General features: G+C 54.8%; 45 protein-coding genes and 1 other annotated feature. Of the genes, 31 read left to right on the top strand and 14 right to left on the bottom strand.

What is annotated here, in order from left to right:
• Positions 1 to 696 precede the first annotated feature (696 nt).
• The 11 genes from osmY (at position 697) to yjjJ (ending at position 11,423) form a co-directional block, all read left to right on the top strand.
• Positions 697 to 1,311: a molecular chaperone OsmY gene (gene osmY / locus U869_RS0121645; protein ID WP_025120407.1), complete on the top strand. Its 615-nt coding sequence runs from the start codon at positions 697 to 699 to the stop codon at positions 1,309 to 1,311.
• Positions 1,312 to 1,453: 142 nt separating this feature from the next.
• Complete coding sequence (locus tag U869_RS31025) at positions 1,454 to 1,615, top strand: DUF1328 domain-containing protein (RefSeq protein ID WP_004933089.1); 162 nt, start codon at positions 1,454 to 1,456, stop codon at positions 1,613 to 1,615.
• A gap of 57 nt (positions 1,616 to 1,672) precedes the next feature.
• On the top strand, positions 1,673 to 1,858 hold the full coding sequence (locus tag U869_RS0121635) for a CsbD family protein (protein WP_024485503.1): 186 nt from the start codon (positions 1,673 to 1,675) through the stop codon (positions 1,856 to 1,858).
• A gap of 10 nt (positions 1,859 to 1,868) precedes the next feature.
• A complete protein-coding gene (locus tag U869_RS0121630) occupies positions 1,869 to 2,990 on the top strand; it encodes a patatin family protein (protein ID WP_025120408.1) in 1,122 nt (373 codons plus the stop codon).
• A complete protein-coding gene (locus U869_RS0121625) occupies positions 2,987 to 3,775 on the top strand; it encodes a TatD family hydrolase (RefSeq protein WP_025120409.1) in 789 nt (262 codons plus the stop codon). The genes U869_RS0121630 and U869_RS0121625 overlap by 4 nt, the downstream gene beginning before the upstream one ends.
• A 195-nt stretch (positions 3,776 to 3,970) precedes the next feature.
• Positions 3,971 to 5,236, top strand: a complete 1,266-nt coding sequence (locus U869_RS0121620; RefSeq protein WP_025120410.1) for a NupC/NupG family nucleoside CNT transporter — start codon at positions 3,971 to 3,973, stop codon at positions 5,234 to 5,236.
• Positions 5,237 to 5,644: 408 nt separating this feature from the next.
• A complete protein-coding gene (gene deoC, locus U869_RS0121615; protein WP_025120411.1) occupies positions 5,645 to 6,424 on the top strand; it encodes a deoxyribose-phosphate aldolase in 780 nt (259 codons plus the stop codon).
• 99 nt (positions 6,425 to 6,523) lie between these two features.
• A complete protein-coding gene (gene deoA, locus U869_RS0121610; RefSeq protein ID WP_025120412.1) occupies positions 6,524 to 7,846 on the top strand; it encodes a thymidine phosphorylase in 1,323 nt (440 codons plus the stop codon).
• Positions 7,847 to 7,920: 74 nt separating this feature from the next.
• Positions 7,921 to 9,144, top strand: coding sequence for a phosphopentomutase (gene deoB, locus U869_RS0121605; protein ID WP_025120413.1), 1,224 nt, complete (start codon positions 7,921 to 7,923; stop codon positions 9,142 to 9,144).
• A gap of 66 nt (positions 9,145 to 9,210) precedes the next feature.
• Positions 9,211 to 9,942, top strand: a complete 732-nt coding sequence (gene deoD / locus U869_RS0121600; RefSeq protein WP_025120414.1) for a purine-nucleoside phosphorylase — start codon at positions 9,211 to 9,213, stop codon at positions 9,940 to 9,942.
• Positions 9,943 to 10,079: 137 nt separating this feature from the next.
• Complete coding sequence (gene yjjJ / locus U869_RS0121595) at positions 10,080 to 11,423, top strand: type II toxin-antitoxin system HipA family toxin YjjJ (RefSeq protein WP_025120415.1); 1,344 nt, start codon at positions 10,080 to 10,082, stop codon at positions 11,421 to 11,423.
• A gap of 1 nt (position 11,424) precedes the next feature.
• Here the strand turns inward: yjjJ and U869_RS0121590 are convergent, their stop codons facing one another.
• Positions 11,425 to 12,111 carry a YtjB family periplasmic protein gene (locus U869_RS0121590; protein WP_025120416.1) on the bottom strand — a complete coding sequence of 229 codons (687 nt, stop codon included), beginning with the start codon at positions 12,109 to 12,111 and terminating at the stop codon, positions 11,425 to 11,427.
• A 102-nt stretch (positions 12,112 to 12,213) separates the two neighbouring features.
• On the opposite strand from U869_RS0121590, the gene serB reads away from it, so the two are divergent.
• The 3 genes from serB to nadR are packed head-to-tail and all read left to right on the top strand — an operon-like array spanning position 12,214 to position 15,882.
• Positions 12,214 to 13,191: a phosphoserine phosphatase gene (gene serB, locus U869_RS0121585; protein ID WP_025120417.1), complete on the top strand. Its 978-nt coding sequence runs from the start codon at positions 12,214 to 12,216 to the stop codon at positions 13,189 to 13,191.
• Between the two features lie 3 nt (positions 13,192 to 13,194).
• Positions 13,195 to 14,580: a DNA repair protein RadA gene (gene radA, locus U869_RS0121580; protein ID WP_025120418.1), complete on the top strand. Its 1,386-nt coding sequence runs from the start codon at positions 13,195 to 13,197 to the stop codon at positions 14,578 to 14,580.
• Positions 14,581 to 14,637: 57 nt separating this feature from the next.
• The gene (gene nadR / locus U869_RS0121575; RefSeq protein WP_025120419.1) at positions 14,638 to 15,882 is read left to right on the top strand and encodes a multifunctional transcriptional regulator/nicotinamide-nucleotide adenylyltransferase/ribosylnicotinamide kinase NadR; all 1,245 of its coding nucleotides are present in this window, start codon (positions 14,638 to 14,640) and stop codon (positions 15,880 to 15,882) included.
• Positions 15,883 to 16,025: 143 nt separating this feature from the next.
• On the opposite strand, the gene U869_RS0121570 is transcribed toward nadR, so the two are convergent.
• Complete coding sequence (locus tag U869_RS0121570; protein ID WP_025120420.1) at positions 16,026 to 17,027, bottom strand: zinc-binding alcohol dehydrogenase family protein; 1,002 nt, start codon at positions 17,025 to 17,027, stop codon at positions 16,026 to 16,028.
• A gap of 100 nt (positions 17,028 to 17,127) precedes the next feature.
• Here U869_RS0121570 and U869_RS0121565 point away from each other — a divergent pair, with 100 nt between their 5' ends.
• Positions 17,128 to 18,039: a LysR family transcriptional regulator gene (locus U869_RS0121565; RefSeq protein ID WP_029987423.1), complete on the top strand. Its 912-nt coding sequence runs from the start codon at positions 17,128 to 17,130 to the stop codon at positions 18,037 to 18,039.
• 46 nt (positions 18,040 to 18,085) lie between these two features.
• Here the strand turns inward: U869_RS0121565 and ettA are convergent, their stop codons facing one another.
• The 5 genes from ettA to U869_RS0121540 all read right to left on the bottom strand — a co-directional run bounded on the left by ettA (position 18,086) and on the right by U869_RS0121540 (position 25,426).
• The gene (ettA, locus tag U869_RS0121560) at positions 18,086 to 19,753 is read right to left on the bottom strand and encodes an energy-dependent translational throttle protein EttA (protein WP_025120422.1); all 1,668 of its coding nucleotides are present in this window, start codon (positions 19,751 to 19,753) and stop codon (positions 18,086 to 18,088) included.
• A 293-nt stretch (positions 19,754 to 20,046) separates the two neighbouring features.
• Entirely contained in the window at positions 20,047 to 20,544 is a 498-nt protein-coding gene (locus tag U869_RS0121555) for an OmpA family protein (protein WP_025120423.1), read from the bottom strand.
• Positions 20,545 to 20,585: 41 nt separating this feature from the next.
• Positions 20,586 to 21,833 (bottom strand): diguanylate cyclase domain-containing protein, encoded by a 1,248-nt coding sequence (locus U869_RS0121550; protein ID WP_025120424.1) that lies wholly within the window; start codon positions 21,831 to 21,833, stop codon positions 20,586 to 20,588.
• Positions 21,830 to 22,417 carry a YfiR family protein gene (locus tag U869_RS0121545; protein WP_369795060.1) on the bottom strand — a complete coding sequence of 196 codons (588 nt, stop codon included), beginning with the start codon at positions 22,415 to 22,417 and terminating at the stop codon, positions 21,830 to 21,832. The genes U869_RS0121550 and U869_RS0121545 overlap by 4 nt, the downstream gene beginning before the upstream one ends.
• A 279-nt stretch (positions 22,418 to 22,696) precedes the next feature.
• Positions 22,697 to 25,426: a cation-transporting P-type ATPase gene (locus U869_RS0121540; protein ID WP_025120426.1), complete on the bottom strand. Its 2,730-nt coding sequence runs from the start codon at positions 25,424 to 25,426 to the stop codon at positions 22,697 to 22,699.
• A gap of 654 nt (positions 25,427 to 26,080) precedes the next feature.
• Here U869_RS0121540 and sltY point away from each other — a divergent pair.
• Positions 26,081 to 28,000 (top strand): murein transglycosylase, encoded by a 1,920-nt coding sequence (gene sltY / locus U869_RS0121535; RefSeq protein ID WP_025120427.1) that lies wholly within the window; start codon positions 26,081 to 26,083, stop codon positions 27,998 to 28,000.
• A 260-nt stretch (positions 28,001 to 28,260) separates the two neighbouring features.
• Positions 28,261 to 28,581 (top strand): trp operon repressor, encoded by a 321-nt coding sequence (gene trpR, locus U869_RS0121530; RefSeq protein ID WP_029987425.1) that lies wholly within the window; start codon positions 28,261 to 28,263, stop codon positions 28,579 to 28,581.
• Positions 28,582 to 28,601: 20 nt separating this feature from the next.
• On the opposite strand, the gene yjjX is transcribed toward trpR, so the two are convergent.
• Positions 28,602 to 29,147, bottom strand: coding sequence for an inosine/xanthosine triphosphatase (gene yjjX, locus U869_RS0121525; protein ID WP_025120428.1), 546 nt, complete (start codon positions 29,145 to 29,147; stop codon positions 28,602 to 28,604).
• A gap of 127 nt (positions 29,148 to 29,274) precedes the next feature.
• Here yjjX and gpmB point away from each other — a divergent pair, with 127 nt between their 5' ends.
• Entirely contained in the window at positions 29,275 to 29,922 is a 648-nt protein-coding gene (gene gpmB / locus U869_RS0121520) for a 2,3-diphosphoglycerate-dependent phosphoglycerate mutase GpmB (protein WP_025120429.1), read from the top strand.
• Here gpmB and robA read toward each other — a convergent pair.
• Entirely contained in the window at positions 29,919 to 30,788 is an 870-nt protein-coding gene (robA, locus tag U869_RS0121515) for an MDR efflux pump AcrAB transcriptional activator RobA (RefSeq protein ID WP_025120430.1), read from the bottom strand. The genes gpmB and robA overlap by 4 nt on opposite strands.
• A gap of 343 nt (positions 30,789 to 31,131) precedes the next feature.
• Between robA and creA the strand changes: the two genes are divergently transcribed.
• Positions 31,132 to 31,611, top strand: a complete 480-nt coding sequence (creA, locus tag U869_RS0121510) for a protein CreA (protein WP_025120431.1) — start codon at positions 31,132 to 31,134, stop codon at positions 31,609 to 31,611.
• 60 nt (positions 31,612 to 31,671) lie between these two features.
• Here the strand turns inward: creA and arcA are convergent, their stop codons facing one another.
• Positions 31,672 to 32,388: a two-component system response regulator ArcA gene (gene arcA, locus U869_RS0121505; RefSeq protein WP_024483588.1), complete on the bottom strand. Its 717-nt coding sequence runs from the start codon at positions 32,386 to 32,388 to the stop codon at positions 31,672 to 31,674.
• Positions 32,389 to 33,022: 634 nt separating this feature from the next.
• On the opposite strand from arcA, the gene U869_RS0121500 reads away from it, so the two are divergent.
• The 5 genes from U869_RS0121500 (at position 33,023) to thrC (ending at position 38,753) form a co-directional block, all read left to right on the top strand.
• On the top strand, positions 33,023 to 33,709 hold the full coding sequence (locus U869_RS0121500) for a tRNA/rRNA methyltransferase (RefSeq protein WP_025120432.1): 687 nt from the start codon (positions 33,023 to 33,025) through the stop codon (positions 33,707 to 33,709).
• Positions 33,710 to 33,918: 209 nt separating this feature from the next.
• A complete protein-coding gene (thrL, locus tag U869_RS31020; RefSeq protein WP_071998276.1) occupies positions 33,919 to 33,987 on the top strand; it encodes a thr operon leader peptide in 69 nt (22 codons plus the stop codon).
• Positions 33,926 to 34,044: a sequence feature (Thr leader region), on the top strand. Its footprint overlaps the gene before it by 62 nt.
• 25 nt (positions 34,045 to 34,069) lie before the next feature.
• Positions 34,070 to 36,529 carry a bifunctional aspartate kinase/homoserine dehydrogenase I gene (gene thrA / locus U869_RS0121495; protein WP_025120433.1) on the top strand — a complete coding sequence of 820 codons (2,460 nt, stop codon included), beginning with the start codon at positions 34,070 to 34,072 and terminating at the stop codon, positions 36,527 to 36,529.
• Position 36,530: 1 nt separating this feature from the next.
• Positions 36,531 to 37,460: a homoserine kinase gene (thrB, locus tag U869_RS0121490; protein WP_025120434.1), complete on the top strand. Its 930-nt coding sequence runs from the start codon at positions 36,531 to 36,533 to the stop codon at positions 37,458 to 37,460.
• 3 nt (positions 37,461 to 37,463) lie between these two features.
• Positions 37,464 to 38,753, top strand: a complete 1,290-nt coding sequence (gene thrC, locus U869_RS0121485) for a threonine synthase (protein ID WP_025120435.1) — start codon at positions 37,464 to 37,466, stop codon at positions 38,751 to 38,753.
• Between the two features lie 165 nt (positions 38,754 to 38,918).
• On the opposite strand, the gene yaaA is transcribed toward thrC, so the two are convergent.
• Entirely contained in the window at positions 38,919 to 39,692 is a 774-nt protein-coding gene (yaaA, locus tag U869_RS0121480) for a peroxide stress protein YaaA (protein WP_025120436.1), read from the bottom strand.
• Positions 39,693 to 39,793: 101 nt separating this feature from the next.
• On the bottom strand, positions 39,794 to 41,227 hold the full coding sequence (locus U869_RS0121475) for a sodium:alanine symporter family protein (protein WP_025120437.1): 1,434 nt from the start codon (positions 41,225 to 41,227) through the stop codon (positions 39,794 to 39,796).
• A gap of 381 nt (positions 41,228 to 41,608) precedes the next feature.
• Here U869_RS0121475 and tal point away from each other — a divergent pair, with 381 nt between their 5' ends.
• The 3 genes from tal (at position 41,609) to U869_RS0121460 (ending at position 44,697) form a co-directional block, all read left to right on the top strand.
• Entirely contained in the window at positions 41,609 to 42,562 is a 954-nt protein-coding gene (gene tal / locus U869_RS0121470) for a transaldolase (RefSeq protein ID WP_025120438.1), read from the top strand.
• Positions 42,563 to 42,688: 126 nt separating this feature from the next.
• Entirely contained in the window at positions 42,689 to 43,276 is a 588-nt protein-coding gene (mog, locus tag U869_RS0121465; RefSeq protein ID WP_025120439.1) for a molybdopterin adenylyltransferase, read from the top strand.
• 128 nt (positions 43,277 to 43,404) lie between these two features.
• Positions 43,405 to 44,697 (top strand): MFS transporter, encoded by a 1,293-nt coding sequence (locus U869_RS0121460; protein WP_025120440.1) that lies wholly within the window; start codon positions 43,405 to 43,407, stop codon positions 44,695 to 44,697.
• 68 nt (positions 44,698 to 44,765) lie between these two features.
• Here U869_RS0121460 and satP read toward each other — a convergent pair whose 3' ends face one another.
• Positions 44,766 to 45,365, bottom strand: coding sequence for an acetate uptake transporter (gene satP, locus U869_RS0121455; protein WP_025120441.1), 600 nt, complete (start codon positions 45,363 to 45,365; stop codon positions 44,766 to 44,768).
• Between the two features lie 324 nt (positions 45,366 to 45,689).
• Here satP and dnaK point away from each other — a divergent pair, with 324 nt between their 5' ends.
• The 4 genes from dnaK (at position 45,690) to nhaR (ending at position 51,330) form a co-directional block, all read left to right on the top strand.
• Positions 45,690 to 47,606 (top strand): molecular chaperone DnaK, encoded by a 1,917-nt coding sequence (dnaK, locus tag U869_RS0121450; RefSeq protein ID WP_025120442.1) that lies wholly within the window; start codon positions 45,690 to 45,692, stop codon positions 47,604 to 47,606.
• A gap of 105 nt (positions 47,607 to 47,711) precedes the next feature.
• Positions 47,712 to 48,842 carry a molecular chaperone DnaJ gene (gene dnaJ, locus U869_RS0121445; RefSeq protein ID WP_025120443.1) on the top strand — a complete coding sequence of 377 codons (1,131 nt, stop codon included), beginning with the start codon at positions 47,712 to 47,714 and terminating at the stop codon, positions 48,840 to 48,842.
• A gap of 243 nt (positions 48,843 to 49,085) precedes the next feature.
• Positions 49,086 to 50,252 (top strand): Na+/H+ antiporter NhaA, encoded by a 1,167-nt coding sequence (nhaA, locus tag U869_RS0121440; protein ID WP_025120444.1) that lies wholly within the window; start codon positions 49,086 to 49,088, stop codon positions 50,250 to 50,252.
• Between the two features lie 178 nt (positions 50,253 to 50,430).
• Complete coding sequence (gene nhaR, locus U869_RS0121435) at positions 50,431 to 51,330, top strand: transcriptional activator NhaR (protein WP_021179255.1); 900 nt, start codon at positions 50,431 to 50,433, stop codon at positions 51,328 to 51,330.
• A gap of 66 nt (positions 51,331 to 51,396) precedes the next feature.
• Here nhaR and rpsT read toward each other — a convergent pair whose 3' ends face one another.
• On the bottom strand, positions 51,397 to 51,660 hold the full coding sequence (gene rpsT / locus U869_RS0121430) for a 30S ribosomal protein S20 (RefSeq protein ID WP_024483576.1): 264 nt from the start codon (positions 51,658 to 51,660) through the stop codon (positions 51,397 to 51,399).
• Positions 51,661 to 52,063 lie beyond the last annotated feature (403 nt).

Here is a 52,063-nt window from a genome sequence, read left to right as displayed (position 1 = left end):
CGGTCTGTACACTCCCACAGGGAGAGGGGACTGACCGTGCAACCCATGGACTCCTGAATCTGGCCTTAGCACGGGCGCAGCATGCAGTGCCCCTACCCAGAGCCACATAACCTGCCGACGACGCTGAACTAGCTCCCTCGCCCTTTGGGAGAGGGCTGGGGTGAGGGGAGAAGGTTAGCTATTGCTACAGTCAAATGCTCTCATCTTGCTAATTATTAAACCCTCCTCACCAATCTATTCGCTTGAATCGAACAACATTTTTTGCGATCTGGCGGCAAGTTTTCGCTGATGGTCTATATTTATCAGGGTGCATCGCGACATCTGAGCGTAAAACACTGTTGTAGGCACATAATTTAGAGAGTTATTCGGTAGTGTTGCCGATCGGAGACAGTCCTATCTGAGCAATATCAATAAGATAGTGATGAGGATCCCAAACCAGCGACTAAATGTCTCCAATAGACGACAGTTTTACGCTTAATTGTTACTCGATTGTTTTGTTGTTGTTGATTTTTAACGGTGTTTTTAACTTGGCACGCGCATTGCAAAGTATTCATCGTAGCGGTAATCGTAGAGCAATAGTCCGGTCGTGAACGTTGATTGTATAGATTTCGTGAAGTATTCATTTGAGTTAGCCGCACTCTAGCGGCACAAGAGCCCACAGCAATTTGGGGTTCTACAACAAGAAGGAAGAGATCGATGAAAAATACCAAGTTTGCACATTCGCTGATGGCAGTCGTTTTGGGTTCGGTATTGGTTAGTGGTTCGGCCCTGGCTGAAGAAACCATGATGAACAAAGCATCCGGCGTCGTTGATAGTACTGGTGCCAAAATCGATAGCTCTATGAAAAAAGTCGACAACTATATGGATGACAGCGCCATAACGGCTAAAGTTAAAAGTGCGCTGGTTGACGAGAAAGCCATCAAAAGCACCGACATCTCGGTGAAAACCGAAAAAGGTGTGGTTATGTTGAGCGGTTTTGTCGCCACACAGGCTCAGGCCGAGCAAGCGGTTGAAGTCGCAGGCCGGGTTGAAGGGGTCAAATCCGTCAGCGATAAGCTGCACGTGAAAGATGAGGCGACCCAATCGGCGAAATCTTATGCCGGTGATACCGCCACGACCAGCGAGCTGAAAGCCAAACTGCTGGCCGATGACATCGTACCTTCACGCAACGTGAAAGTGGAAACCACCGATGGTGTGGTACAGCTTTCCGGTGAGGTGAAAACCCAGGCGCAGTCTGACCGTGCCGAAAGTATTGCCAAAGCCATTGATGGCGTGAAAAGCGTCAAGAACGATCTGGCAATCAAACCTTAATCGTCAGTAACAGTAAGCTAAGACTCCCAGGCGTAATGCCTGGGATGTACCACCAGAAAGAGAATAATCCGCAGTTTTAAGCCGCACCCAAACAGGGGCGAGCCGAACGCGAAATTTTTATCACCTTGGTAAGGAGAGGCTTATGTTTCGATGGGGCATTATATTTTTAGTTATTGCATTGATCGCCGCAGCACTGGGTTTTGGTTCGTTGGCAGGTACTGCTGCCTGGGCCGCCAAAGTGGTGTTCGTGGTAGGGATAATCCTGTTCCTGGTCAGCCTGTTTACCGGCCGTCGGCGCCCTTAGCGTCTCCCTAAACTGTAACAAAACTTGATTGTTTTTCTTGGCGCCAGGAGGTCAGTTATGAATAGCGACATCATTGTTGGCCGTTGGAAACAGCTGAAAGGCCAGGTATGGCAGGCATGGGCGGAGTTTTCCGGCAATGACGGCCTGTGGCTGGCAGGGAGCAATGACTGCCTCTCTGGCGTATTACAAGAAGATTACGGAAGAGAGCAAGAAGAGGTATCCTCGGGAAAACGGCCACATTGAGGATACGGGGTTGGGATATAGAATACCCATCACGCTCGGTAATATTGAACCCCTAGCGTATAAACCATACCGGCCTGGTAAAATGGCGCTGGTGTGCGAGGGCGGCGGACAGCGCGGTATCTTTACCGCAGGCGTGCTGGATGAATTCCAGCGTGCCCGCTTTAACCCTTTTGATCTGATGATCGGCACCTCTGCCGGTGCACAAAACCTCTCGGCCTTTGTTTGTGGCCAGATGGGCTATGCACGGCGGGTGATCACCCGTTACACCACCTCTGCCAATTTCTTCAACCCGTTGCGCTTTGTGCGCGGTGGGCATCTTATCGATCTCGATTGGTTACTGGATATCACTGCGCAACAGTTGCCGCTGGCCTTTGATGTGGCGGAGCAGCAACTGGGCAATGGCCGTGAATTTCTGATGTGTGCCTGCCGCAGCGATGACTTTGCACCGGTTTATCTCCCTGCGACACGGGATAAATGGTTACCGGCGATCAAGGCATCCAGCGCCATTCCAGGTTTCTACCGCATGGGCGTAGAGCTGGACGGTATCAGCTATCAGGACGGCGGCATCAGCGATGCCATCCCGGTGGAAGAGGCCTATCGCCGTGGGGCGGATACCATCGTGGTGATCCGTACCGTCCCTTCACAGATGGTATATACCCCGAAGTGGATGAAACGCATGGAACACTGGCTGGGTGAAAGCAGCCTGCAACACATGGTGCGAGTATTACAGCACCACGAGCAGAGCTATTTACGCATCCAGCAATTTATTGAAAAGCCGCCCGGCAAACTGCGCATCTTTGAGATATTCCCGCCTAAGCCGCTGGCAAGTAGCGCGCTCGGCAGCCGTTTGCCGGCGCTGAATCGCGATTATCATCTGGGCCGCCGCTGTGGGCGCTATTTTCTGGCGACGGTTGGCCACTGGCTGTTGGAGCAGGAGAAGCTGGATGGCATGAAGGTGAAAAAGCCGCTCTCGCGTCGTCTGATCCAGCCGGAGAAGGTGCGGATGCCTTCGCCGATTATCACCGATGTGGTCAACCCGCTGAGTCATGGCGTGCAGCCTGAAACACCGTTGACCACGCCAAAAATCATCCTGCCCGGCGAGATCCCTCCGGGTGATGGAGAGGCGCTGTGAGTTACGCCTTTACCGATACCCATTGCCACTTTGATTTCCCCCCTTTTAGCGGTGATGAAGCGGCGAGCCTGACACTGGCTGCCCAAGCCGGGGTGCAGCAAATTATTGTGCCTGCGGTAACCGCCGATCGCTTTGTGCGGATCCTCAAACTGGCGCGCGAACATGCTCCGCTATTTGCCGCACTGGGACTACACCCGTTGTATATCGCCCAGCACCATGATGCACAGTTGGAGCAACTGGCCGCTTTCCTGGTCAGCAAACCACCGAAACTGGTAGCGGTGGGGGAGATTGGTTTGGATCTGTTTATGGCGGAGCCGCAGTTTGAGCGCCAGCAGACGTTGCTCAAAGCGCAGCTCAAGCTGGCAAAGCAGTATGATCTGCCGGTGATCCTGCATTCTCGCCGCAGCCACGATCAGTTGGCCGCCGCATTGCGCCGTAGCGAGGTGCCGCGCCGTGGGGTGGTGCACGGCTTTGCGGGTAGCCTGGCTCAGGCACAGGCCTTTATACGTCTGGGTTATTACATTGGCGTTGGGGGGACGATCAGCTACGAGCGGGCGCAGAAGACTCGTCAGGTGATGGCGCAGCTACCGTTGACCGCACTGCTGCTGGAGACCGATGCGCCGGACATGCCGTTGGCGGGTTATCAGGGGGAGCCGAACCGGCCAGAACGGGCTGCGGAAGTGTTCCAGGTGCTTTGCCAGCTGCGGCCTGAATCTGCCGATGAAATTGCCGGGCAGCTACAACAAAATAGCCAATCGCTGTTTGCATTAAATTCATACTCTTAAGTTATAACGTGATTTTCGTCACGTTATTAGGTTTTGAGTTGCTTCCACTTGTATATATTTGTGACATCAGACGAGTCTCATCCCGCCTCCCTCAGTATAATTGCGTCCCATTATCGCCCCTGGATAACCCGTTTCAGCTCGTTGGCCGGGGGCATTTCTTCTTCGCAACAGGGACATACTCGTATGCAACTCTTCATGAGCCTGGTCGGTATGGTGGTGTTGATCGCCATTGCTGTGCTGCTTTCCAGCAACCGACGCGCTATTAAACTGCGTACCGTACTCGGCGCGTTTATCATCCAGATTGGCATTGGCGCGCTGGTGCTTTATGTCCCGGTAGGGCGTCGTATTCTTGGCGGCATGTCGGAAGGGGTCGCCAACGTTATCGCCTATGGCAATGAAGGTATCTCGTTCATCTTTGGCGGTCTGGTTTCCGACAAGATGTTTGAAGTGTTCGGCGGCGGCGGTTTTGTATTCGCACTGCGTGTGTTGCCGGTGATCGTGTTCTTCTCCTCACTGATCGCCGTGCTCTACTATCTGGGCATCATGCAGCTAGTGATCAAGATCCTCGGTGGCGGTTTGCAGAAACTGTTGGGCACCTCGCGTACCGAATCCATGTCGGCCACGGCCAACATTTTCGTTGGTCAGACCGAAGCGCCGCTGGTGGTACGCCCTTATATTGCCACCATGACCCAGTCTGAACTGTTTGCCGTGATGTGCGGTGGCCTGGCTTCGGTCGCCGGTTCCGTGCTGGCGGGCTACGCGCAGATGGGCGTGCCGTTGGAATATCTGATTGCCGCTTCCTTTATGGCTGCCCCAGGCGGGCTGTTGTTCGCCAAACTGATGGTGCCGGAAACCGAGAATACCCAGGACCGAGCCGACGCAATGAAGCTGATCGCCGAGGAAGACCGTCCGGCCAACGTGATCGACGCTGTTGCCTCGGGTGCTGCTTCCGGTATGCAATTGGCGTTAAACGTTGGGGCGATGCTGTTGGCCTTTATCGCGCTAATCGCGCTGCTGAACGGCATTCTTGGCGGCATCGGTGGCTGGTTCGATTACCCGCAACTGTCACTGGAACTGATCCTGGGCTGGGTGTTCTCACCTATCGCCTTCCTGATCGGGGTGCCTTGGAGTGAAGCGATGGTGGCCGGTTCGTTTATCGGCCAGAAGGTGATCGTTAACGAGTTTGTCGCCTACATGAACTTTGGTGCCTATCTGCGTCCCGACGATGTGGTGGCTGCTGAAGGACTACAGGTGCTGTCACAACACACCAAGGCAATCATCTCCTTTGCGCTGTGCGGATTTGCCAACCTGTCTTCCGTGGCGATCCTGCTGGGTGGGTTGGGTAGCATGGCACCAAATCGTCGTCACGACATTGCCCGCTTCGGTTTGAAAGCGGTGACCGCCGGCACCTTATCCAACCTGATGAGCGCCACCATCGCCGGTTTCTTCCTGGCGTTGTAAGCTATACTTGGCACCAACAACCAGGCTTTAAAGTGCCTTGGCACTGATGCTGAATTCGTAGGGGCGCGGCATGCTGCGCCCGCTACTTTTTGAGTCTGGTTGCCTGCAAAACGGGCATTCGCCTGCTGACCACCGTCTCTTTAGTGAATATGTGAACAATATCGCGTTATTTTGTGATGATCTTCACATATAATTAAGTCCTGTTACAGTGCTATCGTGTGTAGTGTGAATCAGAACACAAATATGCCAGACTGATCGTGTTCAAATGCGTCCGTCGGCTATTCAATATCGAAGGGCTATGTGCGGTGAGAAGGATCTCAGTTGCTGGCGTGGGAACACCATCCTGCGCGCTATCTTCAAGGAACCAAGTCCGCTCGCCAACATCAGATTGCTCAGTTGGAGAGTTTTATGACCGAATTAACCGCAGCAGCGCAACGCGCGCTGAACCTGATGGATTTAACCACGCTGAACGAAGATGACACCGACGAGAAAGTGATCGCGTTGTGTCGTCAGGCGAACAGCCCGGCAGGCCACACTGCCGCCGTCTGTATCTATCCGCGTTTTATCCCGATTGCCCGCAAAACGCTGCGTGAGCAGGGGACGCCGGACATCCGTATCGCCACCGTCACCAACTTCCCGCATGGCAATGATGATATCGACATCGCCGTGGCGGAAACCCGTGCGGCTATCGCCTACGGTGCCGATGAAGTTGACGTGGTCTTCCCTTACCGTGCATTGATGGCCGGTAACGAAAGCGTGGGTTTTGAGCTGGTCAAACAGTGCAAGCAGGTCTGTGCCGCTGCCAACGTACTACTGAAAGTGATCATCGAAACCGGTGAACTGAAGCAGGCGGAACTGATCCGTAAAGCCTCCGAGATCTCCATCAAGGCCGGGGCTGACTTTATCAAAACCTCTACCGGCAAGGTGCCGGTCAACGCCACGCTGGAAAGCGCTGAGTTGATGATGACCGTGATCCGCGATATGGGCGTCGGTAAAACCGTTGGCTTCAAGCCAGCCGGTGGCGTGCGCACCGCAGAAGATGCTCAACAGTATCTGCAACTCGCTGAACGTCTGCTGGGGGAAGGCTGGGCCGATGCTCGTCACTTCCGCTTTGGCGCGTCAAGCCTGTTGGCCAGCCTGCTGACCACGCTGGGGCATAGCACCCAAGCTGCGGGCAACGGTTACTGATTTTCTCTCACGCCTGGTTGCGTTGGGGCTGCCAAGCGGCCCCGTTAACGCGGCGCACAGACGTATCGAATCACGATTTATCCAAAACAGGGGGCTACTTTGTTCCTGGCACAAGAAATTATCCGTAAAAAACGTGACGGGCAACCGTTGAGCGAAGCCGAAATCCGCTTCTTCATTAATGGCATTCGTGACAACGTGGTGTCGGAAGGGCAGATTGCCGCGCTGGCGATGACCATCTATTTCCACGACATGACCATGCCAGAGCGCGTCGCGCTGACCATGGCAATGCGTGATTCCGGCACGGTGCTGGACTGGAAAAGCCTGTCACTGAACGGCCCGATTGTCGATAAACACTCCACCGGCGGCGTGGGCGACGTTACTTCGCTGATGCTTGGCCCGATGGTGGCAGCCTGTGGCGGTTACGTACCGATGATCTCAGGCCGTGGCCTGGGCCACACTGGCGGTACGCTGGACAAGCTGGAAGCGATCCCAGGCTTTGATATTTTCCCAGACGACAACGTATTCCGTAAGATTATCAAAGATGTGGGCGTGGCGATTATCGGCCAGACCAGCTCACTGGCTCCGGCGGACAAGCGTTTCTACGCTACGCGTGATATTACCGCGACCGTCGACTCCATCCCGCTGATCACCGGCTCTATTCTGGCGAAGAAACTGGCCGAAGGGCTGGATGCGCTGGTGATGGACGTTAAGGTCGGTAGCGGTGCCTTTATGCCGACTTACCAACTGTCTGCCGATCTGGCACAGGCGATCGTGGGCGTGGCCAACGGAGCCGGTTGCAAAACCACCGCGCTGCTGACCGATATGAACCAGGTGCTGGCATCCAGCGCGGGTAATGCGGTAGAAGTGCGTGAAGCGGTGCGCTTCCTGACTGGCGAATATCGCAATCCACGTCTGCTGGAAGTGACCATGGCGCTGAGCGTGGAAATGTTGCTGTCTGGCGGCTTGGCTACCGATGATGCTGACGCACGTGCCAAACTGCAAACGGTGCTGGATAACGGCAAAGCGGCGGAAATCTTTGGCCGTATGGTCGCAGCACAGAAAGGCCCAAGCGACTTTATCGAGCGTTACGGCAGCTATCTGCCAGCCGCGACGTTAACCAAGCCGGTTTATGCCGAAAAACCAGGTATCATTACCGCAATGGATACCCGAGCACTGGGTATGGCAGTGGTATCATTGGGCGGTGGCCGCCGTCGTGCGACCGACAGCATCGACTACAGCGTTGGCCTGACCGAGATGGCTCGTCTGGGCGACAATGTCGATACCCAGCGTCCGTTGGCGGTGATCCATGCCAACGACGAAGAGAGCTGGCAGCAGGCGGCAGATGCAGTGCGCGAAGCGATGACGCTGGGCGATAAAGCGCCAGAAGTCACGCCGGTGGTGTACAAACGCATCACGGAATAACCCCGGTCTACAGAATCAGGCGTGGCAGCGGCCTTTTCGCTGTCGCCCTCAGCGTGAATACGCAGGAGAGTATGATGAAACGTACATTTATTATGGTATTAGACTCATTCGGCATTGGCGCGAGTGAAGATGCCAAAAGCTTTGGCGATGAAGGTTCGGATACGCTTGGCCATATTGCTGCTGCCTGTGCGCGTGGCGAAGCCAACGTGGGCCGTAGCGGCCCGCTGACCCTGCCAAACCTGAGCCGTCTGGGTCTGGGCAAAGCGGCGGAAGAATCCACCGGCAAGTTCCCGGAAGGGTTGGATAAAAACGCTGAAATCATCGGTGCTTATGGTCATGCCAGCGAGCTTTCCTCCGGTAAAGATACCCCGTCAGGCCACTGGGAAATTGCCGGTGTGCCGGTATTGTTCGACTGGGGCTACTTCTCGGATGAGCACAACAGCTTCCCGCAGGAACTGCTGGATAAGCTGGTCGCGCGTGCCAATCTGCCGGGCTACCTCGGCAACTGCCACTCCTCCGGTACCGTGATCCTGGATCAACTGGGCGAAGAGCACATGAAAACCGGCAAGCCGATTTTCTACACCTCTGCGGACTCGGTATTCCAGATCGCCTGTCACGAAGAGACTTTCGGCCTGGATCGTCTGTACGAGCTGTGTGAGATCGCGCGTGAAGAACTGACCGAAGGCGGCTACAACATCGGCCGTGTGATTGCCCGTCCGTTCCTGGGTAACAAGCCTGGTGAGTTCCAACGTACCGGCAACCGTCACGATCTGGCCGTTGAGCCGCCGGCTCCTACCGTGCTGAAAAAGCTGGTGGATGAGAAGGGCGGTGAAGTGGTTTCCATCGGTAAGATTGCCGATATCTATGCCAACGTGGGCATTACCCAGAAAGTGAAAGCCACCGGGATCGACGCTTTGTTCGACGCCACCCTGGTCGAGATGGAAAAAGCCGGTGACAACACCATCGTGTTCACCAACTTTGTTGATTTCGACTCCTCTTACGGCCACCGCCGTGACGTAGCAGGCTATGCCGCTGCGCTGGAGCTGTTCGACCGCCGTCTGCCTGAGCTGCTGAAACTGGTTAAAGGGGATGACATCATCATCTTCACCGCTGATCACGGCTGTGACCCAACCTGGCCTGGCACCGACCACACCCGCGAGCATATCCCGGTTCTGGTCTATGGCCCGAAAGTCAAACCAGGTTCACTGGGGCATCGTGAAACCTTCGCCGACATCGGCCAGACCGTCGCCAACTATTTTGGCCTGTCACCGATGGATTACGGCAAATCAATGTTCTAATACCGCTTTTGATGACGCTGGCCTGCAAGCCAGCGTCTTTTTTTACCTGAATTGAGGGAAGTGACTATGGCTACGCCACATATTAATGCTGAGATGGGTGATTTCGCAGACGTAGTGTTGATGCCAGGGGATCCGCTGCGGGCAAAATTCATCGCAGAGACCTTCCTGGAAGGCGCGGTGGAAGTGAACAACGTGCGCGGCATGTTGGGTTTCACCGGTACTTACAAAGGCCGTAAAATCTCGGTGATGGGCCATGGTATGGGTATCCCATCCTGCTCTATCTATGCACGTGAACTGATTGCCGAGTTTGGCGTGAAGAAAATCATCCGTGTCGGTTCTTGTGGCGCGGTGCGTGACGACGTCAAATTGCGTGACGTGGTGATCGGCATGGGCGCTTGCACCGACTCTCAGGTTAACCGCATGCGTTTCAAAGGCCATGACTACGCGGCGATTGCCGATTTTGACATGGTGCGTAACGCGGTAGACGCTGCGGCCGCACAGGGCATCCCGGCGCGCGTAGGTAACATCTTCTCCGCCGATCTGTTCTATACGCCAGATCCAGATATGTTCCAGGTAATGAAGAAGTACGGCATCTTGGGCGTAGAGATGGAAGCAGCAGGCATCTACGGCGTGGCCGCAGAGCTGTATGAAGAGTTCGGTTGCACGGCGTTGACCATCTGTACCGTTTCTGACCATATCCTGCGTCACGAGCAGACCACCGCTGCCGAGCGCCAGACCACCTTTAACGAGATGATCGTTATCGCGCTGGAATCTGTCCTGCTGGGCGACAAAGCGTAATGACCTCGGGGGCGTAGCACGCTGCGCCCCCTATTTATCTATTCACCCTGACAGCCATCTCCATCGCCAATCCTTTACCTTTCCGCTAATTAGCGCTAATACTCTATTTATTACTCTATTCACGGATCTATTCACCGATGAGCAATGTAGAGCAAATTTTGCGTAATGGCCCTGCTACGTCCTACCAATTGATTGGCGCGTTGGGCATTAGCCAACCCACGCTATCGCGGCGTCTCCGCGATTTGGCGGGGACAGTGCTGACCATCGGTAGAGGCCGTGCTACGCGCTATGCTCTCAGACGCGAGGTAGGAGGAGATTCCCACTTCCCACTGTATCAAATCGATAAGTTGGGTAAGGCGCATCTGTTTGCCACGCTCTATCCGATCTTTCCGGCTGACAATTGCGCGGTGCTCAATGAGCAAAACGGCGAGTGGCACCTGTTCGATGGTTTACCTTGGTATCTGAATGATCTGCGTCCGATAGGTTTTCTTGGCCGAGCCTGGGGGAAAGCCGTTGCACGACAGCTTAGGTTGCCGGAAGACGTCCAGCAGTGGAATGAGGAGCAGCGTCTGTTGGCGCTGTGTCACTATGGTGAGGATATGAGTGGCGATCTGTTGCCGGGCGCAGAGAGTTATCAGCGCTGGGTAACGAGCGCGGCTGCAATTCCGGTGCCGATGGCTGACAAGACCAAGCATTACGCTACGCTGGCTGCACGTGCACTAGCGGGGGAACTGATTGGTTCTTCTGCCGGTGGCGAGCAGCCCAAGTTTACGACCTATGCTGAACTGGCAAGCGATCGCTGCCGCCATGTGCTGGTGAAGTTCAGCGCTATACCCAACAATCCTGTCGCACAGCGCTGGAGCGACTTATTGATCGCTGAGTCATTGGCGTTGCAAGTGGTCGCCGAGTCCGGATTGTTTGCTGCGCCTGCAAGAGTGCTGTTTGGTGATGACCGGCAATGTTTTTTGGAAAGTGTACGCTTCGATCGCATTGGCGAGCATGGCCGAGTCGGGCTCGTTTCACTGGAGGCGCTTGATGCCGAATTTAGCGGCAGCGGTGGTGCCAACTGGGTCACGGCAGCGGAAAGGTTATTGCAGCAGAAGATCATCGCTCACCACACTTGTCAGGCGATCTGCCTGTTTTGGGCATTTGGCCGGTTGATTGCCAACAGTGATATGCATCAGGGGAATTTATCGTTCTTGCGTACGGAACAGTGGCCAACGATGTTGGCTCCGCTGTATGACATGTTGCCGATGACGTTTGCCCCGGCCAATAGTGGCAATATGCGACAAACGGCGTTGGAAATCAGATTGGGCAATGAAGTCAGCGGTATTATTTGGCGGCAAGCGGAACGGATGGCTCTGGTATTCTGGCAACTGACGGCTGAGCACCCGCAGATCAGTAAATCGTTCCGGGCCATCGCTAGTGAAATGTTGGCACAGCTACAGGCGCTGAATGATCGCATTCAGCGCCTGGCCTAGCTTACTCTTTTTTGCTCTCTTCCTGCTCTGCCGGTTTTTCGTCTTCGCCATCGTCTACCGTGTTTCCTTCTGCCAGCGGTGTGTTGGCGGTTAACAGGTACGGCGACTGTTGCCAGCGGCTGCGGCGGCCTTGCAACAGGGTGCGCGCCAGAATAATACCAATGGCCAGCGCCAGCAGGATCATCAGGCGTAATAGGTTGGTGGTGTTATCCACCTGCTTGGATTCGGTAGCAAGTACGTGGGTATCCAGCGTTACGCGGATAAAGCCTAGCGGACCATCTTTGCCCTGGATTGACTCCACGAGCTGGTGGTTGAAGTAGCTGCCCGCGCGTTTGCCATCCAGCGCCAGTCGATCGCGTACGCTGATCTGTTCGCCGGAATGGGCAATCAGGGTACCGTCCAACTGATAGACGCTGGCGTCCAAAATGCGGCTGTGATCGGTCAACTGCTTGAGAATGCGCTCAACCTGCTGATTGTCTATGTCGCTGTCGTCGTCCATCAGCGGTGATAGAGTGAAAGCCACTTGCTTAGTCAACGTTTGTGCCAACTCTTCGACCTGTTCCGATCGCGCCATTTGATGGCTCAGGCTAAAATAGGAGGCACCCTGCATCAACAGCACCAGCAACGCCAGGCAAATCAGGATGATCGTGGTGCGATGCAGGCGGAATTTCAGTTTAGCTTTAGCCATAAGGCTTCCTTGGGGTATGGGACACTTTATGTTGCCAGAAGCAATGGCGATAGGATAGCTTGATGCGTCGTTTTATCATGCAGTGTAATTCAGGAGCTAAGGATGCCAAATAGTCTGACCTATTGCGATCTCCCCGCTGAGATCTCTCAATGGCCGGGGTTGCCTCTTTCATTGAGCGGTGACGAAGTCATGCCGCTGGATTATCGGGCGGGCCATACCGGTTGGCTACTATATGGCAGAGAACTGGATAAAGAGCGCATTACACAGTTCCAACGCAAGCTGGGTGCCGCAATGGTGATCGTGACGGCCTGGGCGGTGGAAGATTATCAGGTGGTTCGCCTGGCGGGGACGCTGTCTGCCCGCGCCAAACTGCTGGCGAACGAAAGCGGGCTGGACGTTGCCCCGCTGGGCAAGATCCCCAACCTGCGCAAGTCGGGCTTGCTGGTGATGGATATGGACTCGACGGCGATCGAGATTGAGTGCATTGACGAAATCGCCAAGTTGGCTGGCGTCGGCGAGCAGGTCAGTGAAGTGACTGAACGCGCAATGCGTGGCGAACTCGATTTTACCGCCAGCCTGCGCCAACGCGTAGGCACGTTGAAAGGGGCCGATGCCAATATCCTCAAGCAGGTACGTGACGAATTGCCGCTGATGCCTGGTTTGACCAGCCTGGTGCGCAAGTTGCAGGCGCTGGACTGGCACGTGGCCATTGCCTCCGGCGGTTTTACCTATTATGCCGAGTACCTGCGTGACAAGCTCAAACTGGTGGCCGTGGCCGCCAACGAGCTGGAAATCCGTGATGGTAAGCTGACCGGCGAAGTGCTGGGGCCGATCGTGGATGCGCAATTCAAGGCTGATACTCTGGTGGCGCTGGCTGAGAAGCTGGGGATCCCATTACAGCAAACCGTGGCGATCGGCGACGGTGCCAATGATTTGAAAATGATGCAGGTTGCCGGGCTGGGCATTGCCTATCACGCCAAGCCTAAGGTCTATGAGAAAGCGCAGGTCTCGATCCGCCATGCCGATCTGCTGGGAGTGCTCTGTGTGCTCTGCGGCAGTTTGAAACACGAAGTGAGGTAAGTTGTGGCAAAAGCAGTAAAACGGGCATTTGTCTGTAATGAATGCGGTGCTGACTATCCGCGCTGGCAGGGGCAATGCAGCGCCTGTCAGGCCTGGAACACCATTACAGAAGTGCGCCTGGCTGCGGTCTCCTCTTCCGCTGCCCGCAGCGAACGTAGCGGCTATGCGGGCGATGCCGGCATCAGCAAGGTGCAAAAGCTTTCGGACATCAGTCTGCAGGAGTTGCCTCGTTTCTCTACCGGCTTTGTTGAATTTGACCGCGTACTGGGCGGCGGCGTAGTGCCGGGCAGTGCGATCCTGATCGGCGGCAACCCCGGTGCAGGTAAAAGTACGCTGTTACTACAGGTGCTGTGCAAACTCGCCGAGCAGATGAAAACCCTGTATGTCACCGGCGAAGAGTCGCTGCAACAGGTGGCGATGCGTGCCCATCGTCTCGGCTTGCCGACCGGTGGCCTGAACATGCTGTCGGAAACCAGCATCGAGCAGATCTGCCTGATCGCCGAGCAGGAGCAGCCGCGGCTGATGGTCATCGACTCGATCCAGGTGATGCATATGGCGGATATCCAGTCATCACCCGGCAGCGTGGCGCAGGTGCGCGAAACGGCGGCCTATCTGACCCGCTTTGCCAAAACCCGTGGCGTGGCAATCGTGATGGTTGGGCACGTCACCAAAGATGGCTCGCTGGCCGGGCCGAAAGTCCTCGAACACTGCATCGACTGTTCCGTATTGCTGGATGGTGATGCCGATTCTCGTTTCCGTACGCTGCGTAGCCACAAAAACCGTTTTGGCGCGGTCAATGAGCTGGGCGTGTTCGCCATGACCGAGCAGGGATTGCGTGAGGTGAGTAACCCTTCCGCCATCTTCCTTAGCCGAGGTGATGAAGTGACCTCCGGCAGTTCGGTGATGGTGGTTTGGGAAGGCACCAGACCGCTGTTGGTTGAGATCCAGGCGCTGGTGGATCACTCGATGATGTCTAATCCACGCCGGGTTGCCGTGGGGCTGGAACAGAACCGGTTAGCGATCTTGTTGGCGGTGTTGCATCGTCACGGTGGTTTGCAGATGTCCGACCAAGACGTGTTCGTCAACGTGGTGGGTGGCGTCAAGGTGAGCGAAACCAGCGCCGATTTGGCGTTGCTGCTGGCGTTGGTCTCCAGCCTGCGCGATCGCCCATTGCCTAACGATTTGGTGGTGTTTGGCGAAGTGGGGCTGGCAGGGGAGATCCGCCCGGTGCCGAGCGGCCAGGAGCGTATTTCCGAAGCGGCCAAGCACGGCTTCAAGCGGGCGATTGTGCCGCACGCCAACGTGCCGAAGAAACCACCGGCCAATATGCAGGTGTTTGGCGTCAAGAAGCTGGCGGATGCGCTGGACGTGCTGGAGCAGTTTTATTAATTGCCGCCCGCTGCGCGGAATATGCTATTTTGTTTAGCATAATAAACGGGAGGGGTTATGCGGCAGTTCGATTATCTTAAAGCAGCGATTAAGCAACAGGGATGTACCTTACAGCAGGTAGCCGATGCCAGTAGCATGACCAAAGGCTACCTCAGCCAACTGCTGAACGACAAAATCAAAAGCCCGAGCGCGCAGAAGCTGGAAGCCCTGCACCGTTTCCTGGGGCTGGAATTCCCGCGCCGCGAAAAGAAAGTCGGCGTGGTGTTTGGTAAATTTTACCCGCTGCATACCGGCCATATCTATCTGATCCAGCGCGCCTGTAGCCAGGTCGACGAGCTACATGTGATCCTGTGCCACGATGAGCCGCGCGATCTGCTGCTGTTTGAGAACAGCTCGATGTCGCAACAGCCGACGGTCAGCGATCGCCTGCGTTGGTTGTTACAGACCTTTAAGTACCAGAAAAACATCCACATTCACTCTTTCGACGAAAAGGGCATCGAGCCTTACCCGCACGGCTGGGACGTGTGGAGCAACGGCGTGAAAAGCTTTATGGAGCAAAAGGGTATCGTCCCGAGCTTTATCTACTCCAGCGAAGAGCTGGACGCCCCCCGTTACCGCGAACATCTGGGGATTGAAACCATCCTGGTGGATCCGCAACGCTCCTTTATGAATATCAGTGGTGGCCAGATCCGCCGGGATCCGTTCCGTTATTGGGACTATATCCCCACCGAGGTAAAGCCGTTCTTTGTGCGTACGGTGGCGATCCTGGGCGGTGAGTCCAGCGGCAAGTCCACGCTGGTCAACAAGCTGGCTAACATCTTCAACACCACCAGCGCCTGGGAATATGGCCGTGACTACGTGTTCTCCCACCTGGGCGGTGACGAGATGGCGTTGCAGTATTCCGATTACGACAAGATTGCGCTTGGGCAGGCCCAATACGTGGACTTTGCGGTCAAATACGCCAATAAAGTGGCCTTTATCGATACCGACTTCGTTACCACGCAGGCGTTCTGTAAGAAGTATGAAGGGCGGGAGCATCCGTTCGTGCAGGCGTTGATCGACGAATACCGTTTCGATCTGGTGATCCTGTTGGAAAATAATACCCCTTGGGTGGCCGACGGCTTACGCAGCCTGGGTAGCCCAGTCGATCGCAAGGCGTTTCAGTATCTGCTGGAAGAGATGCTGCACGCCAATAACATCGAATATGTGCACGTTGAGTCGAGCGATTACGAGGAACGCTTCTTGCGCTGTGTTGAGCTGGTGCAGCAACTGTTAGCGGCGGATGCCAGCCGATTGGTGTAATGCCAGAGGATGGTGCTACAAACTCACTCCTTTACCAAATAGCGACTCCAGAACAGCTCCCTCTCCCTATGGGAGAGGGTTGGGGTGAGGGGGATATCCTCGAAATATCAAAGTAATAGAATTTACCAATCACCCCCATCAACTTAGTAAGTTATTACTAACTTACCCTGCATATGCCCATCCAGCAGCTTGGCATGAGCGGCGGTCAAAGTGTCTACCGTCAGCCCCTGTAGCGTTTCGCTCAGCGTGGTGCTCAGTTTGCCAGCATCGAGCAATTGCGCCACCTGTTTGAGTATCTCCCCCTGTTGGGCAATATCCGGCGTGGTAAACATGCTGCGGGTAAACATAAACTCCCAATGCAGCGCAGCGCTTTTCAGCTTCAACGCATTCTGATCCAGCGGTTGGCTGTTCTCGACGATGGTACAGATATGGCCGAGCGGGGCGATCAGATCGCTGATGGCTTGCCAGTGACCGTCGGTATCGTTCAGGCACAGGATGTAATCCACGTGCTCAATGCCCTCCTTGGCCAGATTAGCTTTCAGATCACGATAATCCACCACCAACTCAGCGCCACGTTCGCGGCACCAGGCCGCAGATTCCGGGCGAGAGGCTGTTGCGATGACTTTCACCTTGCTACGCTGTGCTGCCAGAGGGATCGCCAGCGACCCCACGCCACCGGCACCGCCGATGATCAACAGCGTTTTGCCAGCATCGGCATGCTGAATATGCAGGTGTTCAAACAAGGCTTCCCAAGCGGTGAGCGCGGTCAGCGGCATCGCAGCGGCCTGCGCCCAGTTCAGGCTGGCAGGTTTATGCGCCACGATACGGGAATCAATCAGCTGATGGGTGCTGTTGCTGCCCGGACGGGTGATGTCCCCGGCATACCACACCTCATCGCCCGGCTTAAAACCGCTAACGCTGCTGCCGACTTCAACTACCACGCCGCTGGCGTCCCAACCGAGAATGCGTGGCTGCTGTAAGCCATTCTTTTGCAGGCCTGCATGAACCTTGGTATCTACCGGGTTGACGGAAACGGCTTTCACTGCCACCAGCAGATCGAATTGGCTTGGTGTGGGTTTCTCTGGGGTGATCTCGATAAAACTGGCTGGATTTTTTGGATCGACGGCAATCGCTTTGATTAACATAACTGTGCTCCTTAACAAGAATAGACACAGTGTAGACCTTGGGGAGTGGAGTGATAAGATGGACAATAACTAACTAAGTGTTCGTCTGAGGTGAACAATAATGTTCAAGCAGTTACAGGATATGGCGTTGTTTGCGCTGGTGGCCGAGTGCGGCAGCTTTACCGCAGCAGCCAATCGGGCTGGTTTGCCCAAATCCAGCGTCAGCCAACGAGTCAGCCAACTGGAACAAAAGCTTGGCCTGCGTTTGCTCAACCGCACCACCCGCCAGCTAAACCTGACCTTTGCCGGTGAGCGTTATCTTGAACATTGCCAGGAGATGCTGTCGGCTGCCGAACGTGCCGATCTGGCCTTGCAGCGGTTGCGCGACAACCCCAGCGGTCGCCTCCGTATCTCGACGCCTGCCGGGTTGGGAGCAACCTTGTTGCCGCGTCTGGTAGCGGATTTTCAACGCCAGTACCCGGATGTGTCGTTGGAAGTGTCGGTGTCGGATGCCATGGTGGATATGGTGCAGGAGGGGTTTGATGCGGCATTGCGTACCGGCAGGCCGCAGGATTCTTCGTTGATTGGCCGCCGGCTGGGGCATGCTCCCCGCTATTTGCTGGCTTCACTGGAGTATCTGGCCCAGCACCCGCCTTTGCTGCACCCACAGCAGTTACAGCAGCACCTTTGTATTGCTCACCGATCCTGGCCCGCCTGGATCCTGCGCCGTGGTGAGGAGTATTACCGTTGGCAACTGCCGCTGCGCAATACCACCGATAATCTGCTGTATGCGCGTGAGTGTGCCATTTTGGGGGCAGGTATTACGCTGTTACCCGCGTTCCTCAGCCGTGAGGTGGTGGCGCAAAAGCAATTGGTGGAAGTGTTGCCAGAGTGGCAGGCTGAGGGCAACGAGCTGTATCTGGTTTACCCGAGTCGCAAGCTGAATTCACCGGCGTTGGCCTGTTTTATCGATGTGGTGATCCAGCATCCGGTCTTTGTGGACTATGCTCTGGCGCTGGATTGGGGGCAATAAAAAGCCCGCGCATGCGGGCTTGAGAGCGTAGAAAGTCTAGCCGATGTTACTTGGTGACTTTCTTGTACTTGATACGGCGAGGTTCCAACGCATCGGCACCCAGGGTACGTTTTTTGTACTCTTCGTATTCGGTAAAGTTGCCTTCGAAGAACTCCACCTTGCCTTCATCCTGGTAGTCCAGAATGTGGGTAGCAATACGGTCGAGGAACCAACGGTCGTGCGAGATCACCATCGCACAGCCTGGGAACTCCAGCAGGGCGTTTTCCAGCGCGCGCAGGGTTTCAATATCCAGGTCGTTGGTCGGTTCATCGAGCAGCAGTACGTTGCCGCCAACCTGTAGCAGCTTGGCCAGATGCAGACGACCACGCTCACCACCGGACAGTTCGCCCACGCGTTTGCCCTGATCGACACCTTTGAAGTTAAAGCGGCCTACGTAGGCGCGGCTTGGCATTTCGGTGTTGCCCACGCGCATGATGTCCTGGCCGCCGGAAACTTCTTCCCACACGGTTTTGGAATTATCCATGCTATCGCGGAACTGATCGACCGAGGCCAGCTTGACGGTATCACCCAGCACGATGCTGCCGGAATCAGGCTGTTCCTGACCGGACATCATGCGGAACAGCGTAGATTTACCCGCGCCGTTAGGGCCGATGATGCCGACGATGGCCCCTTTCGGTACCGAGAAGGTAAGGTCTTCAATCAGCAGGCGGTCGCCGTAGGATTTACGCAGGTTGTTAACTTCCACCACTTTATCGCCCAGGCGGGTGCCCGGTGGGATAAACAGTTCGTTGGTTTCGTTACGTTTCTGATATTCGGTGCTGTTAAGCTCTTCAAAGCGTGCCAGACGGGCTTTGCCCTTGGACTGACGACCTTTGGCACCCTGACGTACCCACTCCAGCTCTTTCTCGATCGACTTGCGGCGAGCGGCTTCGGTTGAGGCTTCTTGCGCCAGGCGAGCGTCTTTCTGCTCCAGCCAGGAAGAGTAGTTACCTTCCCACGGAATGCCTTCGCCACGGTCCAGCTCGAGGATCCAACCGGCCACGTTATCCAGGAAGTAACGGTCGTGGGTGATTGCCACTACGGTGCCTTCGAAGTCGTGCAGGAAGCGTTCCAGCCAGGCCACGGATTCGGCATCCAGGTGGTTGGTCGGTTCGTCCAGCAGCAGCATGTCTGGTTTTTCCAGCAGCAGGCGGCACAGCGCTACGCGGCGGCGCTCACCACCGGAAAGGTTGGCGATTTTCGCGTCCCACTCCGGCAGGCGCAATGCATCGGCGGCACGCTCCAACTGGGTATTGAGGTTGTGGCCATCGTGGGCCTGAATGATTTCTTCCAGGCGGCCCTGTTCAGCGGCCAGCTTGTCGAAGTCAGCCCCTTCTTCGGCGTACAGTGCGTACACTTCATCAAGGCGTTTCAGGGCACCGACCACTTCGGCCATGGCTTCTTCTACCGACTCGCGAACGCTGTGCTCCAGATTAAGCTGCGGTTCCTGCGGCAGATAGCCGATCTTGATGCCCGGCTGTGGGCGAGCTTCCCCTTCGATATCGGTATCGATGCCGGCCATAATGCGCAGCAGGGTGGACTTACCGGAACCGTTCAGGCCCAGCACGCCAATTTTTGCCCCAGGGAAGAAACTCAGGGAGATGTTTTTCAGTATATGACGCTTCGGCGGTACCACTTTGCCGACGCGGTGCATGGTATAGACGTATTGAGCCACGTTGCTCTGAGCCTCTTAATCAGTTTTTATAGGATGTCTGGCGGCACGAGTGTAGCCCGTTTCAGCACCGGATCCCAGATCCCCTACGACGATCGCCAAGTATAACCGCTATTGGCCCTCACCCCAACCCTATCCCACGGGGAGAGGGAGCTAGTTCAGCGCCATCGGTAGGTTATGTGGCACTGCGTAGGGGCGCTGCATGTTGCGCCCGTGTTGAGGCCAGATGCGGGAGTTAAATTGTGGCACGTTCGGTCCCCTCTCCCTGTGGGAGAGGGCTAGGGTGAGGGGGGAGCTCAGGGGGTGACAACGATCGCTACGCGGCGGTTTTCGGCGCGACCACTGGAGGTCGCGTTACTGGCAACCGGTTGGCGTTTACCCATACCACGAGTGGTGATATTGGCTCGTGGGATGCCGACACCGGCCAGTACATCGGCCACCGCGTTGGCACGGCGCAGAGAAAGCTGGTCGTTGTAGCTGTCTTCGCCGTAGTTATCGGTGTGCCCATCCAGGCGGAATTGCGTGATGTCTACGCTCAGCAGTGCGCGGCCCATCTTCTCGACGATTTCGGTACTTTGAGGACTTAGCTTGCCGACGTTGTTACCGAACAGCACTTTGTCGGAAAAACCGAATTCCCAACCGTTATCGGTCAGTTTAAACCCTTGAGCCTGCAGCAAGGCGATCTGCGCTGCCGTCAGCCCCTGCGGTTTGCTCTGGCAGCCTGCCAGCGTGAGCAAGGCAATAAACATTAACGTCAGTAGGGAAAAAGAGCGTTTAAAATTTTGCTGTAACATTGATTTTTTCTCTTAGGGTTAATTGAGACTCGGTGCTGGCGCTATTTGCGCATCGCTAACCGCCAGCCTCCGTGGGACAAATGTTTTGCCCGATACATCGCATCATCGGCTTCGTGAAGCAGATCCTGAGGCGTAGAGGCATGTTCGGGATAAAACGCGATGCCGATACTCAGCGCGGCAAGCACGGTTTCCTTATTGTGCAACACAATAGGTTGCTGCATACACTCGATGATATTGTCGGCAATCGGTAACACATCGTCGGTGTTGCTGAGCGGTGCTAGCAGGATGGCGAACTCATCGCCTCCCATCCGGGCAACCAGATCGTGCTTGCGCAATCTGCTACGCAGCCGTTCTGCGATGGTGATCAATACGGTATCACCGGCAGCGTGGCCGTGGTTATCATTCACTTCCTTGAAATGATTGCCGTCGATAAACAGTACCGCCAGATTTTCATCGTGTTCGAGTTCCGTCAACGCGCGGCCTAACTGGTTTTCAAAGAAGGCGCGGTTTGGCAGCCCGGTCAGGCTGTCGTGGGTGGCCTGATGGGTTAATGCATCATTCTCTTGCTGCAGATGAGCCTGCCAGGCTTCGATCTCATCGAGTAGGCAGTTAAAATCGCAGCTCAGTTCGTGCAGTTCGGCGATAGGGGCGGAAGGCACACGTAGATCGAAAGATCGATCGCGCCGCACCGTATGGGCCACGTTGGTGATATCATCCAAGGGGGTTACGATCCCAGTGAGCATTCTACGGGATAGCACCAAGGCGCACACTGTACTGAGCGCCAGACAGACAAGCATACCTACCATGCCGCGCATCAGGAATCTCAACAGGCTGTTGCCGCTGCCAGTTAACCATACCAGCCCGATCTGGTTACCTTCATGGGTGATGGGCCATACTACCGCTTCCGGCAAGACCCAGTGGGCGACCAACTGCTCCAGACCATGTAATGCACCATCCGTTGAGTGACTCCAGTTGGCCAGGGAAACTCCCTGTTTATCCAGGACCTTGGCTTCCGAAACCTCTTCGTTGGAGGCGATCAGCATCAGCGCTTCGCGAGCGGCGGGGCGATCCTCAAACACCACCGCAGCTTCAACGGTGTAACTGATCGAGCGGGCGATCAGATGCAGGTTATGATTGGCGTAAGCGCGCAAGGCAAACATTGCCAGCAGCGTCAGGAAGATCCCCGCGGTACCAACGGCGATCAGCGCCAGGCTCAGGTTCATCCGTTGCAGGACTTGGCCCAGCGTAGGGCGAGATGGGGTAGACCCTTTACTGCGTAACAGGCTCATAGCTGCGGCACCTTTTTGCGCGCCAACTGCAGCACGTTGGGGTGAACACGCACGCCACTGCGCGCCAGGGCATCCAGATTCACTTTAAAACCCGTCTGATCGTTGCTGATTTGCAAACAAAAGGCACTGCCAACAGCACATTCCATATCCTTTTCGCTGATGCTGAGGATCGAGTGACCCGTGATCCGATTGATGAACTCTTGTTTTTGCTCGGTATTAACCTCGCCCAAATACACCACATCGCAACTGGTCGCCAGTTGCGGGTCTGACAATTCAATCCGCAGGGCTTTAATTGGCCGCGGGGCCGTCAGCAATACCGGGTCGAACAGACCTTCAGCATACTCGGCAGACGCAGTCACGCATAAGCGGATTGGGTCGGGTTGGGCGGGCCAACGCGCATAGCTGATAATCCCCACCACCATGGTGGTAACGGCATGACTGCGTTTTTGGTCGGGATCTTGCGTATCAGCCCTGGCCACGCTGCAAGACGTCAACAGCGCCAGCAGCAGGATCGGCAAAATGCGACGCGAACGGATCGGGTTCCAGTGTAAACCCTGCGTCCTGCTTGCCAACCATCTGGCCATTATCGACATCATCATCCGCCATTTCCGCCTACGGCCGGCTTGGTGGCACGGCACTCTGATACTAAATAAATTGAATCTGGTCTAGAGGGAAAAAGCTTAACCACATACAAGCCATGATACTACCTGGACCGTCTTGGATGCGGATTGTAGTATAAGAGATGTTTACTGTGCGCTTTATGCGCGCTTTTATAAGATTTTTCCTAGGACTATTTTTGCAATATAAAAACGCCCGGCAGAGTCATGCCAGGCGTTCAAGTTAAGACTGTCTAGTCGGCGGTATTATACCAGAGTTTTGCGGCTCGCTTTTATGCGGTTGATCACCCATTTCTCTACTTCCACAATCAGGAACAGCGCAATGGCGATCATTAGCGTCACGCCCCAGTAGAACAGCGGCAGCGGCGCGGTGCCAAAGAGCGAGTTCATAAACGGCAGATAGATGATGGCCATCTGTAGCAGTAACAACACGCCACTCACCAACCACAGGCCTTTATTCAGGAACAGTTGGCGGTTGAGCGGGAAGCGATCTGCGGTGCGGCAGTTGAACATGTAAACCCATTGTGCGGTGACCAGAGTTTGCAGCAGTACGGTGCGGATCAGCTCGCTGCTGTAGCCACGCGGTGCCATCCAGGCTTCCAGCGCGAAGGCGCTGATGGCGATCAACACCCCGACGAAGCCGATACGCCAGATAGCATGCAGATCCAATACGTTACTGCCCGGCACCCTTGGTTTGCGGTGCATCAACCCTTTTTCGGCAGGCTCATAGGCCAGACCGAAGGAGAGGGTGGTCGAGGTCGCCATGTTCATCCACAGGATCTGGATTGGCGTCAGTGGCAGCATGGCACCGGCCAGAATGGCGATGATGATCAGCAGGCCCTGCGCCAGGTTGGTCGGCAGTACGAACAGAATGGTTTTCTTCAGGTTATCGTAGACACGACGGCCTTCTTTTACCGCGCTGGCGATGGTGGCGAAGTTATCGTCGGTCAGCACCATATCGGCGGCTTCCTTAGTGACTTCGGTACCTTTGATCCCCATCGCGATGCCAACGTCAGCCTGTTTCAACGCGGGTGCATCGTTGACGCCGTCGCCGGTCATCCCCACTACGCCGCCTTTATCCTGCAACGCTTTAACCAGACGCAGCTTATGTTCCGGGCTGGTACGGGCAAAGATATCGTAGCGCACGGCGGCCTCTGCCAGCGCCTGGTCATCCATGTGTTCCAGTTCGGAACCGGTGATGGAATCCTGGCTGTTACCAATTCCCAGCATGGCACCGATGGCCATTGCCGTTTTCTGGTGATCGCCGGTGATCATCTTCACGCGGATCCCCGCTTGCTGGCATTCGGCGATGGCGGCGACCGCCTCAGGACGCGGTGGATCCATCACGCCAGCGATACCGATAAACACCATCTGCTGGCGGATATCGCCGTGATCCAGTTCCACTTCGCCGTCTGGCGTCGTTTTGCTGGCGGCGGCAACCATGCGTAAACCTTGCTCGGCGAAGCGTGACATTTCCGCTTCCCAGTATCCGAGGCGGAAGGGTTGGATGCCCGAGTCGGTCAGTTCGAATTCACACAGTGAGAACAATACGTCTGGCGCACCGGTCAGGAACACCTGGTTTTTGCCCGCGACCTGACTCCGTACCGCCATATATTTGTAGCTGGAGTCGAACGGAATTTTAGCTAGTTGACGTGTTTCGCCGATCGCTAAGCCGGCCTTCATCGCCAGCACTTTCAATGCGCCTTCCGTCGGGCTGCCGGTGACCAGCCAACGGCCGCTGTCATCCTGCTTTACCTGGCTGTCGTTGCACAAAGTGATCGCAGTAATGAACTGTGCCAACGGCGGGATTTCATGGACCTGTGCCGGTTTGTTACTGTCAGCAAAGAAAATACCACCGACCGGCTCATAGCTTTCCCCTTCAACGCGGAAGGCATGGTCGGCCATGATGACGTTTTTCGCCGTCATTTCGTTCATGGTCAGCGTGCCGGTCTTGTCCGAGCAGATCACCGTCATGGAACCCAAGGTTTCCACCGTCGGCAGCTTACGGATAATCGCGCGGTTGCGGGCCATCGACTGCACGCCCAAGGACAGAATAATCGAAATGATAGCGGGCAGACCTTCGGGCACCGAGGCTACCGCCAGGCTGATCAGCGCGACAAGTAGCTCACCGAGCGGCATATCCCGCATTGTGAAAGCAAAGATGAACAGCAATACCATCATCACCAGGATCAGGATGAAGATGTTTTTGCCCAGACGGTCCATCTGTTGCAGTAACGGGGTGCGCTGGGTCTTAACGGTGGAGATCATCTCGCTGATGTGGCCGAGCTCGGTATAGCCGCCGGTTGCGATAACAATGCCCTTCGCATTCCCGGCGCTGATGGTGGTACCGGAGAACAGCAGGTTGGTGCGATCGCCAATCATCACTTCATCAGGGATAGCGTCGGTCTGTTTTGACACCACGCTAGATTCACCGGTCAGGATGGCTTCTTCAACCTGTAGGTTGTGGGATTCCAATAACCGCAGATCGGCGGGAATTTTATCGCCAGGGCGCAATAACACGATATCCCCTGGAACCAAATCTTCCGCATTCACCGTGTGGTTAATTCCGTCACGCACCACAATCGCCTGACTGGAAAGCATATTTTTGATGCCTTTCAGTGATTTCTCAGCACTGTTTTCCTGCACAAAGCCGATAAGGGCATTGATCACGGCAACGCAGAGAATAACCACGGTATCGATCCAATGGCCCATAATGCCTTTAAGGAAGGCAGCGGCCAGCAGAATATAAATCAGTACATCGTTAAAGTGGGCAATAAAGCGCATAAAGGCGCTTTTGCCTGCCTGCTCCGGCAGGGCATTGGGGCCAAACTTCTTCAGCCGTTCGGCGGCTTCCTGTTCACTCAGGCCCTGCTGCTGGCTGTTCAGATGCTGCAGCGTTTGTTCAATATCATATTGATACCAGGCCTTTTCCGGCTTGGGCGGCTCTTGGTATTCAGTGGGGGAACGTGTTGGCATTGAGTGCCTCTCCTTATAGTCAAAATCGTTCGAATCTAAGTCCCCATCTGTGTCGGCAGCCCTTTTGCCGGGGTGATATTCCATTGTTTTCTGTCACACAGACGTGAATGCTAATAATTTTCAGTAAGCTGGTGGTCAAATATCTGCCGCGTGATAGTAAATAATCGCAAACTTGAGTTTTTGATCTGAGATAATAAAAGCCAAGTAATAGGAATTGTTTTAATCTGTATGGAAATGTTTCTGTATTAACGTCTCTGTAATGTAATTTTTTGTATAGGAACACTCTCGTCTACATAGAAAACTATAGAACACCGGCGTTATTGTGTGATGAAAAATTTCCTATAATCTCGTGGTTTTTCAAAACGTCGTCCGACTCTTCAGGCTGGCGCGGCGGCCTGGCAGCGTGGTTTCCCTCTACGTCGATAAACTTGTTATAAAGTAATGAATGGATACGCGTTTTTGCTGTCTATGATTAATACCTGATGCCAGCCCATGGTGGCGGCACGGTTTTGTTCCCGGCGTGGCTTCCCACGGTGGGGCGTGAGACACTCGCAGAGCAGGTCCACTGGCCCGTTGGCTGCTGACGCGGCGCGGCAACGGGGTGGATCGGTTCTGGCAAGCTAACCCAGCGAGGAAAGAGTAAGTATGGTCAAGGTGGACAAATGGCGGCTTTTGGCTGTGGGCCTGTGCCTGACGGCATTTTCTGGTGCAACATTGGCAGACTCCTTGGATGCCGAACGCCAGCGTTATCTGCAAATCAAGCAGGCCTGGGACAGTAAACAGATGGATGTGGTGGCGCAGTTGATGCCCACACTAGAGGATTATCCTCTGTATCCTTATCTGGAATATCGCCAGTTGACGCAGGATCTCAGCACGGCCAGCGCGGCCCAGGTCCAGCAATTTTTGCGGCAGCATCCTACGTTGCCACCGGCAAAATCGCTCTCTGCCCGTTTCGTCAACGAGCTGGCGAGCCGTCAAGACTGGACAACCCTGCTGGCTTTCAGCCCGCAAGAACCTAAACCGGTCGCGGCGCGCTGTAATTTCTATTACGCCAAGTGGGCCACTGGCGATCAGCAGGCGGCCTGGCCCGGTGCCGATGATATCTGGATGAGCGGTAAAACCTTGCCGGGCTCCTGCGATAAGCTGTTCAGCGTCTGGCAGGCTGCCGGCAAGCAAACACCGTTGAACACCCTGTCACGCATGAAGCTGGCGCTGAAAGAGGGTAATAGCAGCCTGGTGAACTACCTGTATCGCCAACTGCCAAGCGATTATCAGACCATGGGTGACGCACTGGTGAAGTTGCAAAACGATCCCGCCACGGTGGAGTCCTTTGCTCGTAGCGTTGGCCCGACGGACTTTACCCGTTCGGCCACCAGTATCGTCTTCGCCAGATTGGCCCGTCAGGATGTAGAAAATGCTCGGGCGATGATCCCAACGCTGGCTCGTTTGCAAAAAATGAGTGAAAGCGAGAAGTTGGGGATGGAAGAAGAGGTGGCCTGGCGATTGATGGGCAACGATGCCACTTTTGAGCAGACTCAATGGCGCGATCAGGTGATCCTGCGTAGCCAACAGCCAGCCTTGCTGGAACGCCGCGTGCGGATGGCGTTGGGCGTGGGGGATCGTCAGGGGGTAAAAACCTGGCTGGCTCGTCTGCCTGAAGAATCGCGCAACAAGGACGAATGGCGCTACTGGCGCGCCAGTGAAATGATTGATGAAGGCAAGCGCAGCGAAGGGGAAGTGATGCTGCGTAGCCTGATGAACGAACGCGGCTTCTACCCGATGGTGGCAGCGCAAAAATTGCAGGTAGCTTATCCGGTGATGGTTGCCGTGGCAGCCAAACCGCGCGCCGACCTGGTTAATGGCCCGGAGATTGCCCGGGTGCGCGAGTTGATGTATTGGAATATGGATAACCTGGCGCGCAGCGAGTGGAGCTCATTCGTCGCCAGCCGCAGCCGTCCAGAGCAAGAAGCATTGGCCCGCTATGCCTTTGAGCAGAAATGGGCCGATCTGAGCGTACAGGCAACCATCGTGGGCAAGCTGTGGGATCATCTCGAAGAACGTTTCCCGATGGCCTGGCCGCAGGAATTCCGCCGAGCTACCGAAGATAAAGGCATTACGCCGAGCTATGCGATGGCGATTGCCCGTCAGGAGAGCGCCTGGAACCCGAAAGCGCAGTCGCCGGTTGGGGCGGCAGGTTTGATGCAGGTCATGCCGCGTACTGCTAAGCATACGGTAGATCTGTTCGGCATTCCAGGCTACACCAGTCCAAGCCAGCTGTTTGATCCGCAAACCAATATCACCATTGGTACCAGCTACCTGGAATCGGTGTATCAGCAATTTGGGCGTAACCGCATTCTGGCGTCTGCGGCCTATAACGCAGGTCCATCACGGGTGAATACCTGGTTAGGTAATAGCGATGGCCGTGTGGATGCGGTGGCGTTTGTGGAAAGTATTCCGTTCTCGGAAACCCGTTCGTACGTGAAGAACGTGCTGGCTTATGACGCGTTTTATCGTTACTTCATGCATCGGCCAGCCAAGGTGCTGACGGATGCCGAGTGGCAACGACGTTATTGATAAATAGCCTTACGTGCAGTGACGTCCCTCACCCCAAGGAGAGGGGACCGAATGTGCCACAATTTGACTCCCGCATCTGGACTTAACAGGGGCGCAGCATGCGGCGCCCCTACGCAGTACCACATCAGCTGCCAACGACGCTGAACTAGCTCCCTCTCCCTGTGGGAGAGGGTTGGGGTGAGGGGGACCAGTTCCGGTATTTTGACCCTAACTCGCGGTATGCTATGCTGCTGTACTAGTTAAATAGTATGGTGGCTGGCATGACGCAATTATCGCTAAACGATCCCGCTCTTTCAGAACAAGGCAATGAAGATTGGCTGCGCTTTGTCGAGCTGTTACAGAGTTCGTTCGACCAGGATCTGCACCAACCGTTGATGCAACTGCTGCTGACGCCGGATGAGCGTACGGCATTGGGAACGCGGGTGCGGATTATTCAGGAACTGATGCGTGGCGAAATGAGCCAACGCGAGCTGAAAAATGAACTGGGGGCGGGCATCGCGACCATCACCAGAGGCTCTAACAGCCTGAAGATGGCGACGCCAGCGCTGAAACAGTGGCTGGAGCAGCAACTACTGGGGTGAAGCATCACCCCGGTCGCTGCTTATTGGTGCGGTGTATTGCCGTTGTTATGGCTGCGGTAAATCGGATTATGGAACGGCACCAGCGCCAGCAGCAGCGCCTGATGGTAAACGCTGGTACGGCTCAAGCGGCCGTCGGTAAAGATGCCGATCGCACCACCCTGGCGTTTAACTTCGCTATTGCCGGTGATCAAGGCCATTTCATTGCCCAACTCGCGGCCTGCGCGAATACCCTGTAAAATTGATTCTGGCAGCATCAGGCTGGCGGAACGCGATTCGCCACGGGTTTGCGGGTTCTCAATCGTCATCCAGGCAAACGTCATATTTTCTTCGATCCCGGCTTCGACCCCAACCCAAAAGTCGGCTTCTGGCCGCACCTGCCGTGCTTCCATCACACGCTGGCGTGCGCCGGTACGGGTTTCGGTATTGCCAATGGGTTGCAGTGAAACGCCGCTGGCGACGTCGACTGACTCGATGCGGCATTGGTCTGCACCGAAGGTATCTTCAAAGGCCAACTGAATAGCCTTGATCTTTGCCGGGTTGGTAGTTGCAGCGATAACATGATACATAACGGCTTTAGCTTCCTTAAAGTGGGGCTGTGTCTTGCCATGATTTTTGATGGCGGCAAGTTATGCGTGGTGCAAGGCACGAGCCACAGATAAACTCAAGTTTCACGCAGTATAACGGAAAAGCATAATGTTACAGGTATACCTTGTTCGCCACGGCGAAACGGAATGGAACGCGGCACGCCGCATCCAGGGCCAGTCCGATAGCCCATTAACCGCCAATGGCGTTCACCAGGCTCAACGGGTTGGCAAGCGCGTTAGCCTCGAGGGCATTACGCACGTGATTTCCAGCGATCTGGGCCGCACCCGCCAGACCGCACAAATCATTGCGGATGCTTGCGGTTGCGACGTTGTGGTTGATGCCAGACTGCGTGAGCTGCATATGGGCGTTCTGGAAGAACGTTTGATCGACAGCCTGACGCCGCAGGAGGAACTGTGGCGTAAACAGATGGTCGATGGTACTGCTGACGGCCGTATCCCTCAAGGTGAATCTATGACCGAGTTGGCCACGCGGATGCATGCGGCGCTGGAAAGTTGCCTGAAACTGCCGGAAGGCAGCAAACCGCTGATTGTCAGCCACGGCATCGCGCTGGGTTGTCTGATCGGGACGGTGTTAGGGTTACCGGCCTATGCCGAGCGCCGTCTACGTTTGCGCAACTGTTCGCTGTCGCGCGTCGACTACCAGCAAAGCCCTTGGTTGGCTCCGGGCTGGATTGTGGAAAGCGCGGGCGATATCTCACATCTGGACATGCCCGCGTTGGATGAACTACAGCGCTAACGGCGGATTGGGATCAGATAGTCGCAGCGGATCTCGGTAGGTGGCTGAGGCGGACGCCGGTCACCTTGCGGATAGAAGCGCTCAATATCGTGCCCTTTGCGACGGGTCAGCTCCAGTGCAGGCAAGCAGGTACCGTACAGGATCAGGATAAAGTCCTGCAGGCCGGACGCGGGCCCCTGGTAGCTGAACATGGCATACTCACCGCTCTGCAGCGTGATAGGTTGACCTTCTGCTACCTTGGTTGGCACGTGCTGCGCTTCCAGTGCCGTGGTATACAGGACTTCCTGTTCGTCGTCCTTTTCCTGGCTTGGCCGTGAGTGGTGCAGACCGTAGAGCACCGGTGGCAGGGTTTCCACATGCCCCAGATACTGCTGCCAGAACTGGGTACGCAGTTCGGAGCGGAAGTTGGAGATTTGCTCTAACGTACAGGAGTAGCTCTGCGTCAGACCGATCAGCTGTAGCTCCGGCAGCGTGACAAACTCTGGATGTGGCAGCGTAAAGGCGCCCAGACGTATTGGTGGGCACATGCCAAAGGCGTTCCAGTCTTCTGAACGGCGATACAGCGCTGGGGTTTGCGCAAACTGTTTTTTGAATGCGCGAGTGAAGGTCTGCTGTGAGTCGAAACGATACTGCAAGGCAATATCCAGAATAGGCCGACTGGTGAGGCGCAACGCGACCGCAGCTTTGGACAATCTTCTTGCCCGAATATAAGCCCCGATGGCGTTTCCAGTGATATCCTTAAACATCCGTTGCAGATGCCATTTAGAGTAACCCGCTTTTGCCGCCACGTTATCCAGTGACAAAGGTTGGTCCAAATGGCTTTCCAGCCAGCTAAGCAGATCACGAATGATACCGGCTTGATCCATAGAACTTCCTCGTAGAGCTTCAGGTTCGGCACCTGAACTGTTTGATTTGTCATGCTGATAGCTGATGCTGACTGACGTGTTCATCAATCAGTGGCATTACCTACGGCGCTTGCACGATATGCGTTGCGAGAAGGCGGGGGAAAACTTGTGTTAACAGGCTATAAGCGATGACGATGCCGCATAATAGCAACTTTTTTCCTCCGCGACTCTCAAAGATTTTTCTCGCGCTCTGTGCTAAAAAGAGCAGTCTGGGCCTGGAAAAAACCACTTCTGTGACCTGACGTATCGGCGTTCTTATTAGCAGCCCTGCTTTTTAACATGCTGTTCTATTGGAGTTAAGTGAATGAAAAAAGGATGGATATTTTTGTTTGGCCTGATTTGCGCAACGGTTAATAGCGCGCAGGCGGAACAGGTGGGATCGGTCGATACGGTATTCAAACTGTTTGGCCCGGATCATAAAATCGTGGTGGAAGCGTTCGACGATCCCGATGTGAAAAATGTAACTTGTTATATCAGCCGGGCAAAAACCGGTGGCATAAAAGGTGGTTTAGGGCTGGCAGAGGATACCTCGGATGCCGCCATTTCTTGTCAGCAGGTGGGGCCGATTGAGCTGAGCGACAAGATTAAAAAGGGTAAGGCGGAGGGAACCGTGGTGTTCCAGAAGCGTACTTCTCTGGTGTTCAAAAAGCTGCAGGTGGTACGTTTTTATGATGCCAATCGCAATGCGCTGATCTACCTCAGCTATTCCGATCGGGTGGTTGATGGTTCACCGAAGAACGCCCTGAGTGCGGTGCCGATCATCCCCTGGGGTGAGCCCAAATAGCAGACCAACAAAAAGGGTCCAGCAAGCTGGACCCTTTTTAATGTCTGGCGTAATAAAGGTTTACTCTTCCAGATCGCCGCAGAAGCGGTAACCTTCGCCATGAATGGTGGCAATGATTTCCGGCGTATCCGGCGTGGATTCGAAGTGCTTACGAATACGGCGGATGGTCACGTCTACGGTACGGTCATGCGGTTTCAGCTCACGGCCGGTCATTTTCTTCAGCAGTTCACCACGGGACTGGATTTTGCCCGGGTTTTCACAGAAGTGCAGCATGGCTCGGAATTCGCTGCGTGGCAGTTTGTACTGCTCGCCGGCAGGACCGATCAGAGAGCGGCTGTTGATGTCCAGCTCCCAACCATTGAACTTGTAGCTCTCGACCAGTTTGCGCTCTTCGCCGACGCTGCCCAGATTCATGGTGCGTGACAGCAGGTTGCGCGCACGGATAGTCAGTTCGCGTGGGTTGAACGGTTTGGTGATATAGTCATCGGCGCCGATTTCCAGGCCGAGGATTTTATCGACTTCATTATCACGACCGGTCAGGAACATCAGCGCGACGCTGGCTTGTTCGCGTAGTTCACGCGCCAGCAGCAGGCCGTTCTTGCCTGGCAGGTTGATATCCATGATAACCAGATTGATATCATTTTCGGACAGGATGTTGTGCATTTCTGCACCATCATTGGCTTCATGAACAATGTAGCCTTCCGCCTCGAAAATGCTCTTCAGGGTGTTACGAGTGACTAACTCGTCTTCGACAATCAGAATGTGCGGGGTCTGCATATTTGCTACCTAAAATTGCCAACAAAATAGAAAATAGGAAGTACAGCAGTCTTGGTGTTCTTCCATGGAGGGCAGAGATACCGCTCACGTTCCCTCAATAACCAAACGACTAAAGTACGTAAACTCGTTCTTGATGCGCTTCCATCAGTGTCAACAAGATCGCTAGCTGGGTGGGGGTGCTCTTTTTTACAACCCCGAATGATGCCAAAACGGCGCACATCCTAACCCTATTAACAGCAATATAACAGTGTGTGCCGAATTCATCACCTAACAAAACTACGCTTTGTTGACATATATCAAATTCAATTGTAGCACGTTAACAGTTTTGTGAAAAACACTTACAGAAATGCCAGGTTATGTCACAGATCGTCAAATTCTGTGAACGATTCAGCTTTGCTGGAGCTGAGGGGTCACAATTGACGGCTAACTTTTTTTGATTGAAATGCAACGTTTTGTTTTTATATAAAATTAAAACTTAACTTGTAACTATGTAGGTTTCGTTTGGTTTGTCGATTGAAAGGCCTGTTTAATAATATTATAGCAGGCGGGTAGTAACGATGTTAATCGATTGTAAATATAATCAGACAATTCCCAACAGTCAAAGAACTATTATCATTATTTTTCTGGAGTCTTGATGCAGCTTCATATCGTGTTAGTCGCGCCCGCACGGGCGGAAAATGTTGGCGCAGCAGCGCGGGCGATGAAAACCATGGGGTTCACTTCGTTGCGCATAGTCGACAGCGAGGCTCATCTACAGCCCGCCGCCCGCTGGGTCGCCCATGGTGCTGGCGATATTCTGGATGCGGTGCAGACGTTCCCTACTTTGCAGCAGGCGTTGGCCGACGTGGATTTTACCGTGGCAACCACCGCCCGCAGCCGCGCGCGCTTTCATTACTACTGTACTCCTCAGCAACTGACGGACCAGTTGGTGGAACGCCAGCAATGGGTACATCAGGCCGCATTGGTGTTTGGCCGTGAAGACTCGGGCCTGACCAACGAAGAGCTGGAGTTGGCCGATCTGTTGACCGGCGTACCGATGGTGGCCGACTATCCTTCGCTGAACCTCGGCCAGGCGGTGATGGTGTATTGCTATCAACTGGCGCAGTTGATGGCCGTCAGCGCACCGCAGGAACCGCTTGCCGATAGCGGGCAACTCAAAGCGCTGCGCCAGCGGGCAGATCGCCTGTTACAAGCGCTGGAGGTGGCGGGTGACCAAAAATTGCGCGATTGGTTACATCAACGCCTGGGGGTATTGCAGCAGCGCGATACCGTCATGCTGCACACTTTGCTGCATGATATTGAAAAAAAATTGGCCCAATGATGTAGGTGTTTTCCGTTTGTCATTTGGTGTTATTCACTATTAATGTGGCTTTTTAGTGATTTTTTGTTCTGCTATTTTGTTTTTTTATCGGCTTCATCGCGCAGATCGCGCTGTGGCCAGTAAATAGGCAAAATAAAGAAATAATTTGACTTGGCCAGGCGATTGCTTTAACCAATAGAGGGGACAGCGATTCTAATGAGACAGACAACATGCGAAACATCAGCCTGAATACGACAATTATTACCACCACCGATACCACAGGTAACGGGGCGGGCTGACGCGTACAGGAAACAGAAGAAAAAAGCCCGCACCTAACCAGTGCGGGCTTTTTTTTCGGCATAAATTCAGGAGAGAACAGAAATGCGAGTGCTTAAATTTGGTGGAACCTCGGTAGCGAATGCGGAACGTTTTCTGCGCGTTGCCGATATCGTGGAGAACAATGCACGCCAGGGACAGGTCGCCACGGTATTGTCCGCACCGGCCAAGATCACCAATCATCTGGTGGCGATGATTGAAAAAACGGTCGCCGGGCAGGATATTCTGCCAACCATGAGCGACGCCGAGCGCATCTTTGCCGAACTGCTCAGCGGTCTGGCTCAGTCACTGCCAGGTTTTGAGTACGATCGCCTGAAGGCGCTGGTCGAGCAGGAGTTCGCCCAGCTCAAACAGGTACTGCATGGCGTGGCGCTGTTGGGGCAGTGTCCGGACAGCGTCAATGCGGCCATCATCTGCCGGGGTGAAAAACTCTCTATTGCCATCATGGAAGGCGTCTTCAAAGCCAAAGGCTACCCGGTGACGGTGATCAACCCGGTAGAGAAACTGCTGGCTCAGGGCCACTATCTGGAATCAACTGTAGATATTGCCGAGTCCACCCTGCGTATTGCCGCAGCGCGTATTCCAGCTGACCATATCATCCTGATGGCAGGCTTTACTGCGGGTAACGACAAGGGCGAACTGGTGGTGTTGGGGCGCAACGGCTCCGATTATTCCGCCGCAGTGCTGGCCGCCTGCCTGCGTGCCGACTGCTGCGAGATCTGGACCGATGTGGACGGGGTTTATACCTGCGATCCGCGTACCGTGCCGGATGCCCGCTTGCTGAAATCGATGTCCTACCGAGAGGCGATGGAGCTTTCTTACTTCGGCGCCAAAGTTCTCCACCCGCGTACCATCACCCCGATTGCCCAGTTCCAAATCCCTTGTCTGATTAAAAACACTGCCAACCCACAAGCTCCCGGTACTTTGATTGGTGGCGAAAGCGTGGCCGATGATACGCCGGTCAAGGGCATCACCAACCTGAACAATATGGCGATGATCAACGTTTCCGGCCCGGGCATGAAAGGCATGGTCGGTATGGCGGCGCGGGTATTTGCCGTGATGTCACGCGCAGGGATCTCGGTGGTGCTGATCACCCAGTCCTCTTCCGAATACAGCATCAGCTTCTGTGTGCCACAGAGCGAGCTGCAACGTGCCCGTCGTGCCCTGGAAGACGAGTTCTATCTGGAGTTGAAAGACGGCGTGCTGGAGCCGCTGGACGTGATGGAGCGCCTGGCCATCATTTCGGTGGTCGGTGACGGTATGCGCACCCTGCGCGGCATCTCCGCGCGCTTCTTCTCTGCTCTGGCGCGTGCCAATATCAACATCGTGGCAATCGCGCAAGGATCTTCGGAGCGTTCAATCTCCGTGGTGGTCGATAATGATTCCGCAACCACCGGGGTACGCGTCAGCCATCAGATGTTGTTCAATACCGATCAGGTGATTGAAGTGTTTGTGATTGGCGTCGGCGGCGTCGGCGGGGCACTGATCGAACAGGTCTACCGCCAGCAGCCTTGGTTGAAGCAAAAACATATCGATCTGCGCATCTGCGGCATTGCCAACTCACGGGCGATGCTGACCAACGTGCACGGTATCTCGCTGGAAAGCTGGCGGGACGAGTTGGCCGAAGCCAAAGAGCCGTTCAATCTGGGCCGTCTGATCCGCCTGGTGAAAGAGTGCCATCTGCTCAACCCGGTGATTGTCGACTGTACTTCCAGCCAGGCGGTGGCCGATCAGTATGCCGATTTCCTGGCCGACGGTTTCCACGTGGTGACGCCAAACAAGAAGGCCAACACCTCGTCGATGAATTATTACCAGCAACTGCGCACCGCCGCAGCCGGTTCTCGCCGCAAGTTCCTGTATGACACTAACGTGGGCGCGGGTCTGCCAGTGATCGAAAACCTACAGAACCTGCTCAATGCGGGTGATGAGCTGGTGCGCTTCACCGGCATTCTGTCGGGATCGCTGTCCTTTATCTTCGGTAAGCTGGATGAGGGGATGTCACTGTCGGCTGCTACTTTGGAGGCCAAAGCCCTCGGCTATACCGAGCCAGACCCGCGTGACGATCTCTCGGGGATGGACGTCGCTCGCAAACTGCTGATCCTGGCACGTGAAGCGGGCTATGCGCTTGAACTGAGCGATATTGAAGTTGAATCGGTGCTACCGGCTTCGTTTGATGCCAGTGGTGATGTCGAGAACTTTATTGCCCGCCTGCCGGAGCTGGATGCCGAATTCAACCGCCGTGTGGCCGCCGCTGCCGCAGAAGGCAAAGTACTGCGCTATGTGGGGGCCATCGAAGAAGGCCGCTGTCTGGTACGTATTGATGCGGTAGACGGCAACGATCCGTTGTATAAAGTGAAGAACGGTGAGAACGCCCTGGCCTTCTACAGCCGCTACTATCAGCCATTGCCGCTGGTGCTGCGCGGCTATGGCGCCGGTAATGATGTGACGGCGGCCGGGGTATTTGCCGACCTGTTGCGCACACTGTCTTGGAAGTTGGGAGTCTAATATGGTTAAGGTGTATGCACCGGCCTCAATTGGTAACGTCAGCGTCGGGTTCGATGTGCTGGGAGCTGCGGTTTCCCCTGTCGACGGCACGTTGCTGGGAGATTGCGTCAGCGTGGAAGCGGCTAGCCGCTTCAGCCTGGAAAATAGCGGGCGCTTTGTCAGCAAGCTGCCGACCAATCCAAAACACAACATTGTTTATCAGTGTTGGGAGCGTTTCTGTCAGGAAATCGGCCGTGAAGTGCCGGTAGCGATGCGGTTGGAGAAGAACATGCCCATCGGTTCCGGGCTAGGCTCCAGCGCTTGCTCGGTGGTTGCCGGCCTGATGGCGATGAACGAGTTTTGCGACCGTCCGCTCAACGAGATGCAACTGCTGGCCCTGATGGGCGAGTTGGAAGGGCGCATTTCCGGCAGCGTGCATTACGACAACGTTGCGCCGTGCTATCTGGGCGGCTTGCAGTTGATGCTGGAAGAAGAAGGAAACATCTGCCAGGAAGTGCCTGGCTTTAAAGACTGGCTGTGGGTGATGGCCTATCCGGGCATCAAAGTCTCTACCGCAGAAGCGCGTGCCATTCTGCCTGCGCAATATCGCCGCCAGGACTGTATCAGCCATGGCCGCTATCTGGCGGGCTTTATTCACGCTTGCCACACTCAGCAACCGCGTCTGGCGGCCAAGCTGATGCAAGATGTGATTGCCGAACCTTATCGCACCCGCCTGCTGCCGGGCTTTGCCGAAGCGCGCAAAGCCTCGCAGGATATCGGTGCCTTGGCCTGTGGCATCTCCGGCTCCGGCCCGACGCTGTTTGCAGTCTGTGATGACGGCGCAACGGCGCAACGCATGGCCGATTGGCTCACCCACCATTACCTGCAAAACGACGAAGGTTTTGTTCATATTTGCCGCCTGGATACCGCCGGCGCTCGACTATTGGGATAACGCATGAAACTGTACAATCTGAAAGATCATAACGAACAGGTCAGCTTCGCGCAGGCGATCAAACAGGGCCTGGGCAAGCAGCAAGGGCTGTTTTTCCCGCTGGAACTGCCAGAATTCGAGCTGACCGAAATTGATAAGCTGCTGGAGATGGATTTTGTCACCCGCAGCAGCAAGATCCTGTCCGCTTTTATTGGCGATGAGATCGGTGAAGAGGCGCTGTACAAGCGCGTAAAGGCCGCGTTTGAGTTCCCGGCTCCGGTAGCGCAAGTGGAGAGTGATGTCGCTTGCCTGGAGCTGTTCCACGGCCCGACGCTGGCATTCAAAGACTTCGGCGGCCGCTTTATGGCCCAAATGCTGGCCGAAGTGGCTGGCGATCAGCCGGTGACCATCCTGACGGCAACTTCTGGTGATACTGGAGCGGCCGTGGCTCATGCCTTCTATGGCCTGAAAAACGTGCGCGTAGTGATCCTCTATCCACAGGGCAAAATTAGTTCGTTGCAGGAAAAGCTGTTCTGTACTCTGGGTGGCAACATCCACACCATCGCGATTGATGGCGACTTTGATGCCTGCCAGGCGCTGGTCAAACAGGCGTTTGACGATCAGGAGCTGAAAGAGGCGGTGCACCTGAACTCGGCCAACTCGATCAATATCAGTCGTCTGTTGGCGCAGATCTGCTACTACTTTGAAGCGGTGGCGCAGTTGCCACAGGAAGCTCGCAATCAGCTGGTGGTGTCCGTACCCAGCGGCAACTTTGGTGATTTGACCGCTGGCTTGCTGGCGAAATCCCTGGGGCTACCGGTGAAGCGCTTTATTGCCGCCACCAACGCCAATGACACCGTGCCACGTTTCCTGACGAGCGGCGAATGGCAGCCAAACACCACCGTAGCGACGTTGTCCAACGCGATGGACGTCAGCCAGCCTAACAACTGGCCGCGTGTGGAAGAGCTGTTCCGCCGTAAAATCTGGCAGTTGAAAGAATTGGCTCATGGCGCGGTGAGTGATGAAACCACCAAGGACACCATGAAAGAGTTGGCGGCGTTGGGTTATCTTTCAGAGCCTCACGCGGCGATCGCCTACCGCGTGCTGCGCGATCAACTGCAAGAAGGGGAGTTTGGTCTGTTCCTGGGCACGGCGCATCCGGCCAAGTTCAAGGAAAGCGTCGAAGAGATCCTCGGCCAGGAGCTTCCGCTGCCTCAGGCTTTGGCGGTACGCGCTCAGTTGCCGCTGTTGTCACATAACATGCCTGCGGACTTTGCGGCACTGCGTCAATTCATGATGACCTTGCCTGTCTGATAACGCCTGTCCCTATACCCCTCACCCCAACCCTCTCCCCAAAAAGGAGAGGGAGCTGGACGGAGTCGTGGTGAGGTACGGTGTTTAGGTAGATTTTTGCACTCGACAACGAACTCGATCGGTCCCCTCTCCCTGTGGGAGAGGGTTAGGGTGAGGCGCGATCGATTATTGTTCCGGGCGTTTAAACACCAGCTCATTACCCGCCGAGGCCGCCTCATCGAAGGCATACCCTTCCAGATTGAAATCCACCAGTTGTTCACTGCGGTTCAAGCGATTCTTGATGATAAAGCGGCTCATCAGCCCACGTGCTTTCTTGGCGTAGAAGCTGATGACCTTGTATTTGCCGTTTTTCTCGTCCAGGAATACCGGCTTGATCAGTGAGCCACGCAGCTTGGCCGGTTTCACCGACTTGAAGTATTCATCGGAAGCCAGGTTTACCACGACATCGTCACCTTGTTGTTCCAGAGCCTGATTCAGTTTTTCGGTGATCCGATCGCCCCAGAAGCTGTACAAGTCTTTACCCTGCGGGTTTTCCAGCTTGATCCCCATTTCCAACCGGTAAGGCATCATCAGATCCAGCGGGCGCAACATCCCGTACAGGCCAGACAGCATACGCAGATGCTGTTGTGCGAAGTCGAAGTCCTCTTCGCTGAAGTCTTGCGCCTGTAAACCGGTATAAACGTCACCTTTAAACGCCAGCAGCGCCTGACGAGCGTTGTCCGGGGTAAAGTCGGGCTGCCACTCGCCAAAGCGTGCGGCATTCAGGCCCGCCAGCTTATCGCTGATATGCATCAGGCCGGAAATTTGTGCCGGGGTCAGCTTACGGCAGATTTTGATCAGCTTTTGCGACTGGTCCAGTAACTCGGGCTGGGTAAAGCGCTCGGTGGCTAATGGGCTTTCATAATCCAGGGTTTTGGCAGGTGAAATAATAACGAGCATGGTCACATCCTGTTTATCAACATGTGGCTACTGTAGCAAAAAGCGGGCAAGACCAGGAGGTATGGCTGCGATAGGGCGCACTTTACGCACGCCCTGTAGCGTTAACGCTGCTTGGTGGGTTCCCAGATGCCCGGTTCGAGTTGGGATTCCAATTCCGGGTAGCGGTTGGGGCTAAAGCTGGGTAACTTGCCGAGCGAACGCTGATGGTTGTAGTCCTTGGCCAGTTTGAATGCCACGTTGGACAGTAGCAAGATAGCGGTCAGGTTGGTGATCGCCATCAGCGCCATCGAGATGTCCGCCATTTTCCACACCGTGGGTAATTCTGCCATCGAGCCAAACATCACCATGCCCAAGGCAAAACAGCGGAAAATCGTCAGCTTGGTCGGGTGGTTGTGCTTGAGGAAGATCAGGTTGTTCTCGGCATAGGCATAATTGGCAATGATGGAGGTAAAGGCAAACAGGAAAATGGCAATGGCGACAAAGGGCGCGCCCCAGTCACCGACGGCATTGGCCATGGCCCGTTGAGTCAACTCGATGCCGCTGATGTTGGTTGAGGGATTATCCAGCGCACCGGAGGCCAGAATAATCGCCGCTGTGGCGCTGCAGATAATGATGGTGTCGACAAATACGCCAAGCATCTGCACATAACCCTGCGAAGCCGGATGTGGCGGATATGGGGCGGCGGAGGCGGCCGCGTTGGGCGCGGATCCCATCCCACCTTCGTTAGAAAACAGGCCGCGTTGGATACCCTGCGTCATGGCCTGGGAGATCCCGTAGCCCAAGGTACCGGCCGCGACTTCTTGCACGCCGAAAGCGCTTTTGAAGATCAGCGCCAGGATGGCTGGCATCTGCTCGATGTTCAGGCCGATGATCCATAGCGCCAATAGCAGGTAGCCCAGAGCCATAAAGGGGACGATTTTTTCCGCGACGCGGGCGATGGTACGGATGCCGCCAAAGATCACTATGGCGCTCAGTACCACGACCCCCATGCCGACATGCATAGGATCGGAGTTAAAGGCCACGGAGCTGGCCAGCGCGATCGAGTTGGCCTGTACTGCATTGAACACCAGGCCGAAAGCGATCAGCAGGAAAACGGAGAACATCACGCCCATCCAGCGCATCCCCAGCCCTTTTTCCATATAGTAGGCCGGGCCACCACGGTAGTTGCCGTTATCGTCCTTGGTTTTGTAGAGCTGTGCCAGGGTGCTCTCAATAAAAGAGGTTGCCATGCCGATAAATGCGACCACCCACATCCAGAAGATGGCTCCTGGGCCACCGGCGGTGAGCGCTATCGCCACGCCGGTCAGGTTGTTAGTGCCGATACGTGCGGCTAACGACGTGCATAGTGCCTGGAAGGATGAAATACCTGCACTGTCGCTTTTGGTGCTGTTCTTCAGCACGGAAAACATATGGCTGAAATGGCGAATTTGAATAAAACGGGTACGCAAGGTGAAATAGATGCCGGTACCCAGCAGCAAATAAATCAGTACCGATCCCCACAGGATGTTATTGATAAAGTTAATCAGATCCGTCACAGGTTTCTCCTTGTCAAGATCTACAGTACCTCAGATTTTTCGTCTTTTTTTACGAGGAAACTGAGTCAGTTCTCTACAAGATGTTGGCTAAAATCATCCAAATTGTCTGGGATCGCAGCTTTCTTTGGATTTTAGCGGTGAATAAAACAGCTGGCGGGAATTTAACATAATTTCTGAGGGTGATAGCGCGTTAATGCCGTGGCGTTGGTTCGGTAATTGCGAAATATCAGCGCGTAACCGGTTGCCCGCACAAGGATAAAACAACCGCCGCCAGCGCACGATTTTCCTGCCTTGCGCCGGGCTACGTGCATGTTATTATCAGGACAAGGCATGGTTGAACGATGCCAAAAGTTCATGCACAAACGATGAGATAATGCCAACATGACCGATAAATTAACGTCCCTACGCCAGCTGACTACGGTAGTTGCGGATACGGGTGATATCGCTGCAATGAAGCTATATCAACCGCAAGATGCCACCACCAACCCTTCGCTGATCCTCAACGCAGCGCAAATTCCTGAATACCGTAAACTGATCGATGAAGCCATTGCCTGGGCTCGTGAGCAGAGCAGCGATCGCGATCAGCAGGTTGCCGATGCCGCAGACAAGCTGGCCGTCAACATTGGTCTGGAGATCCTGAAACTGGTACCGGGCCGCATTTCCACCGAAGTGGACGCCCGCCTGTCTTATGACACTGAAGCCAGCGTCGCCAAAGCCAAGCGCCTGATCAAACTGTACAACGAAGCCGGCATCAGCAATGACCGCATTCTGATCAAACTGGCCTCTACCTGGCAGGGCATCCGTGCGGCAGAGCGCCTGGAAAAAGAAGGCATCAACTGTAACCTGACGTTGCTGTTCTCCTTCGCTCAGGCGCGTGCTTGTGCCGAAGCTGGCGTGTACCTGATCTCGCCGTTTGTTGGCCGTATTCTTGACTGGTACAAAGCCAATGGCGACAAGAAAGAGTTCGCCCCACACGAAGATCCGGGCGTAGTTTCCGTGTCCGAAATTTATCAGTACTACAAGCAGCACGGCTATGAAACCGTGGTGATGGGCGCCAGCTTCCGTAACGTGGGTGAAATCATCGAACTGGCGGGCTGCGATCGTCTGACCATTGCACCTGCACTGCTGAAAGAACTGGCAGAGAGCGAAGGCGCACTGGAACGTAAACTGTCTTATACTGGCGAAGTGAAAGCGCGCCCGGCACCGCTGACCGAGTCTGAGTTCTACTGGCAGCATAATCAGGATCCAATGGCAGTTGAGAAACTGACCGACGGTATCCGCAAGTTTGCCGTAGACCAGGGCAAGCTGGAAAAAATGATCGCCGACCTGCTGTAATAGCGGCAAGCAATCAGCATAGAAGGTGGCTCCGGCCACCTTTTTTTATGCCTGAATGCCGCAAAACCCCTATACTCCCGTCATTAATCTCCCTTGGGAAACCGGGGCATCAGACAGAGGTAAAATATGGATACATTACGCATTGGTTTGGTTTCTATTTCGGACCGCGCTTCTGGGGGCATTTATCAGGATAAAGGGATCCCGGCGCTGGAAGAGTGGCTGGGCAATGCCCTGGCGACGCCGTTCACGCTGGAAACCAGGCTGATCCCCGACGAGCAGACGCTGATTGAACATACACTGTGCGAGCTGGTGGATGAAATGGGTTGCCATCTGGTGTTGACTACCGGCGGCACTGGCCCGTCCCGACGTGACGTGACTCCCGATGCCACGCTGGCGATTGCCGATCGGGTGATGCCTGGTTTTGGCGAGCAAATGCGCCAAATCAGCCTACACTATGTGCCAACGGCGATCCTTTCACGCCAGGTTGGGGCGATCCGCAAACAGGCGTTGATCATCAACCTGCCGGGGCAACCTAAATCGATTAAGGAAACGCTGGAAGGGGTGAAAGACGCAGCAGGCCAGGTGGTGGTACACGGTATTTTTGCCAGCGTGCCTTATTGCATCCAACTGCTCGAAGGCCCCTATGTCGAGACGCATGAGGCGGTGGTAGCAGCATTTCGTCCCAAGAATGCGCGCCGCGAGATAAATCTCTAAATTTCAGCAATCTGCGGGATAACCTTCAGCGCATCTGGTGTGAAAGTATTTTGCCGTTATAGTAAGGAACTTTTTACAGTAAGCCATTACGCTTTCTGTGTCTTCCCTGTTTCCACAAACGGTAACTTATGCATCACGATAATAATCGCCGGCTTAACCGGCAAGATTATAAGACTCTGACGTTGGCTGCCCTGGGCGGCGCGTTGGAGTTTTATGACTTCATCATCTTTGTTTTCTTTGCCGCAGTTATGGGGGATCTGTTCTTCCCGGCTGATATGCCTGAATGGCTGCGTCAGGTGCAGACCTTCGGTATTTTTGCGGCGGGCTATCTGGCTCGGCCTCTGGGCGGCATTATCATGGCGCACTTCGGTGATCTGGTTGGCCGTAAAAAGATGTTCAGCTTGAGCATCTTGCTGATGGCGTTACCGACACTGGCGATGGGGATGCTGCCAACCTATGCCAGTATCGGCATTGCCGCACCATTACTGCTGCTGTTGATGCGGGTACTGCAAGGCGCGGCTATCGGTGGTGAAGTTCCTGGTGCCTGGGTGTTTGTGGCGGAGCATGTGCCGCGCAAACGTATTGGATTTGCCTGTGGCACGCTCACGGCTGGCCTGACGGCCGGTATCCTGCTCGGCTCGCTGGTTGCCACCATCATCAACACCACGCTCAGCCAACAGGCCATTCATGACGGTGGCTGGCGTATTCCGTTCTTCCTGGGCGGCATCTTCGGTCTGTTTGCCATGTATCTGCGCCGCTGGTTGCAGGAAACCCCCATCTTTATCGAGATGCAGGCGCGTAAAGCGTTGGCAGAAGAGTTACCGCTGAAATCAGTGGTGATGAATCATCGCAAAGAGATCGTGGTTTCGATGCTGCTGACCTGGCTGCTATCGGCAGGTATTGTGGTGGTGATCCTGATGACGCCAACCTATCTGCAAAAGCAGTTTGGCATAGCTCCAGCGTTGTCACTGCAAGCTAACAGCATCGCCATCATCTTTTTGTTTGCCGGGTGTATTACTTCCGGATCATTGGCGGATCGCTTTGGCGCCAGCAAAACCTTTATCGTCGGCAGCTTGCTGTTGGCTGGGTGCAGCTGGCTGTTCTATCAGTCGGTGGGGACCCATCCTGAAATGCTGTTTGCTACCTACGCGCTGGTTGGCTTTAGTGTAGGAATTGTCGGTGCGGTACCTTACGTGATGGTGCGGGCTTTCCCGGCGGAAGTGCGATTTACCGGGATTTCGTTCTCATATAACGTGGCATACGCGATTTTTGGCGGTCTAACCCCGATATTCGTCACGCTGATCATGAAGTTAACCCCGTTAGCGCCCGCTTACTATGTATTGGCGTTATCGGCGATCGGCCTACTGCTGGGGATCTACCTGCGCAATGATTTGAACAGTGAAAAGCCGGTGTTGAATTAAGCGATTTTCGGTCAATAAAAAGCCCTGGGGTTTATCACCACAGGGCTTTTTTTATATTGGAACGGTTATCAGGCAGTGACGGCTACAGGTTTTGCCTGCTGCACTTCCACCGGACCAATGGGCAGCACGGTGCGGCCCAACTGTTCGTTGATCACTTCTGCCATGGCCAGATAAATGGCGCTGGCACCACAGATGATGCCTTCGTAACCGGCGAACGTCAGGATCGCGTGGTTACCGGTGATGTTGCCGACCGCCAACAGGGCGAACAGCAATGTCAGGCTGGCAAACACGAACTGCAACCCGCGGTTGGTGCGCAGCGTTCCGAAGAACATGAACAGGGTGAAGACGCCCCACAGTGCCAGATAGATGCCGAGGACGTTTGCGTCGGTCGGTTCTGCCAGGCCCATGCGTGGCAGCAACAGGATGCCTACCAGGCTCAGCCAGAAGCAACCGTAAGAGGTGAAGGCGGTCAAGCCGAAGGTGTTGCCTTTCTTGAATTCAAGAAGACCGGCAAAAATCTGAGCCATGCCACCGAAGAAAATCCCCATACTGATGATGACGGAAGTCAGTGGGAAGAAGCCCGCGTTGTGCAGGTTCAGCAAGACGGTAGTCATCCCGAAGCCCATCAGACCCAGGGGGCCGGGATTTGCCAACTTGTTGGAGTGCATATGTCCTCTGCGATAACAGAATTGTAACGAAAATGGATAGGTAATTTAATAATTGGTCTGAATGGCCGAAAAACCCATAACTTCCATCAGAGCGCGCGGCATCATAATGATCCCCACGTCAGGAAACAATGATCTGACTGCTGATTAAAACGAAATTTTTTTTGCCCTGCCCCTTGATGCTGGTGTGGATGGCCCCATCTTATTGGCAACCGCAGTTGCTGACCGCGGGTAACACTGAGATGCCGGGCAGTTGAAAAGCAAAAAAACGCCCGCATATAAGTTAGCAACCTGACCGATTATGAATTTATTAGTGGAGATGTTTAGATGGGCAAAATCATTGGTATCGACCTGGGTACAACCAACTCTTGTGTAGCAATTATGGATGGTGGCAAGGCGCGCGTGTTGGAGAACGCCGAAGGCGATCGCACCACACCTTCAATCATCGCATATACCCAGGATGGTGAAATTCTGGTTGGCCAGCCTGCTAAGCGTCAGGCTGTTACTAACCCACAAAACACCCTGTTTGCGATCAAGCGCCTGATTGGCCGTCGCTTCCAGGATGAAGAAGCACAGCGTGACAAAGCTATCATGCCTTACAACATCGTCGCTGCCGATAACGGTGACGCCTGGTTGGAAGTGAAAGGCCAGAGAATGGCTCCTCCGCAGATCTCTGCGGAAGTGCTGAAAAAGATGAAGAAAACGGCGGAAGATTACCTGGGTGAGCCGGTAACTGAAGCGGTTATCACCGTTCCAGCCTACTTCAACGATGCTCAGCGTCAGGCAACCAAAGACGCCGGCCGTATCGCGGGTCTGGAAGTGAAACGTATCATCAACGAACCTACTGCTGCTGCCCTGGCTTACGGCCTGGACAAAGAAGTAGGCAACCGCACCATCGCAGTTTATGACCTGGGTGGCGGTACTTTCGATATCTCAATCATTGAGATCGACGACGTTGATGGTGAAAAAACCTTCGAAGTTCTGGCGACCAACGGTGATACCCACCTGGGTGGTGAAGACTTCGACAGCCGCCTGATCAACTATCTGGTGGAAGAGTTCAAGAAAGAGCAGGGCATGGATCTGCGCAACGATCCGCTGGCGATGCAGCGTCTGAAAGAAGCCGCTGAAAAAGCCAAGATCGAGCTGTCTTCTGCTCAACAGACCGACGTCAACCTGCCGTACATCACTGCGGATGGCAGCGGTCCAAAACACATGAACATCAAAGTGACCCGTGCAAAACTCGAGTCGCTGGTAGAAGATCTGGTGGCCCGTTCTATCGAGCCGCTGAAAGTGGCACTGAAAGACGCAGGCCTGTCGGTTTCTGACATTCAGGACGTGATCCTGGTTGGTGGTCAGACCCGTATGCCTATGGTTCAGAAGAAAGTTGCTGACTTCTTCGGTAAAGAACCACGTAAAGACGTTAACCCGGACGAAGCAGTGGCCGTAGGTGCTGCGGTTCAGGGCGGTGTGTTGGCCGGTGATGTGAAAGACGTATTGCTGCTGGACGTTACCCCACTGTCACTGGGTATCGAAACCATGGGCAGCGTGATGACGCCGCTGATCACCAAAAACACCACTATCCCGACCAAGCACAGCCAGGTGTTCTCTACTGCCGAAGACAACCAGGCAGCGGTGACCATCCACGTGCTGCAGGGTGAGCGCAAGCGTGCCAGCGATAACAAGTCACTGGGTCAGTTCAACCTGGACGGCATCCAGCCGGCACCACGCGGTATGGCGCAGATCGAAGTTACCTTCGATATCGACGCCGATGGTATTCTGCACGTGTCTGCGAAAGACAAGAATACCGGCCGTGAGCAGAAGATCACCATCAAGGCATCTTCTGGTCTGAACGAAGAAGAAATCCAGAAAATGGTACGCGATGCTGAAGTGAACGCTGAAGCTGACCGTAAGTTCGAAGAACTGGTGCAGACTCGTAACCAGGCGGATCACCTGATCCACGGTACCCGTAAGCAGTTGGAAGAAGCGGGCGAGCAACTGCCTGCCGAAGACAAAACGGCTATCGAGAGCGCACTGAAAGATCTGGAAGTCGCGGCGAAAGGCGAAGACAAAGCCGAAATCGAAGCGAAAACCCAGGCTCTGGTGCAGGTTTCCGGCAAGTTGATGGAAATGGCCCAGGCTCAGGCGCAGCAGGCTCCAGGTGCTGATGCTGGTGCAGACAACGCGGCGCAGAAAGATGACGACGTGGTTGACGCCGAGTTCGAAGAAGTGAAAGACAAAAAATAATAGCCCTTAAGCGGGCACGGTGCGGCCACAGGCCGTAACCGGAAACCAGCACGGGCGTCGAGGCAACTCTACGCCCGTGCACGCATGTTAAGGGTAAGAGAAATAATGGCGAAGAGAGATTATTACGAGGTGCTCGGCGTAGCCAAAACGGCGGACGAGCGCGAAATCAAAAAGGCGTATAAGCGCCTGGCGATGAAGTACCATCCCGATCGTAATCAGGAAAAAGACGCCGAAAGCCAGTTTAAAGAGGTCAAGGAAGCCTACGAGATCCTGACCGACGATCAAAAACGTGCTGCCTACGATCAATACGGCCATGCTGCTTTTGAGCAAGGTGGCATGGGCGGTGGTGGTGGCTTTGGTGGCGGCGGTGCCGACTTCAGCGACATCTTTGGCGATGTGTTTGGCGATATCTTTGGTGGCGGGCGCCGCCAACGTGCCAGCCGTGGATCCGATTTGCGTTACAACATGGATCTGACGCTCGAAGAAGCCGTACGCGGTGTGACCAAAGAGATCCGTATTCCAACGCTGGAAGAGTGTGATGTCTGCCACGGCAACGGTGCCAAACCGGGCAGTTCGCCGGTCACCTGTCCGACCTGCCATGGTCAGGGCCAGGTGCAGATGCGCCAAGGGTTCTTCACCGTGCAGCAGGCTTGTCCGCACTGTCACGGGCGTGGTCAGATCATCAAGGATCCTTGCAACAAGTGTCACGGTCATGGCCGCGTAGAGAAGTCCAAAACCCTGTCGGTGAAAATCCCGGCGGGTGTGGATACCGGCGATCGTATCCGCTTGGCGGGTGAGGGTGAAGCTGGTGAGCACGGTGCACCGGCAGGCGATCTGTACGTTCAGGTTCAGGTGAAAGCTCACCCGATCTTCGAGCGTGAAGGCAATAACCTGTACTGCGAAGTGCCGATCAACTTTGCTATGGCCGCACTGGGTGGCGAGATTGAAGTGCCAACGCTGGATGGTCGCGTCAAGCTGAAGGTTCCGGCGGAAACCCAAACCGGCAAACTGTTCCGCATGCGTGGCAAAGGGGTGAAATCGGTACGAGGTGGCAGCCAGGGTGACCTGCTGTGCCGCGTGGTGGTAGAAACTCCGGTAAGCCTGAACGAGAAGCAGAAGCAGCTGCTCAAAGAGCTGGAAGTGAGCCTGGGTGGCCCTTCTGGTGACAAGAACAGCCCGCGTTCGAAAAGCTTCTTCGACGGCGTGAAAAAGTTTTTTGACGATCTGACTCGTTAATCAACATTCTCAGCGCGTCAATTATCAACCCCGGCTTGCCAAAGCCGGGGTTTTTCTTTGTAGCCAGTCATAAATCGATACCCCCTACTAAGAATGTGACTTATAATTGGTATTGTTCGGTTTTTTCGAGTTATTTTGCATTTATAAACTGATTTTTTCGATGTTATTCCTCGCTTATACTTGTGGTCTTGTCTGGAAACCTCGGCGTTATGACGCCGGGCAATTATTCTGGAGTGACGTACTGTGACTACTATTATTCGTCAATTTCTGCGTCAGGAAGCCGCTGGTGGCATCATTCTGATCGCTGCCGCCGTGGTGGCTCTGATCATGGCTAATACCCCCGCCCAGGGGCTGTATCAGGCTTTCCTCAACCTGCCGGTAGCGGTTAGTATCGCCTCGCTGGAGATCGCCAAACCGTTGCTGCTGTGGATTAACGACGGGCTGATGGCCATCTTCTTCCTGGTGGTAGGGCTGGAGGTTAAGCGCGAGCTGTTGCAAGGCTCGCTGGCTGGGCGTGACAAGGCCATCTTCCCGGCGATTGCTGCCCTGGGCGGCATGTTGGCTCCGGCGCTGATCTATCTGCTGTTCAACGGTGCCGATGAAGTGACTCGCCAAGGCTGGGCTATCCCGGCGGCAACGGATATTGCCTTCGCCTTGGGTGTGATGGCCTTACTGGGTAACCGCGTGCCGACCAGCCTGAAAGTGTTTTTGCTGGCCTTGGCAATTATTGATGACCTCGGGGTCATTATCATTATCGCGCTGTTCTATACCCATCAGGTCTCGATGGCGGCGCTGGGCGTTGCGGCTGCAGCGATCGCGGTATTGGCTTGGATGAACTGGCGGGGCGTGGGCAAAACCTCGCTGTATATGATGGTTGGATTGGTGCTGTGGGTGGCGATCCTCAAGTCCGGCGTTCATGCGACGTTGGCGGGGGTGATTGTCGGCTTTATGATCCCGCTGAATGCCAAGAGTGAGCCTTCACCCTCCGAAACATTGGAGCATGAGCTGCACCCTTGGGTCGCCTTCCTGATCCTGCCGCTGTTTGCCTTTGCCAACGCCGGCGTGCCGTTGCAAGGGGTTTCCCTGAGCGGGCTGACTTCACTGTTGCCGCTGGGGATTGCCGCTGGGTTGTTTATCGGTAAGCCGCTGGGAATTTTCGTTTTCTGCTGGTTGGCGGTGAAGCTGGGGATCGCTCGTTTGCCGCAGGATATCGGCTTTAAGCAGGTGTTTGCCGTGGCGGTGCTGTGTGGTATTGGTTTCACCATGTCGATCTTTATTGCCTCACTGGCCTTCGCCGATGCGGATGTGGCTCTCATTACCTATGCCAAATTAGGCATACTATTGGGATCGACCAGTGCTGCGGTAGTAGGTTACGGCCTGCTGCGTTTAACATTACCTCGCAGCCGATAACCTGTATGGTTAATCCCTTGTTGATAAAGGGGTATTATAATCGTAGTGACAGCGCGGCTTTATCCGCCGCGCTGTACTTGGGATAAGATGACTTTGCGTTGTCTGAAATTAACGATAGGGAGTTTGTCGCTCATCACGGCAGACCGTTTGCCGATGAGAAACCTAAGGAGAGAACGTTTTGAGAATGTCTCATATCAACTTTAACCATCTGTATTACTTCTGGCAGGTCTGCAAGGAGGGGTCGGTCGTCGGTGCGGCAGAAGCCCTGTTCCTCACGCCGCAGACCATCACCGGCCAAATCAAGGCGTTGGAAGAGCGGCTCAACGGCAAGCTGTTCAAACGTCAGGGGCGCGGATTGGTGCCTTCCGAGCTGGGCCAACTGGTGTTCCGCTATGCCGACAAGATGTTTATGCTCAGCCAGGAAATGCTGGATATCGTCAACTACCGCAAGGAGTCCAACCTGCTGTTTGACGTTGGCGTCGCGGATGCGCTATCCAAACGGCTGGTCAGCCAGGTATTGGAAACGGCGGTGGTGGTGGATAACGAACAAATTCACCTGCGCTGCTTTGAATCTACCCATGAGATGCTGCTGGAGCAACTGAGCCAGCATAAGCTGGATATGATCCTGTCGGACTGCCCGGTCGACTCCAGCCAGCAGGAAGGGCTGTTTTCGCTGAAGCTGGGCGAGTGTGGGGTCAGTTTCTTCTGCCGTCAGCCGATACCCGATTTGCCGTTCCCCGCCTGTTTGGAGCAGCGCCGCTTGCTGATCCCGGGAAGGCGTTCGATGTTGGGGCGCAAATTGCTCAACTGGTTCAACACTCAGGGTATCAAGGTCGAGATCCTAGGGGAGTTTGACGATGCGGCCCTGATGAAGGCTTTTGGTCTGTACCACAATGCCATCTTCGTGGCGCCAACGCTGTATGCGCTGGATACCTATAGCGATGATGACGTGGTAGAAATCGGGCGGGTGGACAGCGTGCAGGAAGAGTATTACATCATTTTTGCCGAGAGAATGATCCAGCATCCGGCGGTACAGCGGGTATGCAACAAGGACTTCTCGGCGCTGTTCGCGCTGTAAGCTTGAATTTCAGGCGTAAAAAAACCGGCCGAGGCCGGTTTTTTTAACAAGCACACAACGTAATGCTTATTGCATTGCGTTGATACGCGCAGTCAGGTTCGACTTATGGCGCGCAGCTTTGTTTTTGTGGATCAGGCCTTTAGCTGCCTGGCGATCCACAAGTGGTTGCATTACGAGGAATGCGTTTTGTGCTGCGTCTTTGTCGCCAGCTGCGATAGCTGCGTCAACCTTCTTAATGAAGGTACGCACCATTGAGCGACGGCTAGCGTTATGCTTGCGACGTTTCTCAGACTGTATGGCGCGTTTCTTAGCTGATTTGATATTAGCCAAGGTCCAACTCCCAAATATATATATTGAGGACAATTCAAAGGTCGAGGAATATGCCCTTTTAGCCTTCGTTTGTCAATGGATTTGTGCAAATAAGCGCCGTTTGTACGGGCGGCACTTGCTACGTTGTGATGGCGCAGGATTTTACCAGCTTCAGCCATGGGAATACAGTGTTTCGCGAGAAAAATCGCCATGTGATTTGCATCACAGTCTGCAAGCTGTTGGTCGTGGTGGGTTATCCCCCGTCTTTCAAGCTTCTGCCCGAGGGCAAGCTTGATATCAGTCGGCCAATATACCACGCATTGGGCCAGATAAACGGTGGTTTAGGCGATTATCCTCCGGTATGGTATGACTATTACATCAAAGGAACCAATCGCGGGTTAACCTTAACCGCTGTACAAGGTAT

Source organism: Serratia sp. H1w, assembly GCF_000633355.1.
GTDB lineage: Bacteria > Pseudomonadota > Gammaproteobacteria > Enterobacterales > Enterobacteriaceae > Chania.
The sequence above is the reverse complement of the archived record's forward strand: the minus strand, read 5'-3'. Positions and strand labels throughout refer to the sequence as shown.

Excerpts from the sequence above, each read along its gene's own strand:
- deoB (WP_025120413.1), top strand. The coding sequence starts at position 7,921 with ATGAAACGTACATTTATTATGGTATTAGACTCATTCGGCATTGGCGCG.
- serB (WP_025120417.1), top strand. The coding sequence starts at position 12,214 with ATGCCAAATAGTCTGACCTATTGCGATCTCCCCGCTGAGATCTCTCAA.
- satP (WP_025120441.1), bottom strand. The coding sequence starts at position 45,365 with ATGCACTCCAACAAGTTGGCAAATCCCGGCCCCCTGGGTCTGATGGGC.
- U869_RS0121500 (WP_025120432.1), top strand. The coding sequence starts at position 33,023 with ATGCAGCTTCATATCGTGTTAGTCGCGCCCGCACGGGCGGAAAATGTT.
- U869_RS0121540 (WP_025120426.1), bottom strand. The coding sequence starts at position 25,426 with ATGCCAACACGTTCCCCCACTGAATACCAAGAGCCGCCCAAGCCGGAA.
- thrB (WP_025120434.1), top strand. The coding sequence starts at position 36,531 with ATGGTTAAGGTGTATGCACCGGCCTCAATTGGTAACGTCAGCGTCGGG.
- nadR (WP_025120419.1), top strand. The coding sequence starts at position 14,638 with ATGCGGCAGTTCGATTATCTTAAAGCAGCGATTAAGCAACAGGGATGT.
- arcA (WP_024483588.1), bottom strand. The coding sequence starts at position 32,388 with ATGCAGACCCCGCACATTCTGATTGTCGAAGACGAGTTAGTCACTCGT.
- U869_RS0121620 (WP_025120410.1), top strand. The coding sequence starts at position 3,971 with ATGAGCCTGGTCGGTATGGTGGTGTTGATCGCCATTGCTGTGCTGCTT.
- yjjX (WP_025120428.1), bottom strand. The coding sequence starts at position 29,147 with ATGTATCATGTTATCGCTGCAACTACCAACCCGGCAAAGATCAAGGCT.
- U869_RS0121570 (WP_025120420.1), bottom strand. The coding sequence starts at position 17,027 with ATGTTAATCAAAGCGATTGCCGTCGATCCAAAAAATCCAGCCAGTTTT.
- U869_RS0121545 (WP_369795060.1), bottom strand. The coding sequence starts at position 22,417 with ATGGCCAGATGGTTGGCAAGCAGGACGCAGGGTTTACACTGGAACCCG.
- yjjJ (WP_025120415.1), top strand. The coding sequence starts at position 10,080 with ATGAGCAATGTAGAGCAAATTTTGCGTAATGGCCCTGCTACGTCCTAC.
- robA (WP_025120430.1), bottom strand. The coding sequence starts at position 30,788 with ATGGATCAAGCCGGTATCATTCGTGATCTGCTTAGCTGGCTGGAAAGC.
- yaaA (WP_025120436.1), bottom strand. The coding sequence starts at position 39,692 with ATGCTCGTTATTATTTCACCTGCCAAAACCCTGGATTATGAAAGCCCA.
- U869_RS31025 (WP_004933089.1), top strand. The coding sequence starts at position 1,454 with ATGTTTCGATGGGGCATTATATTTTTAGTTATTGCATTGATCGCCGCA.
- dnaK (WP_025120442.1), top strand. The coding sequence starts at position 45,690 with ATGGGCAAAATCATTGGTATCGACCTGGGTACAACCAACTCTTGTGTA.
- U869_RS0121635 (WP_024485503.1), top strand. The coding sequence starts at position 1,673 with ATGAATAGCGACATCATTGTTGGCCGTTGGAAACAGCTGAAAGGCCAG.
- U869_RS0121590 (WP_025120416.1), bottom strand. The coding sequence starts at position 12,111 with ATGGCTAAAGCTAAACTGAAATTCCGCCTGCATCGCACCACGATCATC.
- thrC (WP_025120435.1), top strand. The coding sequence starts at position 37,464 with ATGAAACTGTACAATCTGAAAGATCATAACGAACAGGTCAGCTTCGCG.
- U869_RS0121565 (WP_029987423.1), top strand. The coding sequence starts at position 17,128 with ATGTTCAAGCAGTTACAGGATATGGCGTTGTTTGCGCTGGTGGCCGAG.
- deoC (WP_025120411.1), top strand. The coding sequence starts at position 5,645 with ATGACCGAATTAACCGCAGCAGCGCAACGCGCGCTGAACCTGATGGAT.
- trpR (WP_029987425.1), top strand. The coding sequence starts at position 28,261 with ATGACGCAATTATCGCTAAACGATCCCGCTCTTTCAGAACAAGGCAAT.
- U869_RS0121555 (WP_025120423.1), bottom strand. The coding sequence starts at position 20,544 with ATGTTACAGCAAAATTTTAAACGCTCTTTTTCCCTACTGACGTTAATG.
- mog (WP_025120439.1), top strand. The coding sequence starts at position 42,689 with ATGGATACATTACGCATTGGTTTGGTTTCTATTTCGGACCGCGCTTCT.
- U869_RS0121460 (WP_025120440.1), top strand. The coding sequence starts at position 43,405 with ATGCATCACGATAATAATCGCCGGCTTAACCGGCAAGATTATAAGACT.
- creA (WP_025120431.1), top strand. The coding sequence starts at position 31,132 with ATGAAAAAAGGATGGATATTTTTGTTTGGCCTGATTTGCGCAACGGTT.
- thrA (WP_025120433.1), top strand. The coding sequence starts at position 34,070 with ATGCGAGTGCTTAAATTTGGTGGAACCTCGGTAGCGAATGCGGAACGT.
- osmY (WP_025120407.1), top strand. The coding sequence starts at position 697 with ATGAAAAATACCAAGTTTGCACATTCGCTGATGGCAGTCGTTTTGGGT.
- U869_RS0121550 (WP_025120424.1), bottom strand. The coding sequence starts at position 21,833 with ATGAGCCTGTTACGCAGTAAAGGGTCTACCCCATCTCGCCCTACGCTG.
- tal (WP_025120438.1), top strand. The coding sequence starts at position 41,609 with ATGACCGATAAATTAACGTCCCTACGCCAGCTGACTACGGTAGTTGCG.
- deoD (WP_025120414.1), top strand. The coding sequence starts at position 9,211 with ATGGCTACGCCACATATTAATGCTGAGATGGGTGATTTCGCAGACGTA.
- gpmB (WP_025120429.1), top strand. The coding sequence starts at position 29,275 with ATGTTACAGGTATACCTTGTTCGCCACGGCGAAACGGAATGGAACGCG.
- dnaJ (WP_025120443.1), top strand. The coding sequence starts at position 47,712 with ATGGCGAAGAGAGATTATTACGAGGTGCTCGGCGTAGCCAAAACGGCG.